Origin of the sequence: Corynebacterium sp. NML120713 (genome assembly GCF_001875735.1) — a bacterium.
GTDB classification, from domain to species: domain Bacteria; phylum Actinomycetota; class Actinomycetes; order Mycobacteriales; family Mycobacteriaceae; genus Corynebacterium; species Corynebacterium pseudogenitalium.
Map to the genome: position 1 here is coordinate 112570 of NZ_MLCR01000006.1, position 54628 is coordinate 167197.

The 54628-nt window shown below is 62.8% G+C and carries 62 protein-coding genes and 1 pseudogene (2 of these 63 running past the window's edge); 13 read left to right on the forward strand and 50 right to left on the reverse strand.

Annotated features, from left to right (window positions below; translation table 11 throughout):
• Positions 1-340 carry the 5' portion of an IMP dehydrogenase gene (gene guaB / locus BJP06_RS02885; protein ID WP_071572756.1) on the reverse strand. It extends 1184 nt beyond the left edge of the window, so 340 of the gene's 1524 nt are visible here — the first part of the coding sequence; its start codon is at positions 338-340; its stop codon lies beyond the left edge, outside the window.
• Between the two features lie 104 nt (positions 341-444).
• Between guaB and BJP06_RS02890 the strand changes: the two genes are divergently transcribed.
• Positions 445-867 carry a DUF5319 domain-containing protein gene (locus BJP06_RS02890; protein ID WP_070363036.1) on the forward strand — a complete coding sequence of 141 codons (423 nt, stop codon included), beginning with the start codon at positions 445-447 and terminating at the stop codon, positions 865-867.
• Here BJP06_RS02890 and BJP06_RS02895 read toward each other — a convergent pair.
• From BJP06_RS02895 to BJP06_RS02940, 10 genes are all read right to left on the reverse strand, one after another.
• Positions 864-1622, reverse strand: coding sequence for a hypothetical protein (locus BJP06_RS02895; protein WP_071572757.1), 759 nt, complete (start codon positions 1620-1622; stop codon positions 864-866). The genes BJP06_RS02890 and BJP06_RS02895 overlap by 4 nt on opposite strands.
• Positions 1619-2203 carry an RNA polymerase sigma factor ShbA gene (gene shbA, locus BJP06_RS02900; RefSeq protein ID WP_070477602.1) on the reverse strand — a complete coding sequence of 195 codons (585 nt, stop codon included), beginning with the start codon at positions 2201-2203 and terminating at the stop codon, positions 1619-1621. Before shbA ends, BJP06_RS02895 begins: the two co-directional genes overlap by 4 nt.
• Positions 2204-2339: 136 nt before the next feature.
• Entirely contained in the window at positions 2340-3950 is a 1611-nt protein-coding gene (groL, locus tag BJP06_RS02905; protein WP_070477601.1) for a chaperonin GroEL, read from the reverse strand.
• A 21-nt stretch (positions 3951-3971) separates the two neighbouring features.
• The gene (gene groES / locus BJP06_RS02910; protein WP_070363040.1) at positions 3972-4271 is read right to left on the reverse strand and encodes a co-chaperone GroES; all 300 of its coding nucleotides are present in this window, start codon (positions 4269-4271) and stop codon (positions 3972-3974) included.
• Between the two features lie 165 nt (positions 4272-4436).
• Positions 4437-5489: a tRNA (adenosine(37)-N6)-threonylcarbamoyltransferase complex transferase subunit TsaD gene (gene tsaD, locus BJP06_RS02915; RefSeq protein ID WP_071572758.1), complete on the reverse strand. Its 1053-nt coding sequence runs from the start codon at positions 5487-5489 to the stop codon at positions 4437-4439.
• Positions 5486-5959: a ribosomal protein S18-alanine N-acetyltransferase gene (gene rimI, locus BJP06_RS02920; RefSeq protein ID WP_070477599.1), complete on the reverse strand. Its 474-nt coding sequence runs from the start codon at positions 5957-5959 to the stop codon at positions 5486-5488. Before rimI ends, tsaD begins: the two co-directional genes overlap by 4 nt.
• The gene (tsaB, locus tag BJP06_RS02925) at positions 5956-6624 is read right to left on the reverse strand and encodes a tRNA (adenosine(37)-N6)-threonylcarbamoyltransferase complex dimerization subunit type 1 TsaB (RefSeq protein ID WP_071572759.1); all 669 of its coding nucleotides are present in this window, start codon (positions 6622-6624) and stop codon (positions 5956-5958) included. Before tsaB ends, rimI begins: the two co-directional genes overlap by 4 nt.
• On the reverse strand, positions 6624-7124 hold the full coding sequence (locus BJP06_RS02930) for a hypothetical protein (protein ID WP_070363044.1): 501 nt from the start codon (positions 7122-7124) through the stop codon (positions 6624-6626). The genes tsaB and BJP06_RS02930 overlap by 1 nt, the downstream gene beginning before the upstream one ends.
• A 20-nt stretch (positions 7125-7144) precedes the next feature.
• Positions 7145-8692: an alanine racemase gene (gene alr, locus BJP06_RS02935; RefSeq protein ID WP_083433170.1), complete on the reverse strand. Its 1548-nt coding sequence runs from the start codon at positions 8690-8692 to the stop codon at positions 7145-7147.
• A 20-nt stretch (positions 8693-8712) separates the two neighbouring features.
• A complete protein-coding gene (locus BJP06_RS02940; RefSeq protein WP_071572761.1) occupies positions 8713-9372 on the reverse strand; it encodes a GAP family protein in 660 nt (219 codons plus the stop codon).
• Between the two features lie 128 nt (positions 9373-9500).
• Between BJP06_RS02940 and BJP06_RS02945 the strand changes: the two genes are divergently transcribed.
• Positions 9501-10355, forward strand: a complete 855-nt coding sequence (locus tag BJP06_RS02945) for a dienelactone hydrolase family protein (RefSeq protein WP_071572762.1) — start codon at positions 9501-9503, stop codon at positions 10353-10355.
• On the opposite strand, the gene BJP06_RS02950 is transcribed toward BJP06_RS02945, so the two are convergent.
• The 10 genes from BJP06_RS02950 to eccCa form a co-directional block, all read right to left on the reverse strand.
• The gene (locus tag BJP06_RS02950; RefSeq protein ID WP_070363048.1) at positions 10344-10649 is read right to left on the reverse strand and encodes a hypothetical protein; all 306 of its coding nucleotides are present in this window, start codon (positions 10647-10649) and stop codon (positions 10344-10346) included. The two genes, BJP06_RS02945 and BJP06_RS02950, sit on opposite strands and share 12 nt — an antisense overlap.
• Positions 10650-11999: a hypothetical protein gene (locus BJP06_RS02955; RefSeq protein WP_071572763.1), complete on the reverse strand. Its 1350-nt coding sequence runs from the start codon at positions 11997-11999 to the stop codon at positions 10650-10652.
• Positions 11993-12328 (reverse strand): hypothetical protein, encoded by a 336-nt coding sequence (locus BJP06_RS02960; RefSeq protein ID WP_070975820.1) that lies wholly within the window; start codon positions 12326-12328, stop codon positions 11993-11995. Before BJP06_RS02960 ends, BJP06_RS02955 begins: the two co-directional genes overlap by 7 nt.
• A gap of 122 nt (positions 12329-12450) precedes the next feature.
• Positions 12451-13794, reverse strand: a complete 1344-nt coding sequence (gene glmM / locus BJP06_RS02965; protein ID WP_071572764.1) for a phosphoglucosamine mutase — start codon at positions 13792-13794, stop codon at positions 12451-12453.
• Between the two features lie 95 nt (positions 13795-13889).
• Positions 13890-14420 carry a 30S ribosomal protein S9 gene (gene rpsI / locus BJP06_RS02970; protein WP_070363052.1) on the reverse strand — a complete coding sequence of 177 codons (531 nt, stop codon included), beginning with the start codon at positions 14418-14420 and terminating at the stop codon, positions 13890-13892.
• On the reverse strand, positions 14420-14863 hold the full coding sequence (gene rplM, locus BJP06_RS02975; RefSeq protein WP_070363053.1) for a 50S ribosomal protein L13: 444 nt from the start codon (positions 14861-14863) through the stop codon (positions 14420-14422). Before rplM ends, rpsI begins: the two co-directional genes overlap by 1 nt.
• Positions 14864-15057: 194 nt before the next feature.
• Positions 15058-15342 carry a WXG100 family type VII secretion target gene (locus BJP06_RS02980; RefSeq protein ID WP_070477587.1) on the reverse strand — a complete coding sequence of 95 codons (285 nt, stop codon included), beginning with the start codon at positions 15340-15342 and terminating at the stop codon, positions 15058-15060.
• A 65-nt stretch (positions 15343-15407) separates the two neighbouring features.
• Positions 15408-15725: a WXG100 family type VII secretion target gene (locus BJP06_RS02985; protein ID WP_071567367.1), complete on the reverse strand. Its 318-nt coding sequence runs from the start codon at positions 15723-15725 to the stop codon at positions 15408-15410.
• A 154-nt stretch (positions 15726-15879) separates the two neighbouring features.
• Positions 15880-16797, reverse strand: coding sequence for a type VII secretion-associated protein (locus tag BJP06_RS02990; RefSeq protein ID WP_071572765.1), 918 nt, complete (start codon positions 16795-16797; stop codon positions 15880-15882).
• Positions 16794-20450: a type VII secretion protein EccCa gene (gene eccCa, locus BJP06_RS02995; protein WP_071572868.1), complete on the reverse strand. Its 3657-nt coding sequence runs from the start codon at positions 20448-20450 to the stop codon at positions 16794-16796. The genes BJP06_RS02990 and eccCa overlap by 4 nt, the downstream gene beginning before the upstream one ends.
• A gap of 137 nt (positions 20451-20587) precedes the next feature.
• Here eccCa and eccD point away from each other — a divergent pair, with 137 nt between their 5' ends.
• Positions 20588-21913, forward strand: coding sequence for a type VII secretion integral membrane protein EccD (eccD, locus tag BJP06_RS03000; protein WP_177224252.1), 1326 nt, complete (start codon positions 20588-20590; stop codon positions 21911-21913).
• A gap of 4 nt (positions 21914-21917) precedes the next feature.
• Complete coding sequence (locus BJP06_RS03005; RefSeq protein ID WP_071572767.1) at positions 21918-23111, forward strand: S8 family serine peptidase; 1194 nt, start codon at positions 21918-21920, stop codon at positions 23109-23111.
• Here BJP06_RS03005 and eccB read toward each other — a convergent pair.
• The 13 genes and pseudogenes from eccB to secY form a co-directional block, all read right to left on the reverse strand.
• A complete protein-coding gene (gene eccB, locus BJP06_RS03010; RefSeq protein WP_071572768.1) occupies positions 23108-24361 on the reverse strand; it encodes a type VII secretion protein EccB in 1254 nt (417 codons plus the stop codon). The two genes, BJP06_RS03005 and eccB, sit on opposite strands and share 4 nt — an antisense overlap.
• A 49-nt stretch (positions 24362-24410) precedes the next feature.
• Positions 24411-26549 carry a DUF6541 family protein gene (locus BJP06_RS03015; RefSeq protein ID WP_252930977.1) on the reverse strand — a complete coding sequence of 713 codons (2139 nt, stop codon included), beginning with the start codon at positions 26547-26549 and terminating at the stop codon, positions 24411-24413.
• Positions 26550-26607: 58 nt separating this feature from the next.
• Positions 26608-27447: a tRNA pseudouridine(38-40) synthase TruA gene (gene truA, locus BJP06_RS03020; protein ID WP_071572769.1), complete on the reverse strand. Its 840-nt coding sequence runs from the start codon at positions 27445-27447 to the stop codon at positions 26608-26610.
• A 122-nt stretch (positions 27448-27569) separates the two neighbouring features.
• Positions 27570-27950, reverse strand: a pseudogene (gene rplQ / locus BJP06_RS03025) (50S ribosomal protein L17); the annotation flags it as partial.
• A gap of 42 nt (positions 27951-27992) precedes the next feature.
• Positions 27993-29006 (reverse strand): DNA-directed RNA polymerase subunit alpha, encoded by a 1014-nt coding sequence (locus BJP06_RS03030; protein WP_070363062.1) that lies wholly within the window; start codon positions 29004-29006, stop codon positions 27993-27995.
• 117 nt (positions 29007-29123) lie between these two features.
• A complete protein-coding gene (gene rpsD, locus BJP06_RS03035; protein WP_070363063.1) occupies positions 29124-29729 on the reverse strand; it encodes a 30S ribosomal protein S4 in 606 nt (201 codons plus the stop codon).
• Between the two features lie 27 nt (positions 29730-29756).
• A complete protein-coding gene (gene rpsK, locus BJP06_RS03040; RefSeq protein WP_070363064.1) occupies positions 29757-30161 on the reverse strand; it encodes a 30S ribosomal protein S11 in 405 nt (134 codons plus the stop codon).
• 3 nt (positions 30162-30164) lie between these two features.
• Positions 30165-30533: a 30S ribosomal protein S13 gene (rpsM, locus tag BJP06_RS03045; RefSeq protein ID WP_070477572.1), complete on the reverse strand. Its 369-nt coding sequence runs from the start codon at positions 30531-30533 to the stop codon at positions 30165-30167.
• Positions 30534-30712: 179 nt separating this feature from the next.
• Entirely contained in the window at positions 30713-30931 is a 219-nt protein-coding gene (gene infA, locus BJP06_RS03050; protein WP_018017508.1) for a translation initiation factor IF-1, read from the reverse strand.
• A 196-nt stretch (positions 30932-31127) separates the two neighbouring features.
• The gene (locus BJP06_RS03055) at positions 31128-31901 is read right to left on the reverse strand and encodes a L,D-transpeptidase (RefSeq protein ID WP_071572770.1); all 774 of its coding nucleotides are present in this window, start codon (positions 31899-31901) and stop codon (positions 31128-31130) included.
• Between the two features lie 14 nt (positions 31902-31915).
• On the reverse strand, positions 31916-32713 hold the full coding sequence (gene map, locus BJP06_RS03060) for a type I methionyl aminopeptidase (RefSeq protein WP_071572771.1): 798 nt from the start codon (positions 32711-32713) through the stop codon (positions 31916-31918).
• A 92-nt stretch (positions 32714-32805) separates the two neighbouring features.
• Entirely contained in the window at positions 32806-33351 is a 546-nt protein-coding gene (locus BJP06_RS03065; protein ID WP_070363068.1) for an adenylate kinase, read from the reverse strand.
• On the reverse strand, positions 33351-34679 hold the full coding sequence (gene secY, locus BJP06_RS03070) for a preprotein translocase subunit SecY (RefSeq protein ID WP_070477568.1): 1329 nt from the start codon (positions 34677-34679) through the stop codon (positions 33351-33353). The genes BJP06_RS03065 and secY overlap by 1 nt, the downstream gene beginning before the upstream one ends.
• A gap of 277 nt (positions 34680-34956) precedes the next feature.
• On the opposite strand from secY, the gene BJP06_RS03075 reads away from it, so the two are divergent.
• The 4 genes from BJP06_RS03075 to BJP06_RS03090 are packed head-to-tail and all read left to right on the forward strand — an operon-like array spanning position 34957 to position 39645.
• Entirely contained in the window at positions 34957-37428 is a 2472-nt protein-coding gene (locus tag BJP06_RS03075; RefSeq protein WP_070363069.1) for a DMSO/selenate family reductase complex A subunit, read from the forward strand.
• A 25-nt stretch (positions 37429-37453) separates the two neighbouring features.
• Positions 37454-38098, forward strand: a complete 645-nt coding sequence (locus BJP06_RS03080) for a DMSO/selenate family reductase complex B subunit (protein ID WP_070363070.1) — start codon at positions 37454-37456, stop codon at positions 38096-38098.
• Positions 38099-38101: 3 nt separating this feature from the next.
• A complete protein-coding gene (locus BJP06_RS03085) occupies positions 38102-39043 on the forward strand; it encodes a DmsC/YnfH family molybdoenzyme membrane anchor subunit (RefSeq protein WP_070363071.1) in 942 nt (313 codons plus the stop codon).
• Positions 39043-39645, forward strand: coding sequence for a molecular chaperone (locus BJP06_RS03090; RefSeq protein ID WP_071572772.1), 603 nt, complete (start codon positions 39043-39045; stop codon positions 39643-39645). Before BJP06_RS03085 ends, BJP06_RS03090 begins: the two co-directional genes overlap by 1 nt.
• 71 nt (positions 39646-39716) lie before the next feature.
• On the opposite strand, the gene rplO is transcribed toward BJP06_RS03090, so the two are convergent.
• From rplO to rpsH, 6 genes are read right to left on the reverse strand one after another with little or no spacing between them, the layout of a single operon-like run.
• Positions 39717-40166, reverse strand: a complete 450-nt coding sequence (rplO, locus tag BJP06_RS03095) for a 50S ribosomal protein L15 (RefSeq protein WP_070363073.1) — start codon at positions 40164-40166, stop codon at positions 39717-39719.
• Between the two features lie 6 nt (positions 40167-40172).
• Positions 40173-40358 (reverse strand): 50S ribosomal protein L30, encoded by a 186-nt coding sequence (gene rpmD / locus BJP06_RS11670; protein ID WP_070363074.1) that lies wholly within the window; start codon positions 40356-40358, stop codon positions 40173-40175.
• A 5-nt stretch (positions 40359-40363) separates the two neighbouring features.
• Positions 40364-40999, reverse strand: a complete 636-nt coding sequence (gene rpsE / locus BJP06_RS03100; RefSeq protein WP_070363075.1) for a 30S ribosomal protein S5 — start codon at positions 40997-40999, stop codon at positions 40364-40366.
• A gap of 40 nt (positions 41000-41039) precedes the next feature.
• Positions 41040-41444 (reverse strand): 50S ribosomal protein L18, encoded by a 405-nt coding sequence (gene rplR, locus BJP06_RS03105; RefSeq protein ID WP_070363076.1) that lies wholly within the window; start codon positions 41442-41444, stop codon positions 41040-41042.
• 2 nt (positions 41445-41446) lie between these two features.
• Entirely contained in the window at positions 41447-41983 is a 537-nt protein-coding gene (gene rplF, locus BJP06_RS03110; RefSeq protein ID WP_071572773.1) for a 50S ribosomal protein L6, read from the reverse strand.
• An 18-nt stretch (positions 41984-42001) separates the two neighbouring features.
• Positions 42002-42400 (reverse strand): 30S ribosomal protein S8, encoded by a 399-nt coding sequence (gene rpsH, locus BJP06_RS03115; protein WP_070363078.1) that lies wholly within the window; start codon positions 42398-42400, stop codon positions 42002-42004.
• 323 nt (positions 42401-42723) lie between these two features.
• On the opposite strand from rpsH, the gene BJP06_RS03120 reads away from it, so the two are divergent.
• From BJP06_RS03120 to fdhD, 3 genes are read left to right on the forward strand one after another with little or no spacing between them, the layout of a single operon-like run.
• Positions 42724-43956 (forward strand): amidohydrolase, encoded by a 1233-nt coding sequence (locus tag BJP06_RS03120; RefSeq protein WP_071572774.1) that lies wholly within the window; start codon positions 42724-42726, stop codon positions 43954-43956.
• Positions 43957-43966: 10 nt separating this feature from the next.
• Positions 43967-44254 carry a DUF6457 domain-containing protein gene (locus tag BJP06_RS03125; RefSeq protein ID WP_070976034.1) on the forward strand — a complete coding sequence of 96 codons (288 nt, stop codon included), beginning with the start codon at positions 43967-43969 and terminating at the stop codon, positions 44252-44254.
• Positions 44241-45068, forward strand: a complete 828-nt coding sequence (gene fdhD, locus BJP06_RS03130; RefSeq protein WP_071572775.1) for a formate dehydrogenase accessory sulfurtransferase FdhD — start codon at positions 44241-44243, stop codon at positions 45066-45068. The genes BJP06_RS03125 and fdhD overlap by 14 nt, the downstream gene beginning before the upstream one ends.
• Here the strand turns inward: fdhD and BJP06_RS03135 are convergent.
• The 4 genes from BJP06_RS03135 to rplN all read right to left on the reverse strand — a co-directional run bounded on the left by BJP06_RS03135 (position 45065) and on the right by rplN (position 47287).
• Positions 45065-45847 carry a formate/nitrite transporter family protein gene (locus BJP06_RS03135; protein WP_071572776.1) on the reverse strand — a complete coding sequence of 261 codons (783 nt, stop codon included), beginning with the start codon at positions 45845-45847 and terminating at the stop codon, positions 45065-45067. The two genes, fdhD and BJP06_RS03135, sit on opposite strands and share 4 nt — an antisense overlap.
• A gap of 173 nt (positions 45848-46020) precedes the next feature.
• Positions 46021-46599 (reverse strand): 50S ribosomal protein L5, encoded by a 579-nt coding sequence (gene rplE, locus BJP06_RS03140; protein ID WP_070363081.1) that lies wholly within the window; start codon positions 46597-46599, stop codon positions 46021-46023.
• A 2-nt stretch (positions 46600-46601) separates the two neighbouring features.
• Positions 46602-46916: a 50S ribosomal protein L24 gene (rplX, locus tag BJP06_RS03145; protein WP_070363082.1), complete on the reverse strand. Its 315-nt coding sequence runs from the start codon at positions 46914-46916 to the stop codon at positions 46602-46604.
• 2 nt (positions 46917-46918) lie between these two features.
• Entirely contained in the window at positions 46919-47287 is a 369-nt protein-coding gene (gene rplN, locus BJP06_RS03150) for a 50S ribosomal protein L14 (RefSeq protein ID WP_070363083.1), read from the reverse strand.
• Between the two features lie 256 nt (positions 47288-47543).
• Here rplN and BJP06_RS03155 point away from each other — a divergent pair, with 256 nt between their 5' ends.
• Positions 47544-48350, forward strand: a complete 807-nt coding sequence (locus BJP06_RS03155; RefSeq protein WP_070363587.1) for a formate/nitrite transporter family protein — start codon at positions 47544-47546, stop codon at positions 48348-48350.
• A gap of 70 nt (positions 48351-48420) precedes the next feature.
• Here BJP06_RS03155 and BJP06_RS03160 read toward each other — a convergent pair whose 3' ends face one another.
• The 4 genes from BJP06_RS03160 to BJP06_RS03175 all read right to left on the reverse strand — a co-directional run bounded on the left by BJP06_RS03160 (position 48421) and on the right by BJP06_RS03175 (position 52417).
• Entirely contained in the window at positions 48421-48684 is a 264-nt protein-coding gene (locus tag BJP06_RS03160; protein ID WP_070363084.1) for a hypothetical protein, read from the reverse strand.
• 42 nt (positions 48685-48726) lie between these two features.
• Positions 48727-48951, reverse strand: coding sequence for a hypothetical protein (locus BJP06_RS03165; protein WP_071572777.1), 225 nt, complete (start codon positions 48949-48951; stop codon positions 48727-48729).
• A gap of 109 nt (positions 48952-49060) precedes the next feature.
• Positions 49061-51043 carry a sucrose-specific PTS transporter subunit IIBC gene (locus BJP06_RS03170; RefSeq protein WP_071572778.1) on the reverse strand — a complete coding sequence of 661 codons (1983 nt, stop codon included), beginning with the start codon at positions 51041-51043 and terminating at the stop codon, positions 49061-49063.
• A gap of 69 nt (positions 51044-51112) precedes the next feature.
• Positions 51113-52417: a glycoside hydrolase family 32 protein gene (locus BJP06_RS03175; protein WP_071572779.1), complete on the reverse strand. Its 1305-nt coding sequence runs from the start codon at positions 52415-52417 to the stop codon at positions 51113-51115.
• Positions 52418-52440: 23 nt separating this feature from the next.
• Here BJP06_RS03175 and BJP06_RS03180 point away from each other — a divergent pair, with 23 nt between their 5' ends.
• Positions 52441-53307, forward strand: coding sequence for a carbohydrate kinase (locus BJP06_RS03180; protein WP_070477548.1), 867 nt, complete (start codon positions 52441-52443; stop codon positions 53305-53307).
• Here the strand turns inward: BJP06_RS03180 and BJP06_RS03185 are convergent.
• A complete protein-coding gene (locus BJP06_RS03185; protein WP_071572780.1) occupies positions 53304-54347 on the reverse strand; it encodes an LLM class flavin-dependent oxidoreductase in 1044 nt (347 codons plus the stop codon). The genes BJP06_RS03180 and BJP06_RS03185 overlap by 4 nt on opposite strands.
• A gap of 17 nt (positions 54348-54364) precedes the next feature.
• Positions 54365-54628, reverse strand: the final stretch of a protein-coding gene (glmS, locus tag BJP06_RS03190) for a glutamine--fructose-6-phosphate transaminase (isomerizing) (RefSeq protein WP_071572781.1). The gene runs 1605 nt beyond the window's last position; only the last 264 of its 1869 coding nucleotides appear in the window; its start codon lies off the right edge, out of view; the stop codon is at positions 54365-54367.

Genomic DNA, 54628 nt, shown 5'->3' on the forward strand with positions numbered 1-54628 from the left:
GTGTGGCGGTCACCGGGTTGGTGACCATGCCGGACTCAGAACGCTTTACGATGTCAACCTGCTCCGCCTGGTCCTGAGCGCTCAGGTTACGGTGGAGCACGCCAATGCCACCCTGGCGCGCCATCGCGATCGCCATCCGCGACTCCGTGACCGTATCCATCGCAGCCGATGCGATCGGGATACCCAGCTTGATGTTGCGGCTGAACTGCGAGCTCGTGCTCACTTCGGCCGGCACAATGTGAGACTCGGCTGGCAGCAGCAGCACATCATCAAAGGTCAAGCCCCGCAGTGCAACCTTGTGCGGGTCATCCCCACCTGTAAGAACTCGCTCGTTTGCCATTGACAACTTCTCCTTCCGCGCGCGGTGTACCCGACATTGGTTTTCAGCCATGATATAACGTCGCGCGACACGACACACAGCGGCGTCGAAAAATCCCAACGCACATGGCTAATTGGCCTTGCTACTCCCCACACAATAGGCTGATCGGTGTGAATTACGACGACATGATGCCACTCGACCCGTTCGCAAACGACCCGAACGACCCGGCATCGTTCATCGAGGACGACGAACAGCCGGAGCCCTTAAGCAGCGAGGAGCGGCAGGCGATCATTCACGACCTCGCCCACGTCCGCGACGCACAACGTATCCTGCGCCCCCGCGGCATCCTCGGGATCTTCTTCATGTGTGAAGACTGCGAGCAGACGCACTACTACGACTGGGACATCATGGAGCAAAACATGATCTCCACGCTCAACAACGCGCTGCCGCCCGTCCACGAACCAAGCGCTAACCCGGACGTCAACGCCTATGTCACGTGGGATTACGCGCTGGGGTACATGGACGGCATCGAGTCCGCCGGGCGCTAGTGCTGCGGCGAGGCTGACGCCGGGGGCTCAACCGGCTTGGGGGAGGTCGTCGCCACTGGCGATTCCGGCGCGGCGTCCTTGCCTGTAGTAGCCGGCACGTGCGCACCGCTCGGTTCCGCACTCACTGTCGGCTGCGCGGAGGAATGCTGCTCGACGGCAGGCTGCTCCGTGACCACCTGCGTCACCGTCACCGGTTCGCGCGGCTCAGGTGTCACCGTCACAGTCACGGTGCGCGTCACCGTCACCTCAGGGATTGTCGACGCCACCGTGGGCTCAGACCCTTGCGTCTTCTTCGCATCCATGGAGTCAAGCAACGCCTTGGCCTGCAGCACCAGGGCACGCACAGCGTCGCCGTTACCCTCATCGCTGGCTACTTCCATCTCGTCGAGCGTGCTCGCAAGCTCCATGACCGACGCACGCTCCCCAAACACGGTTGAGGCTACTGGCCACAGAGGGGAATCAGGAGTCGCGTTGTACAACACTGCCCCACTTCCAGCAACGATTGCGGTGGCTGCTGCCGCGCCCACAAGCCCACTGAGCCACGGGTTCATCTGCTTGCGCGCAGGCGCCGCCACGGGCGCTATGTATGGCGGCTCCGGCATCGGACGCTCGACGTCCTCGCGCAGCGCACCCATCAGGCCCAAAAGCGGATCGGTGCCGTCGCTAGGGTCCTCTCCACGTGACGCTTTGGTCAACAGGGCGTCATCCGCCAACAGCTCATCAAACTGCGGGATACGGTGAGCATCACGTGTCATTTCGCAGACTCCTCTTCTTCAAGGGCCTCACGCAGGCGAGCCAGGGCACGGTGCTGTGAGACACGAACCGACCCAGCTGTCCCGCCAACAATCTCTGCTGTTTCTTCCGCCGAAAGGCCAACAAATACGCGAAGAATAATGATATTTCGCGCTTTCTCATTGAGTACATCGAGCAGCTCGCGCATTTTGTTACTCGCGTCGACATCCAGCGCATATCCCTCTGGATCCGCCTCTTGCGATACCCCATCGGGGATATCTTCGGTGGGCAGCATTCGGTCTCGCGCATAGCTGCGGTGCGCATCCGTCACCTTATTAAATGCAATCCCGTACACGAATGCCATGAATGGCTTGCCCTGGTCCTTATAGGTACTGAGCGCCTTGACTACCGCAAAGCACACGTCCTGAGTGACGTCTTCCGGGGTCGGGGTGCGCCCACCGCCAATGCGGGCGCGGGCGTAGCGCAGCACAAATGGATAAATGAGCGCCACGACGCGCTGCGTCGCCCGATCATCACCGGACTGTGCAGCAGGCAGCAGTTGCGCAAGCTGCGCATTCACGTCATCAGTATCTATACCGCTCATACGCGACGCCCGACTCCTTTCCAGTATCGCCTAAGGGTACAGCGCCGAGCATGCCATTCCCAAAGCCTGACCCATCAGGCACGCAAAAGCCCGAACGGCATGTATCCGTCCGGGCTCCCCTCGTCACAAACACTAATTAGTGCGCGTGACCGTGTGCGTGTTCCTCAACTTCTTCCGGCTTGTTCACCACAGAAACCTCCGTGGTCAGCACCATGCGGGCTACCGAGCAAGCGTTGACAACAGCGGAGTGTGTCACCTTCACAGGGTCAATGATGCCCTGCTCAACCAGGTTGCCGTACTCCATCGTTGCGGCGTTGAAGCCTTCGTCGTTCGCCATGTCTGCGATCTTCGACACAACAACTGAGCCGTCCAGCCCAGCGTTGTCCGCAATCCAGAACGCCGGCTTCACCAGCGCGCGGGCAACCGCCAACACGCCAGTCTTCTGCTCGCCCTCGAAGGTCTCCGCGTATTCCTCCAGGTCGCGTGCGATCTGGACCAGTGCGGAACCGCCACCGGCGATGATGCCCTCTTCGACTGCCGCGCGGGCAGCGTTGATGGCGTCCTCGACGCGCAGCTTGCGCTCGTTGACCTCGGTCTCAGTCGCGGCACCGACGCGGATGACGGCGACGCCACCCGACAGCTTCGCCAGGCGCTCCTCCATCTTCTCCTTGTCCCAGGTGGAGTCCGTCGCCTCGATGTCGCGGCGGATCTGGTTGCGACGCTCCTCGACGTCCTCAGCGGAACCGGCGCCGTCGACAAGCACGGTATCGTCCTTGGTCACGGTGACGCGGCGCACCGAGCCGAGGTCGTCCAGCGTGGCGTCCTTGAGCGCCATGCCGACCTCAGGGTCGATGACGGTCGCGTTGGTCACCACAGCCAGATCGTCCATGAACGCCTTACGACGCTCGCCGAAGTACGGCGACTTCACAGCGACAACCTTCAGGGACTTACGCAGCGTATTCACCACGAGTGTCTGCAGCGGCTCACCGTCGACATCCTCGGCGATGATCAGCAGCGGGACGGAAGCCTCCGCAACCTTTTCCAGCAGAGGCAGAAAGTCCGGCAGCGAAGAAATCTTGTTGCGGACCAGCAGCACGCGGGCATTTTCCAGCACCGCCTGGCCGGCGTCGGGGTCCGTCATAAAGTACGGCGACAGGAAGCCCTTGTCGAAGGACACGCCCTCAGTGACGTCGACGAACGAGTCGATCGTCTGGGACTCTTCGACGGTGACGACGCCGTCCTTACCGACCTTGTCCATCGCACCGGCAACCATCTCGCCGACCTCAGGGTCACGGGAGGAAACGGTGGCGACGTTGGCGATCTCGGCGGAGGAAGAAACCTCCGTCGCGCGCGACTTCAGCTCCTCGATAACTTTCTCTGCCGCAGCCTGGATCCCTTTGTTGAGCTGGATCGGGTTCGCGCCAGCCGCCACGTTGCGCAGCCCCTCCGTGACCAGCGCTTGCGCGAGCAGCGTCGCGGTCGTGGTGCCGTCACCGGCGATGTCGTTCGTCTTCACTGCGACGGACTTCACCAGCTGCGCACCGAGGTTCTCGAACGGCTCCTCGAGGTCGATGTCGCGGGCGATCGTCACACCGTCGTTCGTGACGGTCGGGCCACCCCACGACTTCGAAAGCACCACGTTGCGGCCGCGCGGGCCAAGGGTGACCTTGACGGTATCCGCCAGGGTGTCAACACCCTTCTTGATGCCTTCGCGGGCCTCCTGATGAAAAGCAATAAGTTTTGCCATTGGTGGCTACGCCCCCTTCAATTACTTTTCGACGACGGCCAGCAGGTCGCGAGCGGAAAGCAGCAGGTACTCCTCACCGTTGTACTTCAGCTCGGTGCCGCCGTACTTGGAGAAGATCACGGTGTCGCCCTCGTTGACGTCGACAGCAATGCGCTTGCCCTGCTCATCCAAGCGGCCAGGACCAACAGCAATAACAACTGCCTCCTGCGGCTTCTCAGCAGCGGAATCAGGGATAACCAGGCCGGATGCCGTCGTGGTCTCCGCCTCAGCGATCTGTACCAGAACCTTGTCTTCCAGTGGCTTGATGTTGACGTTTGCCATGATCTGAACGCCTTCCTTCAATGTTGTATCTATCAGTTCAGTAGTGTGTGGTTATTCGAAGGCCCAGCCGTCGTCGCGGGTGTACAACTGCGCTCTCAACAACCTTGTTAGCACTCTACCCCTGCGAGTGCTAACACTCAACATTGTGACGGCTCTCACCAATAGTTACTGGTGAACGAGCGGAATCTCCACTTCCAGCGACGTATCCGTCGCCACGGACAGCACCGAAGGCTGCGCCCCCTCGTGGATGAGTTGGCCGGCCAGCGCTGCGATCATCACACCGTTGTCGGTGCACAGCCCGAAGCGCGGCACGCGCAACTCCGCCCCGGCCTTCTCGCAACGCTCCTGTGCAAGAGCGCGCAGGCGACTGTTCGCCGCCACGCCGCCGCCAAGCAGGAGCGTTTTCGCGCCGGTCTCCTCCAGCGCCAACATCGCCTTGCGGACGAGCACGTCGCACACCGCCTCTTGGAACGACGCACACACGTCCTCCACGTTGACCACCCAGCCTTCACGCTCAGCCTTTTCCACGTAACGCGCCACGGCAGTCTTCAAGCCGGAGAACGAGAAGTCGAAGCGGTGCTCGCCCCGCAAATCGTCGGCCCTGCTCAGCGCGCGCGGGAACGGGATCGCATCCGGGTTACCCTTCGCAGCCAGGCGGTCGATCACCGGGCCGCCGGGGTAACCAAGCCCAAGTAGGCGAGAGACCTTGTCGTAGGCCTCGCCGGCGGCGTCGTCAAGAGTGGAGCCCAGCTCGCGCATCGGCTTGCCGACGGCCTCAACCTCCAACAACTGCGTATGCCCGCCAGAAACAAGCAAGGCCACCGAGTGCGGAAGCCGCTCCTGGCCCTCCAGGTTCGCCACCGCCACGTGCCCACCCAAGTGGTTCACGGCGTAAAACGGCACACCCCACGCCGCCGCGTAGGCCTTCGCAGCGGACGCGCCGACCAGCAGCGCACCGGCAAGACCAGGCCCGATCGTCGCCGCAACCACGTCCGGGGCATCGATACCGGCCTCTTCCAGTGCCGCGGCCATCACTTGCGGCATCACCTCAAGGTGGGCACGCGACGCGATCTCGGGCACCACGCCACCAAAGCGTGCGTGCTGCTCCATCGAAGACGCCACCTGGTTCGCAAGGATCTCCATGGTGCCGTCGGAGTGGACGTCGACAATGCCAACGGCCGTCTCGTCGCATGAGGACTCAATCCCGGCAACAATCATGCCTGCTCCCTTTCGATCTTCCGCGGACGCATCATGGAAAACGCGTCCGCGCCAGAAGGTTGATAGTAATTCTTTCGGGTGCCAACCACGGAAAAGCCGTAGCGCTCGTACATGCCAAGCGCCGCGGAGTTGTCGGTGCGCACCTCGAGGAACATCGGGCCGTCGAGAAGGTCGGCGGTGTGGACGAGCTGGTCCATCAGCTCCCTGCCCACCCCGCGGCGCTGCACCTCGGGCGCGACGCCGATGGTGTGAATTTCGAACTCCGGGTCGTTGCGCGGCCCCAGCATCGCAAGGCCCGCATACCCCAGCAGTGCGCCCTTGTCGTCGAAAGCACCGATGTAAAACGTGTACGGCTGCGCGAACTGCGTCAGCAGCACCTCCCGCGACCACGGGGTCTCGCCAGCGAACAGCACCGCCTCCAACGCTGCGACTGCGTCAGCGTCGCTGGGTGTGAGCTCCCGGATATTCACAGTTTGATGTCCGGCAGCGCAGCAGAGCGCGGGCGCGGCTTCGGCGGGACTGCGTCCGGGCGGCGCAAGTACAGCGGTGTGAGTGGCTCCGGCGTATCCGATGGATCGCACGCAGCCAGCAGACCGCGCACCCCCGGCGCGAGATCGTGTACCTCACCAGCCGCGACCGTCACAGTCTCACGCAGCGCGTCCGGGACGACGAGCATGTCAACGGCGTCACCCTCAACGTCGATCGCGCTGGCTGCGCTGACGTGTGGGCCGTCGACGCGCTGTCCGTCACGGTAGAGGCTCCAGTACACCTCGCGGCGGCGCGCATCAGTGACCACTAGCACGCTTTTCCCGGTGGTGTCCCCGGCTTCCGCGGCGATGGCGTCGTGGGTGCAGACCCCGTACACCGGCACACCCAGCGCCTGCCCGAAGGCGGACGCGGTGGCCATGCCTACGCGAAGCCCCGTAAACGGGCCAGGCCCCACGCCAACAACGACGGCTTCGAGCGCACCGTAGGTGCAGCCCGCTTCCGCCAGTAGTTCGTTGACAGTGGGGACCAAAAGTTCGTTATGCGAGCGGGTTCTGATTACCCGCTGTGCATCCACGCGGCGCGACTGTTGCTCGCCCACGCCGACAACGAGGTCGTGCGTGGCTGTATCGAGCGCCAGCGTCAGCATTACGCCGCTACTCCCATGACCCAGCCGTTACCGTCCTTGTGGAACGGCAGCGGCGTATTCATTGGGAACATCTCCGACTGCGGGATGGAGCAGATGTTCACCTTGGAAAGCTCCACCTTGTCCAGGTCGATCTCCGCGTTCTGGTCCTCGTCGAACAGCAGCATGTAACCCCAGTCGCCGGAGAAATCGAAGCGGTCCTGGTCAAGGTTCAGCGCCTGCAGCTTGCTCAGCAGCAGCTGGTCCGGCTCGTTCGGGCACAGCGTGGTGAACCCGATGTAGTCCTTGTCGTAGACGCGAGTCAGGTCGATGAGCTGGCCCGCAACGGCTTCACCACCAGGCTTGACCTCTTCAAGGGAGCGGGAAAGAGAATTCGTTGGCGTCGCAGCCGCCATTGGGGACGGCTTGGTCAGTGGGATGAAAATGAGAGCAACGAGCACAATCACCCACAGTGCACACGCAATAGCGACCCAACCACGGCTAGTATTGTTCAGCTTCAGCATGGCCTACAGCCTACATCTTCCTATTCTGCGTGCACCCACCGCCATGTAATGATGCGGCCCTCACTGTCTTCGTCTTGCTCCACGAGCGTGGTGCGATCAATCCTGACCAAGAGGTACTCGTTTGCGATGTGACCTGCAAGATCACCGCCCCACTCTGCCACCACGACGCTGCGGTCCAGTTCCGACTCGAGGTCCAGCGCGTCGAGCTCACCCAGCGGGTCGCCAGAGCTGCCCTCCCCCAACAGGCGGTAGGCATCGACATGAATTAACGACGCCCCCTCCGCCTCCTTCGCGCGGTGTTCCCTGGCGATGGTGAAGGTTGGGCTCGTCACACGCCCCTTGACCTGCATCCCTTCGGCAATGCCCTGCGTCAGCGTGGTTTTCCCGGCGCCGAGCGGGCCGTCGAGAATCACCACGTCCCCGGCGCGCAAGGTCTCCCCCAGCTCACGCCCCAACGCTTGCGTTTCCTCGCGCGTCTCGCAGACACGCCTGCCGCCGTACTCCCGCACTGTCCGTCCTTTCGGTGCACACAGCACCTCGTAGTGAATGGTGTTCGCCCGCAGCGCGAACTCGTCCGCACTCACGCCGCCGGCGCCAAAAAGTACCGCTTCATCGCCCGGCGCGACACCGGCTTCGTTTGCGCCCAGCCACACCACAATCTGATCCATGCACACCCGACCCACTTGGGGGTAGCGCGCCCCGTTGATGGTGACGTCCATCCGGTCCTGCCAAATGCGCATCACACCGTCCGCGTAGCCGGCGGGCACCACGGCGGTAAACCCGTCCTCGGGCGCAGTCCACGTTCCCGAATAGCTCACCGGCTCCCCCGCCTGGATTGGTTTGACCGCGGTCACTGTTGCAACCCAGCTCATCGCAGGTCGCAGCCCGTTGTCGGTGCCGTCGATTGCTTCCAACCCGTACAGGCCAATCCCGGGACGGATCTGTTCAAAGCGGGCGTCGTCCCTCGTCCACGTCGCCGGCGAGTTCGCCACGTGGTTCACCAGGTCCTCTAGCCCCGCCTCGTGCGCCTGGTTGAGCGCTTCACGGAACGTCGCCAGCTGCCGGTCCGTGTACGGGTCCGCTGGGTTATCCGCGCACGCAAAATGGCTCATCAGCCCGGCCACACGGATCTGACCGGCCTGTTGCGCCTCGGCGGCCATCGCGAACAGCTCCGGCCACTGTTCCTCATCTACGCCCGAGCGGTTCATCCCCGTGTCGATCATCAGATGCACGGTGGGTACGAAGGGGGCGTCAATAAGCGCGCGCAGGTGCGCAAGACTCGGCACACCCATCTCGATGCCCTCCACCAGCTCCTCCCCCGGAGCCCACAGCCACGCCATCACGGGTTTCGACGTCAGCTTCGCCACACTAGCCGCCTCCGCGATCGTCGCGCAGCCGAACGCATCCGCACCGTTCGCCTCCATGATGGGGACGCACTTCGCCGCGCCGTGGTTATAGGCATCCGCCTTCACCACGCACATCAAACGCGCGCCACCAGCCTGACGGCGCATCTGCCTCGTGTTGTGGGCAATCGCCGCCAGGTCAATGCGAAGTTTTAAAGCGTTCATGGGCATCTATTGAACAACGATCACAGCAAATGCGCCACGCCGACTACACCTAGCAGCAGCGATACCACCCACGTCGCGGTCAAACCAACCGTATCCGGGTGTGAGCGCGCCCACGCGAAACCTCGTCCAGCAACCGAGTCCGGCTTCGCCCGTACCCAACCGACCAGCAGGGCGCACAGCGTGGGTAGGGACAGCGCGACCGTCGCGTAGAGCACCAGGAAGCTGTACTTCGTCGTCGTATCGATGCCCGTCGCAGACAGCACCGCAAGGCCACCAAAGAACGGCACCGACGTCGCCGATTGGACGATCCCCAGCACAAACCCCGTCAGCACCGTCAGCGCATTGGGTGCTCGCAGCGGGCGCATCACCCGTTCAATCAACGCGTGGTTATCTCCCCCACGCAGCGCCAGCACCGCGGTCAGGAGACCAGTAGCGATGAGGAGCCACCCGAAAATGGGCCCCTCGACAAACGTTTGCACCACCGGACCGAGGCCATCGAATACGAACAACATCACCGCCGCGAGACTCGCCACCCCAAGCCAGTCGCCAGCAATGAGCAGCGCCGTGATCTTCGCATACTGCCGTTTCGCTTGGGAGGCAACCACCCCGACTGCCACGATAACCCCGATCAACAGCACGTTGATGGAATCAATAAACGCAAAGGACAACGCTCCAAGCATGTCTTGCTCCTTCCGCGCGGCTCCATCAGGCTGAATCTCGGCCCTGTCTCGATCTGGCCCCTAACCCTAAACCACAAAAACGCTGAAGCGCTATTTCAGTACTGCAGAATTCAAGTAGGGTAGGTTGCGTGTCTGCGAAATTGAAGAAGTTAGCTGAACTGTCCAAACGAGGCCCACACAAGGTGCTAGAGGGCGATCTCGGGTACACCGGGTTGCCGGGCAAGGTGTACACGCCTGCAGAGGGCAAGAACCTCCCTGGCGTCGCCTTCGGCCACGACTGGCGCCAGAGCGTCGACGACTACCACGGCACACTTCGCCACCTGGCCAGTTGGGGCATTGCGGTCGCCGCGCCAGATACTGAAAAGGGGTGGCGCCCCGACCACGCTGGCTTCGCCGCCGATTTAGAAACCGCCCTGCAAATCCTGACTGGGGTGCGCCTCGGGAACGGCAAGATTAGCATCCACCCACAGCGCCTCGGCGTCGTTGGCCACGGCATGGGCGGCGGCGCTGCCGTACTCACCGCGGTAGAAAACCCGAAGGTGCAGGCAGTCGCCGCAATTTATCCAGCGAACGTGGCGCCCTCCGCAGTAGAGGCGGCTCGCCGCGCGCTTCGCCCAGGGCTCATCATCGGCCCCGGCGAGGACGGTGACTCGCTCTTCGATCCAGGCAACCCCGCCAAGCTCGCATACAACTGGGCAGGCGAGGTGGCCTACCGCAGCGTCAAGAAAGGCGAGCAACAGAGCTTCTCGGAGGACACGCTAACCAAGCGTCTGCTCGGCCTGGGCAAGTCGAGCGCCTCCCTGCAGACCACAGTGCGCGGCCTACTCACCGGGTTCCTCCTGCACCAGCTAGCCGGGGAGAAGAAGTACTCCTCCTACTCCGAGCCGGACGCCGAAGGAAAGAACGTCACGTCCTATACCGGTGAGGACCTCGCTGAGCTGGCGGGCCTCACCAAGGACGACAGCCTCTTCTCATTCTTCTAACGTGCCGGGCTGACCAGCACGCTTCATCTCCCCCTGTGCCTCCGGGGCGTTGGGGCGTGCCTCGGTACGGATCGACGCGATTCCGCCCTGCGGCGGGCGGCGAAATGGGAACAACCGCTCGCCGCCCTGTGGAATGACAACAGGTTGGCGTTTGTAGCCAAGCGCGGCGGCCCTTCGCTGCTCGGTAAGCATCATCTCCATTTGGCGATGGTGCTCAGCGATCATCTTTTCAAAGTTCTCCATCCGCATCGCCGTGCGCTGACGGTACTCTGCTGCAAACCTTGAAAAATCCATTTACCATTCCCCCAATTTCTTGACGCCCCAAGCATCAGCCGGGTCTGTATCGACTGGCTGCTGCTCAGCGTGTTGTTCTGATGACGTCTCTGCTGCCGCTGGTGCCGTCATCGCTTGCTTTTCGGCCGGCACTGGTGGCTGCTCCACCTCGCCGAGTTGCTCAGGTGGCACGAACACACCGTTTTCGTCGACTGCCGGTGCAGGCTCCGGCGCAGGAGCGGGCTCGGGTGCCGGTGGTGTTGGTTCCGCGACGTCACACGGCACCTCCACAGCCTCCGTCGCGCACTGCCAGGCCGCGTCGATATTTGCTGCAAAGACGTTGATGCTTTCAATGACGACGGCTGCGCCCGTTTGTGCAAACGCGCCCGTGAACGCCTGCGCAGCGTCGCACTGCTCCTGTACCGGTGCGAACAACGCCGCTGCGTCGCGTGTCACGGCCTCGATGGACGCGTTAACATGCACATCGACGTCGAAGTTAAAGGCCACGTTGATCCCTGCCGCACCTGCCAGTGCCGCTGACGCGGACTGCGTGCCGACGCTCTCCAGAGAAACAAGGCGCTCGCACGGCTGCGGCGGTGTCGGCGGCACAGGAGCAGGGGCAGGCACTGGTGCTGGTGCTGGGGCGGAAGGCGGCGCGGCAACGCTCGCGCTGGCGGTCGAGGTGCTTCCGGCTGCGTGCGCAGCCGTCGCTGGCGCCGCAGCAGGCGCACTTCCAGCTGGCTTTCCGCCGGGCGCCTGACTGCAAGGCTGTTGTGCTTCCTCCACGCACACCGCGATCGCATCTAGGCACTCAGCGACAGCCACGTTGCATTCTTTCGCTGTCTGGCTCGCCTGCCGCATCGCATCAATTACGACCTGCACCAACGGGCGAATCAGGGTGGCGATTCCAAGCTTCGCAAGTATCTCAAGGTGCGAGTGCGCAAGGACCACGAACTGTTCCACCGCCAGGTTGGACGTCTTCTTGACGTCATCTATAGCGCTGCAGCACGAGGTAATCGAGCTTCCCAGCTCATTTAGGCGTGTAAAGTGCTGTGCCTCCGAATCTGCCGAGCACCGCTCCCGCGGCCCCACACCGATCTGCTCAAACCACTCTTTACTGCCCGACGTATCCTGGCAAGGCGCCTTCAACGAAAACCTGTAGCCCACGGCGTCACAATTGAACTGTGACAGCGAGACACCGACCTGGTGGAAGCCGCGTAGGTCCTGGCAGCGGGTGGCCTGCAGCTCCCGAATGACTTCCTTCGCTAGTGCCTGCAATTGGTCGCGCTCAGGCCCCTCCAGGGCTGGGGTCGTCGCAACTGACTGAGAGAAGCGCTGCACCCCTTGTTCGACAACGTCGCTGGTTACCATGCGGAACCCACCCCCGAAATGCCATCGGTGGCGTCCTCGTCAGCGTCGCGGACCTCCTGTGCAAGGCTGCGAATCCCCTCCCACTGCTGCGTTCGCTCCTGCAACAACCGGAGCGAGTCCGCATAGACCGCCTGCACCGCCGCCGTGATGCGCTGGCCCTGCAAGGCAAAACCGGCACCGAAGTCGTCCGCACCCAGGTCTGGTTGCTGGCGGGCAAAGTCCGTGGCGGTGTCTTCGTAGGCGGAGATGGCGTCGGCAAAATATGACCGCACCGCGTCAACGTTGAGGCTGACGCCCTTGTTGTGCACAGTGTTTACCGTGTTCACCATGTTCAAAATTTCCCCCAAAATCCACGTCGGCTCACCACCGACAGTTCTAACTACTTCTCTTAGTTAGACTCCCCCAACGGCCCCGCGGTTCCCCGCGAGGCCAAATTTCTTACCAACGGACTCTACACTGCCGCAACGACAGCTGCGAGGCGACCCGCCACCTTTCGGGCTTGTTCTTCCTCGGCGGCCTCCACCATGACGCGAAACAGCTCCTCAGTACCGGAAGGACGAAGCAGCACGCGACCCGAGTGCCCGAGCTCTTCCTCGGCCTCATCGATCGCAGCCAGCACCTCCTGCGAGCTCATAATCTTGGACTTCTCCGACACCGGCACGTTGATGAGTACCTGTGGCAGCACCTGCATCACCTGTGCGAGTTCCTTGAGGCTCTTGCCGGTTTCCGCCATCTGTTCCATCAGCAGCAGCGCGGACAGCGTGCCGTCGCCAGTCGTGGCGTGCTCCGGGACAACGATGTGGCCGGACTGCTCGCCACCAAGCGAGAAGTCCCCACGGTTGAGCTCCTCGAGAACGTAACGGTCGCCCACTGCGGTCTGCTTCAGTGCAATGCCTTCGCGCTCCATGGCGAGGGTAAGTCCCAGATTGCTCATGACCGTGGCTACGAGCGTGTTGTCGCGCAGGTTGTTCTCGGCCTTCATGCCGCAGGCCAAGATCGCCATAATCTGGTCACCGTCGATGATGTTGCCTTCGGCGTCGACGGCGAGGCAGCGGTCCGCATCGCCGTCGTGTGCCACGCCAAGATCAGCACCGTATTCGACGACGGCCGCCTGGATCTTGTCCATATGAGTGGAACCGGAGCCATCGTTAATGTTGAAAGCGTTCGGCTCGTTGTAGATCGCCACAACCTCGGCATCGGCGGCCTCGTACGCCTTCGGGGCGACCTCGGACGCCGCACCGTTCGCACAGTCTACAACGACCTTGATGCCCTTCAGGCTGGTGCTCATCGCCTCTTTGAGGTGCGCCAGGTAACGATCTTGCGCGTCCGGCGCCTCCTCGATCACGCGGCCGATACGGGTGCCGGTTGGCCCGCCTTCTTCAAGCGTGTCGAGAGCCCTCTCAATTTCGTCCTCGACCTCATCAGGCAGTTTGTGGCCACCCGCGGAGAAGAACTTGATGCCGTTATCCGGCATGGGGTTGTGGGACGCGGAGATCATCACTCCGATGTCCGCACCGTAGTCATCAGTGAGGTACGCCAAGCCGGGAGTAGGGATCACGCCGACACGCAGGACATCCACGCCTTTCGACGCCATGCCCGCAGCCATCGCTGCCGCAAGCATTTCGCCGGACACGCGTGGGTCGCGGCCAATCAGCGCCGTCGGGCGTCGCTTCGAGGACTCACGGTCCTTCGTTAGTACGGTCGCGGCGGCGGCACCGAGCTTCAGTGCCAACGACGCCGTCAGTCGCTCATTGGCGAGACCTCGGACACCATCAGTTCCAAACAATCGAGTCATGTTGTTTATTATGCACTACCGACAGCTATACAAAAACAACAACCGCCCACCCGGCCAGTGCCAGGGGGCGGTTGATGATACAACCAGCGTAGTGATTAACGCTTGGAGTACTGCGGTGCACGACGGGCCTTGTGCAGACCAGCCTTCTTACGCTCGACCGCACGAGCGTCACGGGTAAGCAGACCAGCCTTCTTCAGGGTTGGGCGCTCAGCCGGGTTGTAGATGTTCAGTGCACGGGCAATCGCCAGACGCAGCGCACCGGACTGACCGGTTGGGCCGCCGCCCTTGATGTTTGCCTTGATGTCGAACTGGCCCTCGCGCTCGAGCAGGGTCAGCGGCAGCAGGATGTCCTGCTGGTGCAGCTTGTTCGGGAAGTAGTCCTCGAACTCACGGCCGTTGACCGTGATCTTGCCTTCGCCCTCGACGACGGTCACGCGAGCGATTGCGCGCTTACGACGACCAACGGTCTGGATTGGGCCCTCGTGCAGCGGTGCAACCTCAACGGTGTCCTGGGTCTCCTCGACCTCTGGAGCAATAGCGTCACCGATGGTGTAGTTGAACTCTTCCGTCGCCGCGGTTGCCGCGTCGATGTCGGTCTCAGCTGCGATGTTGTTCTGATCAGCCATTACTGTGCCACCTGCTTAAACTCGTAGGTTTCCGGCTTCTGAGCCTCGTATGGGTGCTCGGAGCCGACGAAGACGTGAAGCTTCTTGATGGACTCGCGGGAAAGCTTGTTGTGCGGCATCATGCCCTTGACAGCTTCCTCGATAACGCGGTCCGGACGCTCATCGAGCGCACGACCAAGCGTCATAGCAGTCAGACCACCCGGGTAGCCGGAGTGGCGGTAGCGCATCTCGCGATCGCGCTTGTTCGAGGAGATGTGGACCTTCTCGGCGTTGATCACGATGATGTGATCGCCGGTGTCAACGTTCGGTGCGAACTGTGGCTTATGCTTGCCGCGCAGGATATCCGCTGCAGTCGACGCAAGCTTGCCCAAGACCACGTCCGTGGCGTCGATGACGTACCACTTACGGGTAATGTCACCGCTCTTTGGGTGGTAAGTAGACATGCATGACTCCTTCAAGTCTGTCTAGTTGGCTGCCGGCCATAACGTATAAAACTGTGCGCTGTATCCTGCTCAGACGGCGGCCGGTGGAGACCCGACAAGCAGCACGGCACACAAGCTGCAAACTTTACAGCACAAAGCACTGAACAGCAAGACGCTCCCCCTGGCGCCTTGCTGTTCAGCAAGCTTCTGTGTTGTTATCCCCAGCTGTTTGCCGCGGCGTTGTTTACCGCGAGCATGGTGGAGTTGCCGTCTTCAACGGTGCTGGCGATCTGGTTCAGAATGGTGTTCAGATCCTCTGCGGCTTGGTCCCACTTCGCCTGGTGTGCCTGGTACGCGGACGCTGCGGTGCCTTCCCAGGTCTGCGCCATCGGCTGGATGATCTGCTTCAGTTCGTTGAGCTGGCTGGTGATGCGGGTCGCCGACGAGCGCATGTCTTCAGCTGCGTTGGCGATCTGGGCGAAGTCGTACTTGATTTGCATGATGAGTATGTCCCTTTACATTCGGAAGATGGTCGTTGTGTCTGCTGAGAACCGCTGAGAGCGTTTTAGAGCGCCAAGCCCGCGGAACCGGACAGCGAACGGAAGTTGTCGGTGTTCGTAGCGTCGGTGCTCTCGTAGTTCTTGGCGTTGTCGCGGATATTGTTCGCGATGTCACGCAGCGCCTCAGAGAGTCGTCGCTGCGCGTCGTCGTAGCGGACCATCAGGTCATCGAAGCTGCGCTGCGCATTGCCCACCCAGTAGCTGCGCGTGGACTCCGCGACCTGCTGCACGCGGTCGATTTCTCGATTGACGTTGGCGTTGGTGTCATCTGCCCGGTCGGCAGTTGCGCGCATGACGTCGGCTTCTGTTCTGAACTGTTCCATGTTCAATCCCCCTACTAGGTACTGTGTCTTGGTTGTAACGACAGCCTTCCAAGCTGTTCATATAGTTGGACGCACGTTTTGGTGCTCCGGTTCCCTCAATGTTGAAGAAACTTTTCTCCCCACCCTCCCACCACGTGTATGCTGCGAGTTTGCCTCACCCCTCCCCTGTCGGTGGCGTGAATTCGGCGGTGTCGAAGGCCATCTGGCACGTCGCCTGCTGCACCCTGCTGGGCGCCTGCCGCGTCTGGCACGCCACGAAAAGCTGGTAAGAATCCTGCGCCCAGGTTCGCCACAGCGTTTCGGCTCCTCCGGGGGGCGTCTCGCGGTACGTCACGGCGTGGAGGTTGTGATCCACGAGCGTGAGCTCAGGGTCGCGCTCGATACCCCCGAGCAGCTGCGCTACGAACTGCTCGGGCGGCAGCGTGTAGCGGTTCTCTGCGGAGATCAGTACGCGCATGTCGGGGTCGGCGCCTGTTGCCATCCAGCCCTGCTCGTGCTGCGCGAGTTGGAACCCGGGAGGCAGCTCAATCGCAAGTCCGTCCTGCGCGATTCGCACGGCGGTAGGCTCGCTCGCAACAGAAGAAGAGGGGCTTGTTGACGCCCGCGAGGCCGTCGGTTGACTGTGCAGCACAGTGGTCGACGTCGCCCCTTCTGAAGCCTGGGCGGACGTGGGCGAAGAGGGCGTCGATAAGAAACGAAATAGCACGAACCCGCAGATTGCTGCGACCACAACCACTGCGGCGCCGAGGGCGACAAACGGCCACCACGCGCGACGTGGTGCAAGGTCTGCGGCCGTAATCGCGGGTTGCTCTTCGGTCGGAGGGTCAGCCTCTACCTCTAGGCGCTCGGCGGTAATAGTGACGTCGTAGCCGCTCATGGCCTGCTCAAACTGATCGAGGTCCTCGGGGCTCGCGGCGATCTGAATCACGGCGCCGCCCGGATCTGGCCCGAACAGGCCACGCACGTACTGCGCGACTTCCCGCGGGCCGGGGCCGTCGAAACGGTGGACGTTGGCGGCGCCGGTGAACACGGTGTTCGTGGACGTCATGGTGATGCGAAGATCGGGTTTCATAGAGTGCCTCCTTCTGGGTAGGGTGCTGCGACTTGGACCAGGCCACGGGCCTCACCTGACTGGACGAGCAGGCCTCGGCCGGGCGGCTGTGGGACTGGACGCACCCCGAAGAGCGCGCCTTCGTCCCTGGTTCCGTCGAGGATGACGACGTCGGGCAACAGGTCCTTCAGCGAGGACAGGAAGCTGCCGAACATGGCGCGCGATACTCCGCCGAACTTGCGGGCGGCCACCACGTGCAGGCCAATGTCGCGGGCGTGCGGGAACAGCGTGGCCAGCTCGCGCAGGGTGTCCTCCGGGACGAGCTCGAGGTCGTCGATGACGAGATAGAGCTCCGGGCCTTCCCACCAGGAACGCTGCGCGAGCTGCTGCGGGGTCACGTCCGCGCCGGGTAGCCTGCCGCGCAGCGTGGTGATCAGCGCACTGACCGCCTCGTCGACGGCGCTGGTAGAGGCTGCGTAGGCCGCCACCATGTCTGGGTTCGCCCGCCCGAGGTGCGCGCGGCGCACATCCAGAATCACCATGCGGGCCTGCTCACGGCCCATCGCCTCAATCGCGGTGATGGCCGAGGCAATCGCTGTGGACTTGCCAGCACCGCTCGCACCGATGACCAGCAGGTGGCCAGACTCGCTCCACAGCGGTGCAAGTCGGGGTCCACCGACGCCGAGTGGCAGACGTTGGCCTCCCGAGGTGAGCAGGTCCGCAACCTCCACGTGGTTCGGCAGCACTCGCAGGCGCGGCACCCGATGCTGGCCCTGCGTCGCTGCGCGTACATGTGCCACGTCCTGCGCGGAGGTGTGCGCAACCAGCATGAACGCCCCCTCTTCGGTAATGCCGCGGCCCGGCAGCGCGGGAAGTTTCGCCTGCACCTTCCTATTAATCACCGAGTCCATCGGTTCGGTAAGATGCAGCTCAATCCTCGTGCCGATCACGTCACGGACGTTCGCGCGGATCGCGTTCCAACGCTGTGTAGTCGCAACCAGGTGAATACCGACGGCCGGGCCCTCCGCCGCGAGGCGCGTCAACGGTTCGCGCAGGTCCTCCGTCTTCGCATCCGGTGCGAGCAACGTGTGCCAGCCGTCCACAATCAACACGGTGTGGCGCTTCGTGCGCCGCTGCGAGTCGTCGAGCATCTCGACCAGCTCGTCGACGACGCGGCGCACGCGCTCCTCGTCCGTGCGCTGCGCAACACCCGCCACATGCGGCAGTTCGGCGACGTCGCTGAAGTCGCCGGAGCCGGCGTCGATAATGTAGAAGCACAGCTCGTCAGTGGAGTGGCGCAGCGCGAGCGACGCCACCATCGTGCGCACCGCCATCGACTTGCCCGTCTGCGGTCCACCCGCGAGCGCCACGTGGCCACCCGCCACCGACAGGTCCAGCACGAGCGGTACCTGGCGCTGCTTGATCGGCTCGTCAATGACCCCGATGATCGCCTGCAGCTTCGGCAGCGTCTCGCTGCCACCGTAGACCTGCGAAAGCTCAATCTGTGCAGGCAGCGGCGGCAGCCACACCTGGTGCGCCCGCATGCCCAGGGCATCCGCCACCTCCCTCGACTTCTCGACGACCGCCGCCAGCAACGTCGTGGTCGCATCAGTATCGACGCCGACACTCTCCTTCGCGTCCTCCACCGGCGGAGGCTCCCACCCGTGAAACAGGCGAACCTCCACGGCCGCCTCGCGCCTGGTCACGCCGCGGGCGCGCTCCAGCGGCCCCGACACGTACGCCGCGCGGAAACGCTCCAAGTCGCCTGAGCCCGTGGACAAGAAGCCCGCGCCGGGCTCGCTGGGTAGCTCGTAGGCGTCCGGCACACCGAGCACCTGGCGGGATTCGGCCGCGGAGAACGTCTTGAGACCAATTCGGTAGGAAAGGTGCGAGTCCAGCCCGCGCAGCTTGCCCTCCTCCAAGCGCTGGGAGGCAAGTAGCAGGTGCACGCCCAGCGAGCGGCCAAGTCGGCCGACGGCCACGAACAGGTCAGCGAAGTGCGGGTGTTGGCTGAGCAACTCAGAAAACTCGTCCAGGATGATCACCAGCGCCGGCAGCGGCGCGAGATCCTCGCCCGCGAGCCGGGCCGCGGTGTAGTCGGTGATATTGGCGTAGTTCCCAGCCTTGCGCAGCAGCTCCTGGCGACGGTTCATCTCACCGGAGATGGCGTCGTACATGCGCTCAACCAGGATGGATTCGTCCTCCAGGTTGGTAATGACCGCCGAGGTGTGAGGCAAGGACTCGCAGCCGAGAAACGTTGCGCCGCCTTTGAAGTCCACGAGCACGAGGTTGAGCTCCTCCGGCGAGTGCGTGGCGGCAAGCGCCACCACGAGCGTCCTGAGAAGTTCCGATTTTCCGGACCCCGTCGCACCGATGCACAACCCGTGTGGGCCCATCCCGCCCTGGGCGGACTCTTTCAGGTCCAGGTAGAGGGCCTGGCCCTGGGCAGTCGAGCCAATCGGGACCATGAGGCGCTGTCGGGTGCCTTCGCGTCCGGTCCACATGGTGTGCTCGTTGAGCTCGGCGATGTCGTTGATGCCGAGCATCGGGAGCAGCTTGCCTCCGTGGGAGGCGCTTTCGGCGCTGAGCTGTTCGGGGCGGCGATAGAACGCCAGTTGGCGCGCGATGAGCTCCGCCTCCGCAACACCGATCCTGTCGGGCCTGCCCAGAAACTCCAGGCCCATCCCGGTCAGTGCGTGGAGTTCGTCGTCGCAGACCAGGTGGAACGCATCCTCGTCCACCAGCCAGTCCGGGTCCGGGTGGATAACCAGCACGCACGCGTTCTCGCTGCTGGCGGCGCTAGTGCTGAAGGAGATCACTGAGGGGTGGGTGGTGGCGTCGAGAAGTATGACTTGGAACTCGGCCGCCTCCGGCGTGGCGGAGTGCGGCAGCCACTTCACCCACTCGAATTCGCTCGGCGCCTGGGTGGCGTCGATGCCGACGAGCTCCGGGCCGTGGAAAAACGCTAGCTGGGCAACGATCGAGCGCGCGACCTCCGCCGCACGCGGCCCCACCATCGTGATCACGGGAAACGCATTGAGCGCCACCACGATCGGCATCTCTTGGATCGTGTTCACCGCGGCGACCGTCCTGCGCAGGCTCACCGCGCACACCGGGTCGAGGTCCTCGGGCGAGCCAGGGTCGTCGACCTCGATTGGGGTATGCAGTGCCACCGCGCCAACACCAATGCGCACCTGCAGCGCGTACGGCGAGGCGGCGTACTGTTCCCAGACACGCTCCGCAGGCACCGCCGTGAGCAGGGCGTTCGGTGCCGGGTGGAGGTATTCAGCGTGCTCGCGTTGGATCTCGGCGTTGCTGCGCGCCCGGTGGGCGAGGGCGTCCAGGTGCCGCAGGTAGACCCGGCGTGTCTCGTCGATGTCGCCCTGGCGCTCCTGTGGCGAAAACATGGTGACCATGCCGAAGAGCATCATGACCGGGAAGATGAGCATCATTGGGCTCACGGTGCGCCCGGACATCACCATCAGCGCCATCACCGCGCCGATGGCAACCACCATGACCACGGGCAGCAGTACTTTCAACAGTGGCATCGGCTGGTCCTTGTGCGCCTGCGGTACCGCTTCGGCGCGGAGTTGGCCGGTCGGCAGTGGTGGTGGCGGCGCGAGTGTGTGCGCCGTCGATGGTGTCACGACTGGTTCGTGGTCAAGACCAAGCATGCTTTCCCCCTCATGCATTTCCCCGGTTGCGCAATCCCCCTCGCGCAACGTCTGCATGCATTCTAGGCGATGGTGCGCTACATTGTTCAAGTTAAGCGCCAAGTCGCGCATTTGTTTGTTTTCCGGGGGGATTCATCGTGGCAGTTTCTGCAACGCATCACATCGTGCACGTCACCATCCGTATCGACGTCGCTTCGCTTCACCGCGATATCGACCTCAGTTTGCCGACGTCCTCGTCGCTCTACGAACTGATACCCGAGATCGCGCGCTTCGTGGAACTGCCGCAGCTGCACCGCCCTTGGGAGTTCACCAACGTAGCTGGCATCCCGCTCGATGGGCATGCGCCGTTGTACCAGCTCAAGATGCGAAACGGCGCGACGGCGGTGATGCGCCCACAGGAGCAGGCGGCACCGCCCGTGATCCGCGACGCGGCCCATTCCCTGAGTGCGGCCGCGGCCTCTGCCCGCGACGTGCGTGGCCTACACATCGGCGCGACGCTGCTGGGCCTGCTGTGCATTGCAGCGGTGGCTGGCACGGTCGGCGGAGTGGCGTTCGGCGCGGGCCTTGCTGCTGCGGCGGCGCTGGTGCTGTCGCTCGCGGCGCGAAGCAGCGCGGTTTACGTAGCGTTTCTGTGCGCGGCCCCTTTCGCAGTCGGCGCCTGGGTGGCTGGGCCTCCGGCTACGTGGGACGGGTCGAGCGATACGGCAATCGGGATGCTAGCCGCCGCGATCACCGCCGTGGCCTGCGTGGTCATCGGCGCGATGCTCAGGCTGTGCGGTGCGGCGGTCACGACCTTCGCGGCGGTGTGCGCGCTGCTCCTTGCCGCGGCCTCGCTCGGTGCGTGGTTGCCGCAGCACCACGCGGGGGCGGCGGTGGTCGTGCTGCTCGGGTTGCTGCTGGTCATGCTCACGCCCCATATCGCCACGGCCGCCGCGGGCTTGAAGGTGCCACGCATCCCCACCGCTGGCGAGGAATTTGATCGCTCGGATGTGTACCAGCATGACGTCGATACACGCAGCCTCACCGCGCTGACCGTATCTGCCGCGATTGCATGTGCCGTGACCACCTGCTGCTTACCAGCGCTCTACGGCATTGCCACGATGGACGCCGCACTGGGCTGGCGCGTCGCACTCGCCGGTTGCATGGCTGGCGCGCTACTCATCCACGCGGTGCGCCACCACTACCCCACCCCGCGAATAGCACTGACGGCGCTGGCCCTCGGTGCGCTCGGTGCCGTGGTGCTCGCCACCGTATACGAGTCAAGCCCGCACCCAGCGTTCCTCGTGGCCGCAGGCTGCATCGCCATTGTGTGCGCTACCGCCGTCATCTGGTCGCGCCGCGTGCCTGACCTCGAGCCAACCACGGTGGTGTGGTTCGAGCGCGCCGAAGCCGCCGCCATCATCGCAGTCATCCCGCTCGCGGTGCACCTCACCGGGCTGTTCGACCTCATCCGGGGGCTGTAAGCCCATGCGCACCACTGCTTCTCGACGCCTCTTCGTCACCCTCTGCGTCCCGCTCGCCGTTGGAACGACGCTGCCAATCTCGATCCCGGCCCCACCGGCGCAGGCCCAGGACTACGCCTGCGCCCGCCCCGCGCACCTGCCGCCAGACCGCGACACGCCACTGGAGCCTGACCCATCCGTCGCCGCGTCCCGCAGCCACGCGAGTGGACGCGGGGTGCGCGTCGCCGTCATCGACACCGGCATCGCGCGGCACCCGCAACTGCCGCCGGTCACACCCGGCCGGGACTTCGTCACACCCGACGACCCCGATCCATTCTTCGACTGCGACAGCCACGGCACCATCGTCGCCGGCATCATCGCCAGCCGCGACCTCGGCATCGCGCCCGCAGCGCACCTCATCTCCATCCGGCAAACCTCCGCGCACTACCGCGAAGAGCAGGCCGCAGGATCACTCGCCACCCTCACTGACGCCATCAACAACGCCGTCGACGAGCGCGCACGCGTCATCAACATCTCAGTCGTCTCCTGCATGCCGCCTTACCTCGCCACAAGCCTGGACACCCGCGAGCTGGAGGCCGCACTCCACCGCGCCGAAACCTCCGGCGCCGTCGTCGTGGCCGCCGCCGGCAACGCCACCAACGAATGCGCCCACGGCTTCGCCGTCTTCCCCGCGCACATGCCCACGGTCCTTGCCGTCGGCGCACGCGAGGACTCCCACACTGTCGCCGACTACTCCATCGCATCCCCAAAGCCGCCGCTCTCCGCCCGCGGCACCACACCCGTGGTCCTCGCGTCCGACGGCGCAGGGTTCGCCACCGGCATCACCGGCGAGCTCCAACCCGACGGCACACCAACCGTGCAGCCCTACGTGGGCACCAGCTTCGCCGCACCCGTCGTCAGTGGCGCCATCGCCCTCCTCCTCGACCGCTATCCACACCTCTCACCGCAACAAGTGCGTGAGATCGTCTACGCCGCCGCGGAACCCAACGGCGGGGCGCTGCGCCCAGAAGACATCGTCACGCAACTCCCACCCACGCCACCGCGCGAGGCAACCGTCACCACCATCGACGCACCGTTGCCCACCGCATCCCTTGCGGCCCGGCGCGCCGGGCTGGCACTCGGTGGGCTCTTGGCATGCATCGCGCTGACGATCGTGGCGCGCTCCCTCCGTGGGGGCCGCGGACGCCGCGGGCTCTAAGACGCCACCGGTTTCAGCGCCACCGACCGCTCGAGCGGAGCTCCACTCGGCAGCAGCGCAACGATCTGCCACGGCGCTTCCTCGGTGTGGCGCACGCCGATCAGCTCCAGCGTGTCCCGCCCGGCGACCTCGTGGCGGGAGCCCTCCGGCGACACCACGAGCAGGCCTTGCCCTGTATCCACGCCGACGGCGCCCTCGCGTAGTCCCGCGAAGTGGGTCGCGGTGCCCGTCCCCGCCAGCGCTATCGCCCCTTCGAGCACCTCACCGTCGTCCTTCGGCCAGGTGGCTGCGCCACGTTTGTCGTTCACGCACACCGTGTCCTGTGTGGGTTGCACCCAGCGCGGAGCCTCGTGCGGGATGCGCAGGTCCAGTGGCGGCTGCGCGTCCGGGTAGTGCGCGATGTCTGCGCGGTTGACGTTGCGGGATGCGGCGCCGGCGTCGAGAAGCACTTGGGCGGCCGTGTCAGAGACTTGCTGCACACCGCCGTGCTCCGTAAGCACCCAGGTAGTCTCCGGGGTGCGCAGTACCTCAGGGAGGCGCGGTGGCAGCGTGAACGCCGGACCCTCGCGCAGGGCACCAAGCACCGCGTTCGGCGGCGACCAGCGCGGCGTCGTGGCGTCGATCCCCAGGGCACGGCGCATGATGCGCCCCTCCGGCGTGGTGGATGGCGGCAGCTGCCTACGGCCGTGCGCGTCGACGACCCACTCACGGTGATCCGCCACCGCCAGCACCGCCGTGCCCCTCGGTAGCGGCGCAGGCGCTTGACCCGCGACCACCGTGACCTTGCCCTCGGTGTGGCACGCGGACCAGGCATGCGCCTCCGTGGCCTCAGGGGCAAACATCCCAGGAGCCGCGACGATGCCCACTGGCAGGCCGCGCGGCACCGTGGCCAAGTAGTCCCCACCGGCGCGGGCAGGCTCGGCGGCCTCCCCGGCGATGAGGCGAGCGGAAGTCAAGTTCGTCACAGGGTGCAAGGTGCCGTCGACACGCACGTACAGGCCGCCGTCAGTAGCTCGCACGATCGGGGCTTCACCGGGGTGCGGGTTCGGGCTCATCCAGGCGAATAGCCCCATCACCGCGGCGATCAGCACCACCCCGACCGCCCCGAAGATCCCCGCGCGGCGCCGCGCCGCCAGCGGGTCATGGATCATCCGGATGTCGCCGTAGATGAGGCCGTGCTCCACGCGGCGCTGCATGAACCTGTGCCCCGACACCTGCGGTCGCGTTGTTGGCAACAATCGCTGCGACATGTATACCCCCGATGTTGTATCCCCCAATAACCAATAACGCTGCCTTACACTACCAAAGCTCCAGCGGTTCCGAGCCGTGCTTGACGGCGTCAGCCTGCATCTTCGCAAGCTCGGCGCGCGTAAACGCCTCGTTCACCGCGAAGATCACCGTGTCGTCCTTCACGTACACCGGGGTCAGGGCGCTGTTGGCGGTGCCATTATTCAGGTTCACGCGAGGTGGCTGCTGCGCCCAGAACGACGGCGGCGATGCGATGTAGAACTTGATATTCAGCCGCTCAACGGCCCGGTCTACTGCATTCTTTGCTGTCGCGTCACCGAGTACGCCACGCCCGAGCATCTCTACGTCGAACAGCGCAGTTGCGGTGTCGTCGCCTCGTGTCTTCGCCGGCCACAGGTAGTGCCGTGAGAGCGTCGGCACGCCGTTGTAGGCGTAGATCCACGAATGCCCGTCTGCGGGCTCGCCATAGGTCACGCCTTCCCACGCCGCAGGCTGCGTCGCGAGCCAGTCGAACGCAGCCAGGTCGTCATCGTTGACCATCCGCCCACCAACGCGCGGAGCGGTGTAAATGCCCTCCGCCGATTGAGCTGCATTCGCGTGCACGGCGGTCGCAGTACTCGCAGCCACCACGAGAGACACGAGCACCGCCCCAATTGTCGACGCCCCCTTCGCCACCACCGTGCCCTCACGCGCGGCAACCGGCGCCAATGTCAGCATCCGAATCATCACCGAGGCCCCTATGGCCGCCGCGACGATGACGCACATCACCACCGGCAACACCAGGCGGTGCGCCGTGTTGTAGTGCAGCCCCGAAACCAGCGAAGGCACCACGTCCAGCACCGGCGGAAGCGGTGCGGTTGCCTGCACCACCGTCGCAAGTGACAGGACGTAGAACGCCACCGGCCACACCTGGCGACGCCACGCCACAAGCGCCACCGCCCCCACGAGCGCGAGCCACAGCAGCACAGTCGGGTTGTAGTTCGGGAAGTACTCAGTGACGTGGCGCGTATCCATCGTGATCGCGAGCGCCCACGGATTTGGCGCCGTGCCATCCTCCGGAGTAGACCACCCCGCGACCTCCTGCGCCTGCTCGGAACCAGCAAACATCTGTGGCAGGAACAGCACCGCACCGGCAAGCGCCGGGGCCGCTAACCAGACAGTGTCCACGAGGCGTGAACGGACGGGACGAAGAAGCGTCGAAAAGCACCAAGCGAAGGCCACCGCCAGCGCAATCGTGGTCACCGGCGACGGGTGCACCGCCACCACCCCGAAGAACCCGATGGCCGCCGCAAACGCCGAGTTGTGATGCCGTGGCACCTCCAGGAACTGCCAAATCACAATGCCCGTGAGCGCAACTGCCATCATGTACGGCCACATGCCAACAAAATCCGACACCCACATCAGCTGCGGCGCACCGTACACCAGCAGCGGCGCGAACCCCGCCGCGATCTGCGCCGTCAGCCCCCGCGACCGCAGAAACGCAAACACCAGGCACGCCACGGACACGCAAGCCGCCACCGATGGCACGATCGCCTGCGCCACATTCAGCGCGGGGATCGGCGCCATCCCAGCGGTCTTGGCAAACAACGCAACCCCCGCGTGGTACCCCGAGGGATACAACAGCGAACTGTGCGTCTCCTGGTACATCAACTCCCCCATGCGCGTTGGCGACGCAATCCCCTCATCCATGATGAAGCGCACAGTATTGGCGTGCCACTGGGAATCCCAACCCTGCACGATATTTGCCAAACCCAGCGGAGTTCCCTGTAGCCACCGCAGCTTGTCACTGATCAGCATCGCCGACCCCGTAATCACACCAAGCAGCGGCAGCACCCAGACGGGGTCAACCACGCTGCCTTCGCGCCGCTCCTGCGGAGTCCCCGGCAGCAGCGCCCGACGCCACGACAGTTGCCCGGTGCCAGTCCAGCGCTCGCGGGCGCGGCGCGCAAACGCGTAGCGCCACCCCGCAGCACACAACATCACAAACTCCACGCTCACAGAGAACGTCCACGGCGAAAACCTCGCCGAAGTCAGGCCCCAAGACCAGGCACTGAAGCCAATAATGCCGAAGCTCACGGGTATCGACGCCACCACCGACGCCGGCACACGCATGCCGGAGATGACGTTGACCAGGAATCCTGGCAGCACAAACACAAGTACCGCTGCTATGAACATCCCAGCAGTGACCACGCGTACTCCTTCGAGACCTAAGACGTTGAGACTGGTGAAATCTTATCGCTTTGCGCTCTCAGAGCGAACGCCGATCACGAGTTGTGTTGGCTCGTGCCTCCCACTCCTGCTCTGGTGGGTACACAACGTGGTCGAAGGTCAGCCCCTTCGCGGGGGCTAACGGTACGTCGGCGCGCCGCTCAGTGGCGTCGAGCAGTCCAGTGGCCCACGCCAGGTCGCGCTTACCCTGCCCGACCGTGAGGCACGTCGCGGTCAACGCGCGCACCATGTTCCAACAGAACGCGTCGGCACTGATGTGTGCCTCGTAGAGCTGCGGCTCCGCCTCCGTGGAAGCGTCCACCCAGCGGAAGCTGTGCACGTCGCGGATCGTCGTCGCGTGCGGTCGCGGCTTGCAGAACGCCGCGAAGTCGTGCAACCCGAGCAGCACGTCGGCGGTCTGCTGCATCAGTTGCACGTCGACCGGGCGAGCCCACACCGCAGTGTCACGCGTCCGTGTCGGCAGCGCCCCCGCTGGGCTAGTAGTGACGCGGTAGATGTAGTGACGCGCCATCGCCGAGAAGCGGGCGTCGAACTCAGGGGCGACCTCCCGAACTTGGTGAACTCGGATGTCATCCGGTAGCAGTTTGGCAAGGCGACGCACCAGGCGCGCAGGATCACCGTCAAGAGAGCGCTGCTGCAACGCGGCCGGGTCGATGTCTGCGTGCGCCACCTGGCCGCGGGCGTGCACCCCCGCATCCGTACGGCCCGCGACCGTCAGGGCGACGGGGTGGCGCAGCACAAGCGCGAGCGCGTCCTCCACGGTTCCTTGGACGGTCCGCAGGTCTCCTTTCTGCCGGGCCCAGCCGTGGAAGTCGGTGCCGTCATAGGCGATGTCGAAACGCAGCCGCATCGTGTTCATTCGTTACAGGCTAGCAAACTGGTCGCGTGCTCTTAGAATGCGAAAACCCCGCGACACCGTGAAGGTGCACGCGGGGTCTCATGTGGTTGAGCTAGAAAAGCTCACTCAGCGAAGGATTAGTCCTCCTTGGAAGCCTTCGCCTCAGCTGGCTCCAGAACCAGGGAAATCTGGGTCATTGGAGCGTTGTCGCCGGAGCGAGGTGCAACCTTGATCAGGCGGGTGTAGCCGCCGTTGCGGTTTTCGAACTTCGGTGCAAGCTCGTTGAACAGGTATGCAACGATCTGCTTGTTCGGAAGCTTCGCAGCAACAGCGCGGCGTTCCTGCAGGGAACCGCCCTTCGCCTTGGTGATCAGCTTCTCAGCGTATGGGCGAAGTGCTTTCGCCTTTGCATCGGTCGTCGTGATGGCGCCGTGCTCGAACAGGGACTGCGCCAGGTTAGACAGAATGTGCTTCTGGTGGGCGGCGGACCCTCCGAGACGGGCACCCTTCTTCGGGGTAGGCATTTTCGTACTCCTCGTATGGGATTGTGAGCGCGTGCTCTTGGTTTACTCGGTTTCTTCCGCGGTGTCGTCGACGTAGTCACCAGTCTCAGCGTCGTAGCCTTCGATCTGGGTCGGGTCGAAATCTTCCGGAGCGTCCTTCAGCGTCAGGCTCATGGAGGCGAGCTTGATCTTGACCTCATTGATGGACTTCTCGCCAAAGTTGCGGATATCCATCAGGTCGGTTTCAGAGCACTCAGCCAGCTGGCCGACGGTGTTGATGCCCTCGCGCTTCAAGCAGTTGTAGGACCGGACGGAGAAGTTGAGATCCTCAATCGGCAGGTTGTAAGCCGCGATGTACTCCGTCTCCTGTGGGGACGGGCCGATCTCGATGCCTTCTGCTGCCGTGTTCAGCTCACGTGCCAGGCCGAACAGCTCCACCAGGGTGGAACCGGCCGAAGCCAACGCGTCGCGAGCAGACATGGAGTTCTTCGTCTCCACGTCGATGATCAGCTTGTCGAAGTCAGTGCGCTGCTCAACACGGGTTGCCTCAACCTTGTAGGCAACACGGGTCACTGGCGAGTAGATCTGGTCGACCGGAATGCGGCCGGCTTCCCCACCAGAGTTCGGCATCGCCGGGACGTAGCCACGGCCACGCTCCACGACAAGCTCCATCTCAAGGCGTGCCTGCTCATTGAGCGAAGCGATGTGCAGATCCGGGTTGTGGATCTGAACATCAGCTGGCGTCTCAATGTCGCCGGCGGTAACGACTCCCGGGCCTTCAACGGACAGGTACATCACGACTGGCTCGTCGGACTCCGACGACAGCACGATGTCCTTGATGTTGAGGATGATCTCGGAAACGTTTTCCTTCACACCGTTGATGGTGGTGAACTCATGGAGCACACCATCAATCTTGATCGAGGTAACCGCTGCGCCCGGAATGGACGACAGCAGCGTACGGCGCAGGGAGTTACCCAGCGTGTAACCAAAACCTGGCTCGAGTGGCTCGATGATGAACTTCGAGCGGTTGGTATCGATGTACTCCTCGGTCAGCTGCGGACGCTGTGAGATGAGCATGAACTTCTCCTTTTCCGGCTACCACTATATGAAGCCGCGAGAATATGGACTTTCGGAAAGATATCGCACCACTTGTATACGTACGTATCGACGCAGTGCGGGGTGAAGTAAGCGGGCTTACTTCGAGTAGAGCTCGACGATGAGCTGCTCCTGCAGCGGCACCTCGATCTGAGCGCGCTCCGGCAACTGGTGCACGAGAATGCGCAGGGTGTCCGGAACGACCTGGAGCCATGCCGGAACAACGGCGTCCAGCAGGTTGTCCTGGGCCTCTTCGAACCAGAGCATCTTGCGGGACTTGTCACGAACATCGATGATGTCGTACTGCGTGACCTTGTAAGAAGGAACGTCGATACGCTTGCCGTTCACGGTGAAGTGACCGTGGGAAACAAGCTGACGTGCCTGGCGACGTGTGCGCGCCAGACCTGCACGGTATACAACGTTGTCCAGACGGGACTCAAGCAGGATCAGCAGGTTGTCGCCGGTCTTACCTGGGAGGCGGTTGGCCTCCTCGTAGTAGCGACGGAACTGCTTCTCCATCACTCCGTAGGTGAAGCGAGCCTTCTGCTTCTCCTGGAGCTGGAGCAGGTACTCAGATTCTTTGATGCGAGCGCGGCCAGCCTGCCCCGGAGGGTATGGGCGACGCTCGAAGGACATGTCACCGCCGACGAGATCGACGCGGAGGCGACGGGACTTACGGGTAGCAGGGCCGGTATAACGAGCCATGATGTATTACCTCTTTTCCTTTCTGCCTTAAACGCGACGACGCTTCGCCGGACGGCAGCCGTTGAACGGCTGTGGGGTCACGTCAGAGATCGAGGACACCTCCAGGCCAGCAGCCTGGAGCGAACGGATTGCGGTCTCACGGCCGGAGCCTGGACCCTTGACGAAAACGTCAACCTTCTTCATACCGTGGTCCATCGCCTTGCGAGCAGCGTTCTCAGCTGCCATCTGAGCAGCGAACGGCGTGGACTTGCGGGATCCCTTGAAGCCAACGTGGCCGGAGGAAGCCCAGGAGATAACAGCACCGGTCTGATCCGTGATCGAGACGATGGTGTTGTTAAAGGTCGACTTGATGTATGCGTGGCCAGCAGCCACGTTCTTCTTTACGATGCGACGGCCACCACGGCGCGCACCGGAACGAGTCTTAGGAGGCATGGATTACTTCTTCTTTCCTGCGATGGTCTTCTTCGGGCCCTTACGAGTGCGAGCGTTCGTCTTGGTGCGCTGCCCGCGAACAGGCAGGCCACGACGGTGACGAAGGCCCTGGTAGGAGCCGATTTCAATCTTGCGGCGGATGTCTGCCTGCACCTCACGACGCAGGTCGCCCTCTACGGTGTAGGAGGACTCGATTGCGTCACGCAGTGCGGACAGCTGATCGTCGCTCAGGTTGTCCGTACGCAGGTCTGGAGAAATGCCCGTCTTCTCGAGCAGCTCCTTGGCGCGGGTTGCGCCGATGCCATAAATGTAAGTAAGTGCGATCTCCATGCGCTTATTGCGCGGAAGATCAACACCAGCTAGACGTGCCATGTGGAACGTACCTTTCGGGTTGTTACGGCGGTTTTCTCCCTATCCGCCCACGCCAACCGACTCTTTATCCGGACCGTACCGGAGGATGGGCCGTGATACACGTGGCTTTGGCCACCGTAGCCAAAGGTAAGCGACGCGCAGCAACGCCACGCGTCTGGGTAAGGAGGCTTCAAACGAAATTACTTGTAGCGGTACGTAATACGCCCACGGTCCAGGTCGTATGGAGACAGCTCCACGATGACCCGGTCTTCAGGAAGGATGCGGATGTAGTGCTGGCGCATCTTGCCACTGATGTGAGCAAGGACCTCATGCCCGTTGTCGAGCTCGACACGGAACATAGCATTCTTCAAAGGTTCGACGATGCGACCCTCTACCTCAATGGCGCCTTCTTTTGCCATACACTCCACTTCCTATAGCTCACGGAACACAGCGATCCTCATTGATGCGCAATGTTTCCGCTGGTAGCTGACGTAAAACATACTTGTACTACGTGGTGCATAAACACCAGTGGTCAACTATATCCCTTCACCAGCGCAAACACAAGCCCACCTGGGAAGCTAAGTCCGCAGGTGGGCGTCGAAAAGAATGGAGCAGCTAGAAGACGAAGACCTTGTCCCCGATAGCGAGATCCTGGAAGTAGCGCTGGGCGTCCGCGCGGTACATGCGAACGCAGCCGTGCGAGAGAATCGACGGATCACCCTGGTGGAACGCGATACCGTTGTTGGTGAAGTACGTCGCGTACGGCATCGGCGCATTGCCGAACTCCCACGAGATCTCATCCTTCACCTTGCGGTTGACGTAGAACGTACCCTTCGGCGTATCAAGGCCCGGCCTGCCCGGACCGATCAGGTCAGCCTTGTAGTACATCTGGCCGTTATTCTGCAGCCAGGAACGGCGTCCGCCGGTATCCACACACACCTTCGCGTCCTTCGGGCATGGTCCGTAATCGAACGCGGGTTGTGCAGGTGGCGCCGGGCGTGCAGCTGGTTTCGGCGCTGGCTTCGGAGTCTTCTCGGCGATCAGGCCTGGGTAGAAGCGTTCGACAGTAGCATCGATGCTGGCCTTCGCCTGGGCTGGCAAGTCCTTGTTGATTGCCGCCAATCCGTCGGCCTGCGCGCGCAGCGAGTTGCGGGTTTGCCATGCTCGCTCACGGGCGTCGGGCGTACTGGAGCCGATGCTGGAGAGCTGAGACTGCGTCTGCTCAAGCAGGGCACCCAGTCCACCATTCGAAGACATCGCTGGCATCTGCTGCGCCTCCGCCATCGCTGGCTGGGCAAGCAGGGAGGCGGCGACGCCAATTCCAACACTCAAACCGGCAAGCTTGCGGCTCAGTTGGGATGGCTTCGCATGTCGAGGTTGATAACGCATGTGGGCAGTATAGCTTACTTCGCTTCGCGGACAGTGAGGATGCGCGGCCCGTCAGCCGTGGCGGCGACCGTGTGCTCCCAGTGCGATGCCGGGGCGCCGTCGATGGAAACGACCGTCCAGTCGTCACCGAGCACCTCCGTGTCGATCTCCCCGCCGAGGATCAGCATCGGCTCAATCGCCAACACCGACCCCTCCTGGATCACAGGGCCGCGCCCGGGTTTTCCCTCGTTGGCAAGGTATGGATCCTCGTGCATCGTGCGTCCGATCCCGTGGCCGCCGTACCCGTCCACAATTCCGAGCTCCACTCCGAACTTCTCCTCTGCTGCGTACGTCGCGCGTTCGAGTGCATGCGACACGTCGGTCAACCGGTTGCCCGGCACCATCGCTTTCAGCCCCTCGTACAGCACCCATTCTGTTGCCTGGTTCAACTTTTCGACGTCCGCTTCGAGCTCACCCACACCGAACGTCCACGCGGAATCCCCTACCCAACCATGCAAGGTCGCGCCACAGTCGATGGAGACCAGGTCTCCCTCGCGGAGCACAGTCTCTTTGTTCGGGATTCCGTGCACGACTACCTCGTTGACTGACGCACAGATCGAGCCCGGAAACCCCTGGTACCCCAAAAACGTGGGCGTGGCCCCGTGATCACGGATAACAGTCTCGGCGACCTTGTCTAAGTCGAGCGTCGACTTGCCGGGGGCGGCCGCCGCACGCACCTCCTGCAGCGCCAGGCCGACGATTCGGCCTGCCTTCTCCATCGCGTCGAGCTGCTCAGGTGTCTTTGCGACAATCTTGCGTTTCCGGAACCCCATCATTCGCTTCCTTCCTAGAGTTACTGCGTAAAAGGGCCGGTAGGCACTCGTCGAGTCCCTACCGGCCCTTGCGCCTACATAGACGCTGTATGTTACTTCTTCAGCTGCGCCATCGCGCGCTCGTTGATTTCATCAACGTCACCAACAGCGTCGATGGAGATGATCTCGTCGCCGTAGTGATCAATCAGCGGCGCGGTTTCGTCGCGGTAGACCTTGAGGCGGGTGCGGATCGTTTCCTCATTGTCGTCCGCGCGGCCACGGGCGAGCATGCGCTCGACCACCACGTCTTCGTCGACAACAAAGTTGAGCACGCCGTCCAGCTTCAGGCCCTGCTTGCTCAGCAGCTCCTTCAGGATCTCTGCTTGCTCAACGGTGCGCGGGAAACCGTCGAGGAGGAAGCCGTTCGCAGCATCTTCCTGGCTGAGTCGGTCTTCCACCATGCGCGCGGTGACGTCGGTCGGGACCAGCTTGCCAGCATCGATGTAGCTTTTCGCTTCGACGCCAAGCGGGGTGCCCTGGCCGATGTTCGCACGGAACAGGTCACCGGTGGAGATGTGCGGAACGCCGAGCTTCTCGGAGAGAATGGCTGCCTGAGTGCCTTTGCCAGCGCCGGGAGGGCCAAGTAGTACAAGTCGCATTATCGCAACAGTCCTTCGTAGTTGGATTGGAGAAGTTGGGATTCAATTTGCTTGACCGTAGTCAATGCTACGGACACCATAATCAGGATAGCCGTACCGCCGAACGCACTCATGCCACCGCGGCCAGCGCCACCAATGCCGGCGTCGAGCGCCAGGTTCGGCAGGATCGCGATGAGTGCAAGGTAGAGCGCGCCAACGAACAGGAGGCGGTTCATCACGAACGCGAGGTACTCGGCGGTTGGGCGACCCGGACGAATGCCTGGGATGAAGCCACCGTACTTCTTCATGTTCTCTGCCTGGTCGACCGGGTCGTACTGGATAGAGACGTAGAAGTAGGAGAAGAAGATAATCATGGCGAAGTACGCCAGGATGTACTGCCAGGAGCCTGGGTTCTGCAGCCACGCCATGACGTTGTTCATCCACCAGTTGTCCGGCGGAGTCGTGTTGTTCATGGTCACGATCTGCGTGATCAAGACAGGAACGTACATCAGCGAGGAGGCGAAAATCACAGGAATAACGCCAGCCTGGTTGACCTTGAGCGGCAGGTACGTAGAAGAACCGCCGTACTGACGGCGCCCAACCATGCGCTTGGCGTACTGCACCGGGATACGACGCTGGCCCTGCTCGATGAAGATGATGCCGACGACCAACGCAATGATCGCCGCAACGACCATGGCGAAGGTAACCGCGCCGGAGTTCTTCAGGATGTAGGCACCCTCGGACGGAAGCTTCGTCGCAATACCAGCGAAGATCAGCAGGGACATACCATTGCCGACGCCCTTTTCAGTGATGATCTCGCCGAGCCACATAATCAGGACTGCACCCGACGTCATGACGATGATCATCATGATGAGCGTCCAGATGTTGCGGTCCTCAATAAGCACCGGAATCCCCTGGCCGAGGAGCTGCTCACGGTCGGCCAGCGCCACAATACCTGCGGACTGCAGCAGCGCCAGCGCAACCGTGAGATAACGCGTGTACTGCGTCATCTTGGTTTGGCCCGACTGCCCTTCCTTCTTCAGTTCTTCGAACTTCGGGATCACCACGGTCAGCAGCTGCACGATAATCGACGCCGTAATGTACGGCATGATGCCAATCGCGAAGATGGACAACTGCAGCAACGCACCACCAGAGAACAGCCCGATGATGGAGAACATCGTGGCGTTGTCACCCTGAGCGACTTCCTCCAGACGGGAGTTAATCAACGCGTAGTCGACACCAGGCGTCGGAATCTGGGCACCAATGCGGTACAGAATCATCAACGCAAGGGTAATCAGAATCTTCTTCCGAAGATCCGGGTCCTTGAACGCTTGCAATATAGCGGACACAAAGCCTCCTGGCTCCTGCAGCACTCACGCAGGAGATAGTGGACAGTACGGTTGCCAAAAGTGCACGTCACAACCACCGTAGCGGGCAGACGGGACACTCCAGACAGGATTGACCCCACTACTCTACCAGTTAGCAGGCCAAACCCCCGATTCGGCCAGCACCCCCGCGAGGGTTTCCAACTTTCGATTGAAAATCACTACACCCAAAAATAGGTAATTGATATTACATTTATTCACGACTTTTCTGTAGAAAATCCTCGCATTCGAAGGGACAGCGATGAGCACAGCACCTACACCAACGCCGACTCCCGTGAGTCGGCGTAAATTTCTCCAATGGTCAGGCCTCGTAGGAGGCGCAGCCGTAGCGACGACGGCCGTCTCTGGCACGCTCCTGCGCGGCACCCCAGGTGTCGGCGTCGCCGAAGCCGCAGAAGGCACAAGCACCGACCCGAAGTTCGTCTGGTCCGCCTGCACCGTCAACTGCGGCTCCCGCTGCCCACTGCGCCTCCAAGTTGAGGACGGGCGCGTCACCCGCGTCCTTCCCGACGATGGCGGCGACAACTCCATCGGCTCGCAGCAGATCCGCGCATGTGTGCGTGGACGCTCGATCCGCCACCGGATCTACAACCCGGACCGCTTGAAGACCCCGCTGAAGCGCAAGCCGGGCACGAAGCGCGGCGACGGCGAGTGGATCGAAATCTCCTGGGAGCAGGCGCTCGACGAAATCGCCGACCAGATGAAGGGCATCCTGGACAAATACGGCAATGAGTCGATCTACCTCGCGTACGGCACGGGGACCATCGGCGGCACCGTCGCGCGCTCCTGGCCGCCTGTCGAGACTCCTTTCGCACGGTTTATGAACCTCATCGGCGGCTACCTGAACCACTACGCCGACTACTCCACCGCGCAGATCACGGCAGCCTACCCGTACCACTACGGTTCCTGGGTCACGTCGAACTCCTTCGACGACGTGAAGAACTCCAAGCTGCAGGTCATGTTCGGCAACAACCCGCTTGAGACCCGCATGTCCGGTGGTGGCGAGACGTTCGTCACCCAGCAGACGAAACGCAAGTACGGCGTGAAGACCATCGTGATCGACCCGCGCTACTCCGAGACCGCAGTCGGCCTTGGCGACGAATGGGTTCCGATCCGCCCGGGCACCGACGCAGCGCTCGTGGCAGGTATCGCGCACGTACTGCTCTCCGAGAACCTGCACGACCAAGCGTTCCTGGACAAGTATTGTGTCGGCTTTGACGAGGACCACATGCCGAAGGGCGCGCCGAAGAACGGCTCGTACCGCTCCTACATTGAGGGCAAGGGGCCAGATGGCGTCGAAAAGACTCCTGAGTGGGCCGCCCGCGTCTGCGGTGTACCCGCGCAGAAGATCCGCCAGCTTGCCCGCGAGATGGGCACCGCAAAACCAACCGCAATTACCCAGGGCTGGGGTCCGCAGCGCCACGCGAACGGAGAGAACCAGTCGCGCGCGGTGTTTACGCTGGCAGCGCTGCTCGGGCAGATCGGTATCCCTGGTGGAGGCACCGGCGCTCGCGAGGGCTCGGCAAGCTTGCCGATGACGTACCCGTTCAACACACAGTACGAGAACCCGGTGGAGACCTCGATCTCGGTTGCAATGTGGCCACAGGCCGTCGACCACGGCCCAGCAATGACCAAGACGAAGGACGGCGTGCGTGGCAAAGACAAACTCGACGTCCCGATCAAGATGATCTGGCAATACGCCGGCAACACCAACACGAACCAGCACGGCGATCTCAATCGCACGGTCGAGCTGCTTCGCGACGACTCCAAGGCCGAACTCATCGTCGTCAGCGACATCCAGATGACGGTGTCCGCGCGCTACGCGGACTACGTTCTGCCGGACTGCTCCACCGCTGAGCAAACCGACATCATCCAGCAGGGCTCGGCGGGCAACCTGGAGTACACCATCCTGGCCTCCAGCGCGATCAAGCCACTGTACGACTGCCGGCCGATTTACGACGTCATCGCCGACCTCGCTGAACGCTTCGGTGTGCGCGACAAATTCACCGAAGGCCGCACCCAGGAAGAGTGGCTGCGCTACACCCTCGACGAATCCCGCAAGGAGATTCCGGAGCTGCCATCCTTTGAGGAGCTCAAGAAGATGGGTGTGTGGCGTCGAGAAGGCGAAACCACGGTCGCACTGAAAGACTTCCGTGAGGACCCAGTGGCCAACCCCCTGGAGACCCCGAGCGGCAAGATCGAGATCTTCTCCTCCGAGCTCTACGAAATGTCGAAGGAGTGGGAGTTTGACCCGAACATCGCAGGCGACAAGCTGACACCGCTGCCGGAGCAGGTCGCAACTTGGGAAGGCGCCGAGGAAGCCGCAGAGAACAAGGAGTACCCGCTGCAGGTCATCGGCCACCACACCAAGGGCCGCACCCACTCCTCCTACGGCAACGTCGATTGGCTGCGCGACGACGCCCACCCGCAGGTCCTCTGGATCAACCCCATCGACGCCAAGGAACGCGGCATCAAGAACGACGACCCCGTCTACGCCTACAACAAGCGTGGCCGGATCCGCTCCATCGCCCGCGTCACCCCGCGCATCGCACCGGGTGTCATCTCGGTGCCGCAGGGTTCCTGGTTCAACCCGAAGGACGGCGGCGTGGACGTAGGGGCATCCGTCAATACGCTGACCAGCTGGCATCCCTCCCCTCTCGCCAAGGGCAACGCGCAGCACACGGCGCTGTGCCAGGTTGAAAAAGCGAAATAACAACACCAAGGAGTGAAACAACAACATGGCTAACAACAACGACAAGCCGAGCAAGCGCCTTGGTTTCTTCTTCGACCAGACCTTGTGCAACGGCTGCAAAGCTTGCCAGATCGCCTGCAAGGACAAGCACAACACACCGATCGGTGTGAACTGGCGCCGCGTGGTCGAGTACTCGGGCGGCGACTGGAACCGCAACGCCGACGGCGAGCTGACCACCAACACGTTCACCTACTACACATCGGTGTCCTGCAACCACTGCGACAATCCGATCTGCACCAAGGTCTGTCCGACCACCGCGATGCACATCGGCGAGGACGGCGTCGTCTCCGTCGACCCGCACAAGTGCGTGGGCTGCCGCTACTGCGAGTGGGCGTGCCCCTACTCCGCGCCACAGTTCAACCCTGAAAAGGGCGTCATGACGAAGTGCGACCTGTGCGCCGACTACCGCGCAGAGGGCAAGGACCCGGCGTGCGTGGCCGCGTGCCCGTCGCGCGCGCTCGACTGGGGCCCCATCGACGAGCTGCGCAAGGAACACGGCGACGTCGCCGGCATCGCGCCGCTGCCGGACCCAACGTTTACCGAACCACGCCTGACCATCAAGCCGCACAAGGACGCAAAGCGCTGGGACGCGTTGGATGCTGGCGAGATCATGAACCCGGAAGAGGTCTAACTCATGAATATGCACGAATGGCCCCTCACGTTTTTCACTACGTTCGGGCAGATGGCGGTCGGCGCGTTCTTCGTCCTCGGCGTCATCACAATGGTGGGACGCACCCGCTACTCCGCGAACGCGATTAACCGCATTTGTGTGCCGGCGCTCTACGCAATCGGCCCAATCATGATCGCAGGCTTCTGCCTCGCGTTCTTCCACCTCGGCAACCCAATCAACGCGCTGAACGTGATGCGCCACATCAGTTCCTCCGGACTCACCCAGGAGCTCGTGGGCGGCTGCATCTTCGCGGCGCTCGGCTTCCTGTTCGCTGCCTGCCAGTTCTTCGACTGGGGCTCCGTGGGCACCCGCACAACCATCGCGGTCATCACCGCAATTGCCGGCATCGGGTTCATCGCCACCATGGCGCGCCTCTACATGCTGCCCACGATCCCATCGTGGAACCACTGGACCACCCCGGCGGCGTTCTACCTCTCCGCCGCGGTCACAGGACTCCTCGCGATTGCTGTCGCGCTCACGGCGTACAACTGGCTCGAGGACTCAGAGCTCATCAAAAAGCTCATTCCGTCCGCGCGCAACGAAGACCAGACAGACGCCCAGAAGGAAGAGGTCTGGGACCTCATCCACGCGTCCCTGCGCTGGATCGGCATCGCGCTGACCGTCGTCGTGCCGCTCATTTTCATCGTGATGGTGTTCAACTACGGCCGCCCCGCGGGCCCGAACCCGGCGCAGTTTGAGTTCAACATGACCGCATTCGTCATCCGCATTGGGCTCCTGCTGGTCGGTGCGTTCATCGTGGGCCTCATCCTGGCGTTCGGCGGCCGCACCCGCCGCCCCACCTCGAGCGCGATGCTGTGGATCACCGTCGCGTACATCCTGGTGGTCATCGCGGAGCTGCTCGGCCGCTTCATGTTCTACGGCGCAGTTGACCGGATAGGAATCTGATGCACACAGAGTTACTTGAACGCTGCCACATCGCAGCAGACATCGTGGGGCAGCTCTTCCTCGACGAGCCGCAAGGCCCGCTTCTCGACGCCCTCTCCGACCCCTCCTTCCTGCAATCATGGCCGCTCGAGGACGACGCTTCGCAGCACGCCATCAACGCCCTGCTGGAAACGGAGCGCGACACCGCCGAAGCGCTGCAGCGCGACCACCTCTACCTGTTCATCGGCGTAAGCTCCCCGCTCTCCCAACCGTACGAGTCCCCGTACTTTTCCAAGGACGGACTCGTCATGGATGAGGACGCCGCGGCAGTCGCCGCCGTTTACCACCAGGTCGGCTTTGACCCCGGCGCCGATAACCTCCCGCCGGACCACATCGGGCTGGAGTTCCGCTGTATCAGCCAAATGTGCGCCCTGGCACTCACCGCATCCTCCGGGGCCGATCAAGCCGCCGCGCTGGCTGTGCTGCGCTCCTTCACCGCCGAGCACCCCGCCCGCTTCGCTGAGCAGGTGCTTGGGGGCGTCGAAAAGCATGCGAACACCGCGATCTACCGGGCGCTGCCTGGGCTTACGCGGGGCGTGCTTGCCGCCGTCCAAACCCTCTAATACGAAAGCTCCCCACCTCGTCGCTGACGAGTGGGGAGCTTTTCTCTGCGCTGTGGCGCGAAGATGAAGGCTTATGCCTGGGTGGTGGACCCGCCGGCTGCCTCGATCTTCTCAACCGCAGACTTGGAGAACTTGGTAGCGGTGACGTCCAACTTGACGTTGATGTCGCCGTTGCCCAGCACCTTGACTGGGTGGTTCTTGCGAACCAGGCCAGCTGCGACGATGTCGTCGATGGTGATGGTGCCGCCGTTCGGGAACGCTTCTGCGAGCGCCTGAACGTTGACTACCTGGTACTCCACGCGGTTCGGGTTCTTGAAGCCCTTGAGCTTCGGCAGGCGCATGTGAAGTGGCATCTGGCCACCCTCGAATGCTGCGGAGACCTGCTTGCGAGCCTTGGTGCCCTTGGTACCACGGCCAGCGGTCTTGCCGCCCTTGCCTGCTTCACCGCGACCTACGCGGAACTTTGGTTTGTTAGCGCCCTTTGCTGGGCGCAGATCATGGAGCTTGATAATTTCAGCCATGTTGTTCTACTCCCCTGCAACTTCTTCGACGGTAACGAGGTGGCGAACCTTCAGGATCTGTCCACGGGTTGCGGCGTTGTCCTTCTTAATGACGGACTGGCCGATCTTGCGCAGACCGAGAGCCTCGAGGTTCTTACGGGTCAGTGGCTTCTCGCCAACCTTGCCGTGGTGCAATGTGATCTTCAAAGCCATTGTTCTTACGCCTCCTGTCCTGCGCGTGCGCGCAGCATGCGAGCAGGTGCGACGTCCTCGAGGTCCTTGCCACGCTTCGCAGCAACTTCCTCAGGGCGTACGAGCTGCTTGAGACCTGCAACCGTTGCCTGAACAACGTTCAGAGCGTTGTCAGAACCGATCGACTTAGCAAGGATGTCCTGGACGCCAGCGCACTCGAGCACTGGGCGAACTGCGCCACCGGCGATAACACCGGTACCTGGTGCAGCCGGGCGCAGCATAACGATGCCTGCTGCCTCTTCTGCCTGGACTGGGTGAGGAATGGTGCCACCGATCATCGGGACGCGGAAGAAGTTCTTACGTGCTTCTTCTGCACCCTTCTGGATAGCGGCAGGAACTTCCTTTGCCTTGCCGTAGCCAACGCCGACCATGCCCTTGCCGTCGCCAACGACGACGAGAGCGGTGAAGGACATGTTGCGTCCGCCCTTCACGGTCTTTGCGACACGGTTGATGGTGATGACGCGCTCGATGTACTTGTCGCGGTCATCATTCTGGTTGCGACGATCATCGCGACGGCCACGGCCACCGCGGTTGTTGCGCTCATTCTTCTTGTTCTGGTTGTCGGCGGAGCGTCCGCCGTCACGCCGTTCACGTTCGGCCATTACGCGATCCTTCCGTTGATGGTGATGATTGCGGTGGTCATTAGAACTTCAGACCACCTTCACGAGCGGCGTCGGCAAGAGCTGCGACGCGACCGTGGTACTTGTAACCTGCGCGGTCGAAGACGATAGCTTCGATGCCCGCAGCCTTGGCGCGCTCAGCGATCAGCTGGCCAACCTTGGCTGCCTTTGCCTTCTTGTCACCTTCCATTGCGCGCACGTCAGCCTCGATGGAGGATGCCGCTGCGAGCGTGTGGCCAGCGAGATCGTCGATCAGCTGGACGTGGATGTGACGCGAAGAGCGGTGCACAACGAGACGTGGGGTCTCCGGGGTGCCGCGCAGCGTCTTGCGGATACGGAAGTGGCGACGTGCACGAGCCTCGCGGCGGCGGGAGGAAATATCCTTGCCGACCGGGGTGCGCTTGGTGTTCTCTGCAGAATTGCTCATGATTACTTACCCGTCTTTCCGACCTTGCGGCGAATCTGCTCACCTTCGTAGCGGATGCCCTTACCCTTGTATGGGTCATCCTTACGGAGGCGGCGGATGTTAGCCGCGATCTGGCCAACCTGCTGCTTGTCAATGCCCTCGATGGAGAACTTGGTGTTGCCATCGACTGCGAAGCTGATCCCTTCCGGAGCCTCAATGAGGATCGGGTGGGAGTAGCCGAGCGAGAACTCGAGGTTCTTGCCCTTGGCCTGGACACGGTAGCCGACACCGAAGATCTCCATGTTGATCTTGTAGCCCTCGGTCACGCCAACAACGAGGTTGTTGACCATGGAACGGGACAGACCGTGCAGCGCACGGTGCTTACGGTGATCGTCCGGACGGGAGACGACAATCTCGTTGTCCTCAACCGCAGCGGTGATTGGCTCAGGCATCTCGAAGTTGAGGGAACCCTTAGGGCCCTTGACCTCTACGACCTGACCGTTAACTTTAACTTCGACACCATTCGGGATGGCGATGGGTGCATTACCTACACGCGACATAGTCTTTTCAACCTCCCTTTACCAGACGTAGGCGAGAACTTCTCCGCCTACACCCTTCTCCTGGGCCTGACGGTCAGTGAGGAGACCCTGGGACGTGGAGATGATCGCCACACCCAGACCACCCAGCACCTGCGGCAGGTCGTTGGACTTTGCGTACACGCGCAGACCAGGCTTGGACACGCGACGCAGGCCAGCGATGGCAGCCTCACGGGTCGGGCCGTACTTGAGGTCCAGGGTCAGCTGCTTGCCAACCTTGGCGTCCTCAACCTTGTAATCAGCAATGTAGCCTTCCTGCTTCAGGATCTCGGCGATGTTTGCCTTGATCTTGGAGGAAGGCATTGTCACGCTCTCGTGCTGTGCGTGCGACGCGTTGCGCACGCGAGACAGCATGTCTGCGATTGGATCAGTCATCGTCATAAGATGTGACCGTTTACCTTTCTCGTTGCGGTTCCCTACCCACCTGACCAGCAAGACTATGTCGTGCCAGGTCGCGTTTTCCGCATGATCTGTCGGGGGCTACTTCACGCTCCCCACGCTCAATAACGCGGGGCGCTCGCCGCCTCCCTTGCACGCGGTCCGCTTCTCGGCGGGGGGCCTGCAACAAAGTTGGATGTACAATGTTCTCTCGGATTTTGCGCACAGACGACCGCCTGTGCACAAGTCCGTTTGGCCACGTTACACTCCCTCTATACAAGAAACAAGTCACATTGGCCCGATCGCTGCGTCGTATAGTCGGTGCTATGAAGCACCTCGACGAACTTTTCGACGCCCTCTCCGCCACCCGCACGCACCGCGAGGAGCTCTACCGCTGGTTCCACCAACACGCTGAACTCTCGATGCAGGAAACCCAGACCTCACAGCGCATCGTTCAGGAACTCGAGGCAGCGGGGATCCCATATTCGGTATTGGGCGAAACGGGCGTCGTCGCCACCATCGAAAACGGGCCTGGTCCCGTCGTCGCCTTGCGCGGTGATACTGACGGCCTCCCAATCAAGGAGGACTCCGGCAAGGCCTACGCCTGCACGCAGACCCAAGTCGATGTTGCGACTGGGCAGGAGGTGCCGGTGTCCCACGCGTGTGGGCACGACTTCCACATTTGCTCGGTGCTCGCGGCCCTCGTCGCGTTCAACACTTGCCGCGACGCCTGGTCCGGCACGCTGGTGGGCGTATTCCAGCCCGGCGAGGAAACAGCCTCCGGCGCACGTTCGATGGTTGAGCACGGTATCGCCGACGCGATCCCCCACCCCGACGTGTACTTGGGCCAACACGTGCTCGGCACGCTGCCGTTGGGCCATGTGGGGACCCGGCCGGGCCCGGTGCTCTCCCAGGCGTTCTCGGTGAAGGTCACAGTACACGGAGTGGGTTCGCACGGATCCATGCCTGAGCTGGGCGTCGATGCGGTCTTGTTGGCGTCGACAATTGTGACGAGGCTGCACACCGTAGTCTCCCGAGAGATTGCTGCTTCCGAAACCGCGGTGCTGACGGTCGGCGCGATCCATTCGGGAGCAAAATCCAACGTCATCCCGGATAGCGCGGAGCTGCTGATCAATACCCGCGCCTATTCGGAGGCGACGAGCGCGCACCTCAAGGAGGCCATCGAACGCATCGTGCGCGCTGAGTGCGAGGCAACGCGTAGCCCGCAGCTGCCCGAGTTCGAGTACTACGACGCCTACCCGCTCACCAGCAACGATGCCGCAGTAACGCAGCGGGTACGCAACGCCTTCGAGGCGCGATTCGGTGATGAAGCGCAGACGTTGGCGCAGGTCCCTGCCAGCGAGGACTTCTCGATCATCCCGGACGCGCTCGGCGTGCCGTACACGTTCTGGGGCCTCGGCGGCTTCGCCAGCTACCCGCATGCGCCGGGCAATCACAGCGCAGCGTTCGCGCCCGACCTCCAGCCGACGCTCGACCGCGGCGCCGAAGCGATGGTCACGGCTGCGAGCGCGTGGCTCATCAACAAGAACGACGACTAAGGTGGCACACATGGCTAACAACGAAGGTTTGCAATCAACACACGAGTGGCTCGAAGAGGTCTCCCGAACGCTCGGCGTTTCCCCGGATCTCACGCGCTCGCTGGTCGGCGACATTCTGAAGATGACAGCGGACGTCGCGCACAACGGCCCGTCGCGCCCGGCGGCTCCAACGACGGCGTTCGTCGTAGGCGTCGCAACCGGTGCGGCGCTCCAGGGCGATACTGATGCAGACGCAGCAACGACGCGCGCGGCGCTTGCCAAGGTAGCGAAGCTCCTGGAAACGTATGAGCAGGATTAATCGACGCTTCGCCGTCACGAAAGTCACCCGCACCGACAGCGGCTTCGCGCGCGATACCCGCGCCGATACCGTCACCGTGGAAGAGCCGCTGGCGATCCGCGCCACCGGCGACACGCTAACCACCACGATGCGGACCCCCGGCCACGACGTCGAGCTGGCACACGGCTGGATGTTCGCGGAGGGACTGATCAGCAGCGCAGAGGACGTTCGTTCCGCGCGCTACTGCGCGGGTGCGGTCGGGCCGAACGGCGAAAACACGTACAACACGCTCGACATCGACCTCGGGCCCGCGGCCTCCCCCGCTGCACCGCAGTTCATTCGCCTGACCACTACCACGAGCGCATGCGGCGTGTGCGGCACGCAGTCGATCGACGACATCATGGGCAAGGTGCCCGCGCCAATCACTCCCGTCCGCTTGGACCCGGACCTGGTGATGCGATTACCCGGCGCCCTTGCAACCGGCCAAAAGCAGTTCCGTAAGACAGGCGGCATCCACGCGGCCGGTGCGTTTACCTTTGACGGCGAACCTGTAGTAATCCGCGAGGACATCGGTCGACACAACGCGACCGACAAAGTCATTGGCCACCTACTACTCGAAGGGCTCCTGCCAGCCAGCGACCTGATCCTAGTTGTCAGCTCACGTGCGTCATTCGAGCTTGTGCAAAAGGCCGCGATGGCGGGCTTCCCGGCAATGGTTGCGGTCTCTGCGGCATCCTCCCTTGCCGTCGAACTGGCCCGCGAAACAAAAATGGCGCTCGCCGGCTTTGTGCGCGGCGAGCGCTTCAATCTGTACTCCGGGGAGCTTGCAGACTAGTCCTTGTACACCGTCTTCGTCTTGTTCAACCAAGCGTAGACACCGCCGATGCACAGGCCACCGCCGATGAAGTTGCCGATCCACACAGCAACCCAGTTGCTCAGGATTGCAGCGGCGGTGAATCCCTCAGGTGGCGTGCTGGACAGGAACGCCAGGGAGAACAGCGAGAAGTTCGCAATAACGTGCTCGAGGCCCAGGCCAACGAAGATAGCGATCAGTGACAGGATCACGACGAACTTGGAGATGAACTCCTTCGCCAGCAGCGCACCAACAATCGCCATGTTGACAATGAAGTTCGCGAAGATCGCCTCAAGCAGTGCGCCGAAGAACGGCTTCGCCAACTTGCCCTCAACCAGAGTGACAATCAGGTGGCTGTTATCCATCGAGCCGAACTTGGCCGACTGGCTCATCACAGCCGCGAAAATGATCGCACCGATCAGGTTCGCCACCGTCACCACAACGACGAGCCAAATACCCTTGCCCCAGCTGAACACCTTGTCTGTCGCCGCCCAGGACGCAAACATCATGTCGCCCGTTGCAAGCTCCGCGTTCAGGATGACGATCGCGAACAGGCCAAGCCCGAACAGCAAGGCGAACACAACCGAGCCGAGCCCCGGCGCATATTCATTGACCGCATTTCCCGCCACCGCGGCGAACGCCGTACCGGCGGTCAGGTAAATGCCGGCGAGAATCGCGCGGACGAAAAACCGTGGCATCTCATTATCGAGAAGCTGCTCTTTCTTTTTGGCCCCAGCGTGGACCATTTCTTGCAAAGCCATTGTGGCCTCCTCAAATTCACCTGAGAGATTGTTGCAGAATGTCAGTCTATCCGACGTTTCCCAAAAGCAGTACATGCGTACTTTTCGGGTGTGCTCTGCAGGTTCCCCCAAAAGACGTACACCCCCGCAACCCGGTTGGGTCGCAGGGGTGTTCGTCGAAAAGCAGTGACGCGTTATGCGCGCTGCATCTTGCCATCCTTGTCAGCGAACGGGAAGCCGAGGTGGCGCAGGAGTGCGCGGCCCTCGTCGTCGTTCGTTGCGGTGGTGACGACAGTGATGTCCATACCGCGGACGCGATCGATCTTGTCGATGTCGATTTCGTAGAACATCGTCTGTTCGGTCAGGCCGAAGGTGTAGTTGCCTGCACCGTCGAACTGCTTGTCGCTGAGGCCACGGAAGTCACGAATACGTGGCAGAGCAACCGTCAGCAGGCGGTCCAGGAACTCCCACATGCGGTCGCCGCGGAGGGTGACCTTCGCGCCGATCGGCATGCCTTCACGGAGCTTGAAGTTAGCGATGGACTTCTTCGCGCGGCGAAGCTGTGGCTTCTGGCCGGTGATCGCGGCGAGGTCCTCGAGTGCGCCGTTGATGACCTTGGAGTCACGTGCAGCGTCGCCGACACCCATGTTGACAACAATCTTGGTCAGACCTGGGATCTGCATGACGTTGTCGTACTTGAACTCATCGTTGAGCTTGGTACGGATGTCCTCTTTGTACTGGGTCTTCAGACGAGGGGTGTAGTTCTCAGCCATGCTTAGATGTCCTTCCCGTTCGACTTTGCAACGCGGACCTTCTTGCCGTTTTCGTCGAAACGGTAGCCCACGCGCGTCGGCTTGCCGTCGGAATCCAGGACCATCACGTTGGAGACGTGGATCGGAGCTTCCTGGGTGACAATGCCGCCGGACTCTGCGCCGCGCTCGTTGTAGGAGTTCGCGACGTGCTTCTTCATGCGGTTCACGCCTTCAACGAGAACGCGCTGACGCTTCGGGTATGCCTCAATAACCTTGCCCTGCGCGCCCTTATCCTTGCCAGAGATGACCTGGACCATATCGCCCTTTTTGATTTTCATCCCTAGATCACCTCCGGTGCGAGAGAAACGATCTTCATGAACTTCTTGTCGCGCAGCTCGCGAGCAACTGGGCCGAAGATACGGGTGCCGCGTGGCTCGGTGTCGTTCTTGATCAGCACTGCAGCGTTCTCGTCGAACGCGATGTAGGAGCCGTCCGGACGACGGGTCTCCTTCTTCGCGCGAACGATGACAGCCTTAACGACTTCGCCTTCCTTAACGTTGCCGCCTGGGGCAGCTTCCTTCACAGTGGCGACGATCGTATCGCCGATGCCGGCGAAGCGCCGAACGGATCCGCCGAGGACACGGATGCACAGGATTTCACGTGCACCGGTGTTGTCGGCGACCTTCAGGCGCGATTCCTTCTGAATCACTATTGGTCTCCTGACCTGGGTCGATGTGCGTTAGATTTCCGTCCTATACGCACGTGGTCAATGTCTTCGATGTCTTTTCGCTTGTCGACGGCACCTTCGGTACCGCAGGCGTACATGCTCAGCTCGGAAACGCGCAGAGCAAACACGCAGCAAAGGACAACTGGAACATTAAAGCACGGAACATGCGCGCCCGCAAACCATGACTTTTGGTTGTGTGGATTCGTGCCCGGTTCTGACCTTTGGTATGGTCATACCTATGAACTTCGATGGCACACTTGCGGATTCAATCGGCTTCAAGTCGTACCTCTACACCTACGAACTCCCCAAGTTCGCGGTACGCTCCATGCTCGCCGGCATGTTTTTGACGATCATGACGGCATTCGCCACCGTCGCCTCCACCCAAGTAGAAAGCAGCGCCCCCGGCTACGGCCGCTTCGTGTTCGCAGCTATCTTCTGCCTCTCGCTGTACGTCATCGTTGTCCTGGGGGCGGAACTCGCAACCGGCAACATGATGTTCATGACCTACGGCAGCGCCTCCGGACGCCTCCCCTGGCTCAAGGGCTTCCTGATGGTCTCCACCTGCACCATCTTCAACCTGCTCGGCGTCCTCATCACCGCGGTATTCCTGGTCCACGCCACGGCGTTCCAGCCGATCGGGATGGACAGCTTCCTCGCCGCGACCGTTGAGACCAAGCTCGCGAAGCCGGACAGCTTGCTCTTCATGGAAGGCATTTTCGCCAACATCGTGGTCAACATCGGCGTGCTGCTCGCCATCCAGGCTGGCAAGGACTTCACCGCGAAGTTCCTCGCCATCATGCTGATCGTTCCCGCATTCGCCGCAATGGGGTACGAGCACTCCATCGCCAGCTTCGTCGTCTTCTCCCTGGCGGGCTACGGCATCGGCGCCGAGCACTTCGCCGGGTTCACACTGACGAATGGCCTGATGAACTGGCTCATCGTGTGGGTCGGCAACTACATCGGTGGTGGCCTCATCATGGGCGGCGTCTATGCTTGGCTAAACAAGGGCGGCACCCCGGCAACCCCGCTGGCGACACGCCGCTAACCCCCAAGCAGAAAGAAAACGCCCCGTTCCCGCGAAGGGAAGGGGGCGTTCGTTATTGCTCGGTGAGCACTTAGCTCGAAGCAGCGATGCCCACGCCGGTTGCCGCAGCAACGATCGACAGGATGACCACAACGGCCATGTTGACGACACCGATGGACGAAAGCACAGCCGGAACCAGCAGCAGGTTCGGACCCTGCGGGCCAGCGAAGTTGCGCAGCTCGTTCATGACGTTGTTCAGCGGCTCTGGGTACTGTGCAGCACTTGCATCGGTAGCAACAACGCCAGACAGGACAACAACAGAAGCGGCAACTGCAATTGCGTTACGAAGTTTCATTCTTACGTTCTCTCTCTATGGTCTCGGGTGAATGGGTGGGATTTAGACGCGCTGCGAAGACGTCGCGATGTTCGTCAGGAAGCCCAAAGAGGACAGCAGTGCAGGCACGAGGATCAGGTTCTGTGCCTGGTAGCCACCGAGGCGCTTCAGCGCGTGCAGGACACCTGCCAGCGGTTCTGGCGCTGGCTGTGCTGCCTGTGCGACCGGTGCGCCCACTGCAAGAGCGGAAGCCACGAGGCCTGCGGCGAGAATGCGACGAAGTTTCATAGTTTTCCTCCTGTGATGTCCGCTAGACCCTTGTGAGCTAGCGCGCTGAACAAGACACCAACAGATTAACAGACCAATTTAAGGTTGTTGCCAGTTTTCTAAAAAACTTTTATTTTGCTTCTTCAGCTATCTTTTTCGGCTCGACGAAGAAGAGGGCATCGCCAAACTTCGTGTCTGCAGGAAGGCTTCTCGACGCCCCAATCTCCCCTACCCGCTTCGTATTCGAGACAACGACCGGAGTCGTCACTTCGTATCCTGCGTCGCGGATGGCATCGATATCGAACGTCGCGAGGAGCTGGCCTGCTTCTACGACGTCACCTTTCTTCACGTGTGCAGTGAAGTGCTCGCCCTTGAGGTTCACGGTGTCGAAGCCGATGTGCATGAGAATGTCCACGTTCTTGCCATCGGTCCCCTTGGCGCGGATTGCGTAGGCGTGGCCGGACGGGAACGTGACCGCAACCGTACCGGCGACGGGTGCGCGCAGCTCCCCAACCGTCGGCACGATTGCCACGCCGTTCCCCAGCTTGCCCTGGGCAAACATCGGGTCACTGACCGTCGCAAGCGGCACGGCGTTGCCCTCGAGAGGCGCCACGACGTGGAGCGCCTCGTCGGACGCCTCGAGCAGCGCTTGCTCGGCAGCGGCATCGGCGGCTGGATCCTCGGTTGCGTCCGGATCGATGCTGCCATGCTTGCCCACCAGGTAGCGCCCGTACCCGTAGGCCGCCACGAAGGCGATCACGAACGTAATGACGCCGAGGATCAGGAAGGTCACCATGTCATTCGCGCGGATGGAGACCACGCCGATAAAGCCCGCCGCACCAAGCGCAACTGCCTTGACATCAAAGATCGCAATCAGCATTGCACCAATACCGGCCGCGCCGAGGCCGATAAAGAAGGGCCAGCGGAGGCGCAGGTTGACGCCGAAGATGGCGGGTTCCGTGATACCAAATACGGCCGAGATGCCCGAGGAACCAGCTAGACCTTTGAGCTTTGCGTTGCGCGCCAGGAAGTACACGGCAAGGGCCACTGCGCCTTGCGCGATGTTCGCCATGGAGGCCGTCGGGAAGATGAAGGAGCCGCCCTGATTAAACAGCTCGAGCTCGATTGGCGGGAAGGACTGGTGCAGGCCAGTGATCACGATCGGCGAGTACACCAGACCGAAAAGCAGGCCACCGATTGGGCCACCGAAGTCGTACAGGCTGGAGAGGCCGACAATCAGCAGGTCACCGAGCCAGCGGACAAACGGGCCGACGGCGATGAAGGTAATGAAGCCCGTAATCAGCAGGGTTGCCAGCGGAGTAATCAGGAAGTCCGCCGTACCCTTCAGACGCTTGTGGAACCACTTCTCGATCGTTGCCAAGATCCACGCGACCGCCAGCACCGGCAGCACCGCACCCTGGTAACCCGCCTGCGCGACTGGCAAGCCGAACAGGTCCCAGAACGGCATCGTTCCGTCGGCAACGGAGTTCGCCACGTCGTAGCCGTTGACCAACGCCGGGTGAACCATCGCCATGCCCATGCCGGCGCCGAGGTATTCGTTGCCACCGAAGCGCTTCGTCGCGGAGTACCCCACCAGCACCGGCAGGAACGCGAACGGTGCGGAGGCCAGCACATTGATGATCTCCGTCAGACCCTGGATCTGCGGGAACATCCCCACCAGGGAGTTCTCCCCGAACAACCCCTCGGCGGTCAGGACGTTGTTGAGCGCCATGAGCAGACCGCCGCCAACCAGGATTGGGATCAGCGGCACGAAGATGTCAGAAAAGACCTTAATGAAGCGCGTAAACCAGTTGCCCTGGTTCGCCGCTACTTCCTTCAGGTCTTCCGTGGAGACAGCAATGCTCTTGCTGGTCATGCCGTTGAGCTGATCAAAGACAATGTCCACGTCACCGGGGCCGACGATGATCTGGAACATGCCGCCGGTTGCGAACGTGCCCTTCAGATCCGGGTCGTTCTCCAGTGCGTCCTGCGCAACCTTGTCGACGTCCTTAAGCACGAAACGCAGTCGCGTCGCGCAGTGGGCGACGCCAACGATGTTTTCCTCGCCCCCTACCCCGGCGAGGACCCGCCGGGCTACTTCTTTGTGGTCCATGTGGGAATCCTTTCTCTTCCCACACAGTCAAACATCTATACGGGCATAAATCAGCTTACTTGCGTCCGATTACCCCCGGTTGTGGCCGATTTCACGTACTTCCACAGCGCCCCATGGGGCTCCCTCAGTACCGAAGACCGCCGAGGAGAACGCCACTTCCCCGTCTCCGGCAACAACTTCGAGCGCCGCCCCGTCAGCGCACACCACGAGTTCGCCCTGCGCGCACTCGGCGCGGCGCTCGTCACCGCCGACCGTCACGCTCAGCGTTCCACGCCCGGCCTCGCCAGGCCGCCACGCCACGTGAGCACCAACGCCACCGGCATCGTCGACCAGGTCGGCCTCCCACGGCTGTCCCCTGAGAACTTCGCGGTGCACGACCATCCCCGCGGGATCGGTTGGGAGAAGGAGTTCGGTGCGAAGCTGGCCGTCGACAAGTTGGAGCCTGCGAGGCAACGTCAGCTGATGCACCCAGCCCTCTGCCTGAAGCGTTGGGGTGTCATCGCGGGCAGGCAGTCCCATCCAACCGAGCGACAGCGCATCGCCATCGTCCTCGGCGACCATCTGCGGCGCGTAAAACTGATGCCCAAAGTCCAACGCCCGGAACTGCGACTCCACGCGAAACCACAGGCCATCAAGCGAACCGACGACGTAGCCGCACTCGTCCGAGCCCGGGTACTGCGGGCACAGCACGAGTACCTCGCGCCACTGCCCCGTCGCGTGGTCACGCATCCGCAGCAGGTTCGGGCACTCCCACATGTAGGCGGCCTCAACGCGCGGGTCCAGCCCCTCGAACTGCAGCGCGCCAGCAAACGACCAGTTCAGCAGGTCCGGTGACTCGTAGAGCACCACCGCGCCGCGCTCCTCCTCACGCTGCGCGCCGAGCACCATGCGCCAGGAGCCGTCCTCATTCTGGGTGACGTGCGGGTCCCGGTAGTGGGCGGTAAAGCCGAGGGCTGGGCCGTCAATGAGCGGATTCTCCGGTGCACGGTGGTACACACCGCCCATCGGGCCCTCCAAGTCCTCAACGCGGACCAGGTTCTGCGTGGTCAGGCGGCACCCATCCTCCTTCACGTTGCCGGTGTAAAACAGCATGACCTCACCGTCGTGGACCACGGAGGACCCGGAGTAGCACCCGTGCGTGTCGTACGGGAAGTCCGGATACAGCGCGTCCGGAAGGTGGCGCCACTGGCCCAGGCCCTCCTCACCCCCAATTGTGGTGACGGCGTGGCCCCAACCGGTGCGCTTCGCAGCGTGCGGAAAGCACGGATCATGCTGGTAAAACACGTGGAGTTGGTCGCCGATGAGCGTGACGCCGTTCGGGTCGTTGAGGCGCCCTTGCGGCGGGGACAGGTGAAATGTTGGCCGGTACGTCATGCGACTTAGTCTACGGTGGAACCATGATCACTGTGTACGGCGAAGCCCTCGTTGACCTTGTCCCCCAGGACCGTTCCCCGCTCGCGCCGCTGGTGCCCGCGCTCGGTGGCGGCCCGTTCAATGTGGCCCGAGCTCTGGGCCGACTCGGCGCAGACGTCTCCTTCCAGTCACGGTTGTCTCGCGACAACTTCGGGGAGGCACTCGCCCAATCGCTTCTCGACGCCCACGTGGACCTCACCAACTGCGGCCGCGGCGACGAGCCCACTACCCTGGCCGTCACCGCGCTGGCGGAGAACGGCTCGGCGACCTACACCTTCTACGTTGACGGCACCGCCGACCGCTTTGCACAGCCAGTCCCGGTGCAGGAGGGCTACGCGGTGTTCGGGACCCTGTCCCTGGCGCTAGAGCCCGCGTCGCTGCGCTACGCGGAGGCCGCCTCTGAGTCGGCGAAGCACGGCGCAATCGTCTGCCTGGACCCGAATATCCGCCCGGCGTTCGCTTCCGAGAAACACCGCCTGTTCCTGCGGGGGCTGCTCGATTCCGTAACGGTGCTCAAACTCTCCGACGAGGAAGTCGAGTTCCTCGGTGACACCTCCCACGTGCCAGTCGTGGTGACCACGCTCGGCGCCGACGGCCTGCGGGTACGCGCGCCGTTCGGCACGGTCACGGTCCCGTCACCGAAGGTCACGGTCGCGGACACGATCGGCGCCGGCGACACGGTGATGGCGGCGCTGGTCCACCAGTTCGACGCCCGCGGCCTGGACCGCGACGGCCTGCTCGCCCTCGGCGAGGAGGAATGGTGCGACATCCTCACGTTCGCCACCCGCGCGGCCGCGATCACGGTGTCGCGCACCGGCGCAGACACCCCCTTCGCCCACGAGCTGGATTAGGAAGCCGCGTTCGCTGGCTCCCACCCAAGCGCCGGCGCGACGTGCTCGGCGAACCCGCGCAGGATCTGCATGCACACGTCCACCCCGGCCTGGTTCGGAACGGTGAGCATCAGCGTGTCCGCGGCCTGGATTGCTGGGTCATTACCGAGCTCCTCGATAAGCTGATCGGCCTCTGCGGCGTACGTCTTGCCGAACGTGGTGTACACACCACGCTCAATCTGACCGATCTGTTCCTCGGTATCCAGCAGTCCGAAGAGCCGCTCGGTGTCCTCGTCCACGATCGGAAAGATAGAACGAGAAACAGAAACGCGCGGCTCCCAGTCGTGGCCCGCGGCCGCCCACGCCTTCCGGTAGTGCTGAATCTGTTCCGCCTGCAGCTCGCCGAGGCTGCGGCCGTCGGCTTCCGAAATCAGCGTGGAGCTCATCAGGTTCACGCCGTCGCGGGCAGCCTGCTCGGCGCTGGCGAACGTACCTGCTCCCCACCACACCCGGCGCGCCGCATCCTCGGAGTGTGGCATCACCGAGAGCGGGCTGGCAGGCGGGTACATCTGCGGGTACTGCTCCTCAAGGGATGCGGCGAGCGCCATCGGGTCCCCGCGCAGCGCGGAAATGAAACGCTGGAAATGTGCACGCGCCAGGTCAGAACCGTTCGCGGCCTCTGACTCGTAGCCGAAAGCGCGCCACCCTCTATCGGCAGGCTCCGGTGACCCGCGGGAGACGCCGAAGGCGAGGCGGCCGTCGCTTAGCAAATCGAGCGCGGCGACGTCCTCCGCGAGCTGCAGCGGGTTAGTGTAGCGCATATCCACGACGCCGGTGCCCACCTCAATGTGCTTCGTCGCCGACGCCATCGCGCCGAGCAGCGCAATCGGAGACGCGAACTGCGGCGCAAAGTGATGCACGCGCACGTATGCGCCGTTGACACCGATAGCATCCGCCTGGCGTGCCAGCTCCACAGTGTCCTGCAGCGCCTCGCGGGCGGTCATCCCCTGGCGCCCGGGTGGTGCGTGGTGACCGAATGAAAGGAACCCAAACTTCTTCATGCGGCCACTCTAGCGCGCTACTCCACCGTGACGGACTTCGCCAGGTTGCGCGGCTGGTCCACGTTCAAGCCACGTGCTTGCGCAACGGTGCAGGCGAAGATCTGCAGCGGGATCGTCGACAAGAGGGGCTGCATGAGGCCGGCCGACTGCGGGATGCGGATCACGTGGTTGGCGAAGCGGTTCACGTCTTCGTCGCCCTCTTCCGCGATCACGATGGTGACGGCGCCACGCGCGCGGACTTCCTGGATGTTGGAGACAACCTTGGCGTGCAGGTTGTGGCG

Excerpts from the sequence above, each read along its gene's own strand:
- BJP06_RS03065 (WP_070363068.1), bottom strand. The coding sequence starts at position 33,351 with ATGCGACTTGTACTACTTGGCCCTCCCGGCGCTGGCAAAGGCACTCAG.
- rpsM (WP_070477572.1), bottom strand. The coding sequence starts at position 30,533 with ATGGCACGTCTAGCTGGTGTTGATCTTCCGCGCAATAAGCGCATGGAG.
- BJP06_RS03120 (WP_071572774.1), top strand. The coding sequence starts at position 42,724 with ATGAAGCACCTCGACGAACTTTTCGACGCCCTCTCCGCCACCCGCACG.
- rplF (WP_071572773.1), bottom strand. The coding sequence starts at position 41,983 with ATGTCGCGTGTAGGTAATGCACCCATCGCCATCCCGAATGGTGTCGAA.
- BJP06_RS02890 (WP_070363036.1), top strand. The coding sequence starts at position 445 with ATGGCTAATTGGCCTTGCTACTCCCCACACAATAGGCTGATCGGTGTG.
- BJP06_RS02930 (WP_070363044.1), bottom strand. The coding sequence starts at position 7,124 with ATGCTGAAGCTGAACAATACTAGCCGTGGTTGGGTCGCTATTGCGTGT.
- shbA (WP_070477602.1), bottom strand. The coding sequence starts at position 2,203 with ATGAGCGGTATAGATACTGATGACGTGAATGCGCAGCTTGCGCAACTG.
- rpsH (WP_070363078.1), bottom strand. The coding sequence starts at position 42,400 with ATGACGATGACTGATCCAATCGCAGACATGCTGTCTCGCGTGCGCAAC.
- groL (WP_070477601.1), bottom strand. The coding sequence starts at position 3,950 with ATGGCAAAACTTATTGCTTTTCATCAGGAGGCCCGCGAAGGCATCAAG.
- rpmD (WP_070363074.1), bottom strand. The coding sequence starts at position 40,358 with ATGGCTTTGAAGATCACATTGCACCACGGCAAGGTTGGCGAGAAGCCA.
- map (WP_071572771.1), bottom strand. The coding sequence starts at position 32,713 with ATGGGGTTCCGGAAACGCAAGATTGTCGCAAAGACACCTGAGCAGCTC.
- BJP06_RS03080 (WP_070363070.1), top strand. The coding sequence starts at position 37,454 with ATGGCTAACAACAACGACAAGCCGAGCAAGCGCCTTGGTTTCTTCTTC.
- rplO (WP_070363073.1), bottom strand. The coding sequence starts at position 40,166 with ATGGCTGAAATTATCAAGCTCCATGATCTGCGCCCAGCAAAGGGCGCT.
- rpsK (WP_070363064.1), bottom strand. The coding sequence starts at position 30,161 with ATGCCTCCTAAGACTCGTTCCGGTGCGCGCCGTGGTGGCCGTCGCATC.
- BJP06_RS03030 (WP_070363062.1), bottom strand. The coding sequence starts at position 29,006 with ATGCTCATCTCACAGCGTCCGCAGCTGACCGAGGAGTACATCGATACC.
- rplX (WP_070363082.1), bottom strand. The coding sequence starts at position 46,916 with ATGAAAATCAAAAAGGGCGATATGGTCCAGGTCATCTCTGGCAAGGAT.
- BJP06_RS03125 (WP_070976034.1), top strand. The coding sequence starts at position 43,967 with ATGGCTAACAACGAAGGTTTGCAATCAACACACGAGTGGCTCGAAGAG.
- rplM (WP_070363053.1), bottom strand. The coding sequence starts at position 14,863 with ATGTCTACTTACCACCCAAAGAGCGGTGACATTACCCGTAAGTGGTAC.
- BJP06_RS03185 (WP_071572780.1), bottom strand. The coding sequence starts at position 54,347 with ATGAAGAAGTTTGGGTTCCTTTCATTCGGTCACCACGCACCACCCGGG.
- BJP06_RS03090 (WP_071572772.1), top strand. The coding sequence starts at position 39,043 with ATGCACACAGAGTTACTTGAACGCTGCCACATCGCAGCAGACATCGTG.
- fdhD (WP_071572775.1), top strand. The coding sequence starts at position 44,241 with ATGAGCAGGATTAATCGACGCTTCGCCGTCACGAAAGTCACCCGCACC.
- BJP06_RS03155 (WP_070363587.1), top strand. The coding sequence starts at position 47,544 with ATGAACTTCGATGGCACACTTGCGGATTCAATCGGCTTCAAGTCGTAC.
- BJP06_RS03075 (WP_070363069.1), top strand. The coding sequence starts at position 34,957 with ATGAGCACAGCACCTACACCAACGCCGACTCCCGTGAGTCGGCGTAAA.
- BJP06_RS02940 (WP_071572761.1), bottom strand. The coding sequence starts at position 9,372 with ATGCTTGGAGCGTTGTCCTTTGCGTTTATTGATTCCATCAACGTGCTG.
- BJP06_RS02980 (WP_070477587.1), bottom strand. The coding sequence starts at position 15,342 with ATGCAAATCAAGTACGACTTCGCCCAGATCGCCAACGCAGCTGAAGAC.
- rpsE (WP_070363075.1), bottom strand. The coding sequence starts at position 40,999 with ATGGCCGAACGTGAACGGCGTGACGGCGGACGCTCCGCCGACAACCAG.
- BJP06_RS02960 (WP_070975820.1), bottom strand. The coding sequence starts at position 12,328 with ATGGTGAACACGGTAAACACTGTGCACAACAAGGGCGTCAGCCTCAAC.
- rplR (WP_070363076.1), bottom strand. The coding sequence starts at position 41,444 with ATGAGCAATTCTGCAGAGAACACCAAGCGCACCCCGGTCGGCAAGGAT.
- eccCa (WP_071572868.1), bottom strand. The coding sequence starts at position 20,450 with ATGCTTGGTCTTGACCACGAACCAGTCGTGACACCATCGACGGCGCAC.
- tsaD (WP_071572758.1), bottom strand. The coding sequence starts at position 5,489 with ATGATTGTTGCCGGGATTGAGTCCTCATGCGACGAGACGGCCGTTGGC.
- BJP06_RS03165 (WP_071572777.1), bottom strand. The coding sequence starts at position 48,951 with ATGAAACTTCGTCGCATTCTCGCCGCAGGCCTCGTGGCTTCCGCTCTT.
- BJP06_RS03085 (WP_070363071.1), top strand. The coding sequence starts at position 38,102 with ATGAATATGCACGAATGGCCCCTCACGTTTTTCACTACGTTCGGGCAG.
- eccB (WP_071572768.1), bottom strand. The coding sequence starts at position 24,361 with ATGTCGCAGCGATTGTTGCCAACAACGCGACCGCAGGTGTCGGGGCAC.
- tsaB (WP_071572759.1), bottom strand. The coding sequence starts at position 6,624 with ATGCTGACGCTGGCGCTCGATACAGCCACGCACGACCTCGTTGTCGGC.
- rpsI (WP_070363052.1), bottom strand. The coding sequence starts at position 14,420 with ATGGCTGATCAGAACAACATCGCAGCTGAGACCGACATCGACGCGGCA.
- BJP06_RS03055 (WP_071572770.1), bottom strand. The coding sequence starts at position 31,901 with ATGCGTTATCAACCTCGACATGCGAAGCCATCCCAACTGAGCCGCAAG.
- BJP06_RS02955 (WP_071572763.1), bottom strand. The coding sequence starts at position 11,999 with ATGGTAACCAGCGACGTTGTCGAACAAGGGGTGCAGCGCTTCTCTCAG.
- BJP06_RS02990 (WP_071572765.1), bottom strand. The coding sequence starts at position 16,797 with ATGAAACCCGATCTTCGCATCACCATGACGTCCACGAACACCGTGTTC.
- BJP06_RS03175 (WP_071572779.1), bottom strand. The coding sequence starts at position 52,417 with ATGACGTACCGGCCAACATTTCACCTGTCCCCGCCGCAAGGGCGCCTC.
- BJP06_RS03180 (WP_070477548.1), top strand. The coding sequence starts at position 52,441 with ATGATCACTGTGTACGGCGAAGCCCTCGTTGACCTTGTCCCCCAGGAC.
- alr (WP_083433170.1), bottom strand. The coding sequence starts at position 8,692 with ATGAACGCTTTAAAACTTCGCATTGACCTGGCGGCGATTGCCCACAAC.
- BJP06_RS03170 (WP_071572778.1), bottom strand. The coding sequence starts at position 51,043 with ATGGACCACAAAGAAGTAGCCCGGCGGGTCCTCGCCGGGGTAGGGGGC.
- rpsD (WP_070363063.1), bottom strand. The coding sequence starts at position 29,729 with ATGGCTCGTTATACCGGCCCTGCTACCCGTAAGTCCCGTCGCCTCCGC.
- BJP06_RS02895 (WP_071572757.1), bottom strand. The coding sequence starts at position 1,622 with ATGACACGTGATGCTCACCGTATCCCGCAGTTTGATGAGCTGTTGGCG.
- infA (WP_018017508.1), bottom strand. The coding sequence starts at position 30,931 with ATGGCAAAAGAAGGCGCCATTGAGGTAGAGGGTCGCATCGTCGAACCT.
- BJP06_RS02985 (WP_071567367.1), bottom strand. The coding sequence starts at position 15,725 with ATGGAACAGTTCAGAACAGAAGCCGACGTCATGCGCGCAACTGCCGAC.
- BJP06_RS03005 (WP_071572767.1), top strand. The coding sequence starts at position 21,918 with ATGCGCACCACTGCTTCTCGACGCCTCTTCGTCACCCTCTGCGTCCCG.
- BJP06_RS03160 (WP_070363084.1), bottom strand. The coding sequence starts at position 48,684 with ATGAAACTTCGTAACGCAATTGCAGTTGCCGCTTCTGTTGTTGTCCTG.
- BJP06_RS02950 (WP_070363048.1), bottom strand. The coding sequence starts at position 10,649 with ATGGATTTTTCAAGGTTTGCAGCAGAGTACCGTCAGCGCACGGCGATG.
- glmM (WP_071572764.1), bottom strand. The coding sequence starts at position 13,794 with ATGACTCGATTGTTTGGAACTGATGGTGTCCGAGGTCTCGCCAATGAG.
- BJP06_RS03135 (WP_071572776.1), bottom strand. The coding sequence starts at position 45,847 with ATGGCTTTGCAAGAAATGGTCCACGCTGGGGCCAAAAAGAAAGAGCAG.
- rplE (WP_070363081.1), bottom strand. The coding sequence starts at position 46,599 with ATGGCTGAGAACTACACCCCTCGTCTGAAGACCCAGTACAAAGAGGAC.
- truA (WP_071572769.1), bottom strand. The coding sequence starts at position 27,447 with ATGAACACGATGCGGCTGCGTTTCGACATCGCCTATGACGGCACCGAC.
- groES (WP_070363040.1), bottom strand. The coding sequence starts at position 4,271 with ATGGCAAACGTCAACATCAAGCCACTGGAAGACAAGGTTCTGGTACAG.